Source organism: Klebsiella sp. GW_Kp181, from assembly GCF_040062315.1.
GTDB lineage: Bacteria > Pseudomonadota > Gammaproteobacteria > Enterobacterales > Enterobacteriaceae > Klebsiella > Klebsiella oxytoca.
This window is the reverse complement of the sequence record NZ_JBEAFR010000054.1, coordinates 1-57671: the sequence shown is the minus strand read 5'-3', so window position 1 is coordinate 57671 and position 57671 is coordinate 1. Positions and strand designations below refer to the sequence as shown.

The 57671-nt window shown below is 54.8% G+C and carries 54 protein-coding genes and 1 pseudogene (1 of these 55 running past the window's edge); 39 read left to right on the top strand and 16 right to left on the bottom strand.

The window, feature by feature from the left end:
* Positions 1 to 250: the final stretch of a LysR family transcriptional regulator gene (locus ABLV11_RS12390; RefSeq protein WP_126488917.1), read on the top strand. It extends 686 nt beyond the left edge of the window; 250 of the gene's 936 nt are visible here — the last part of the coding sequence; the start codon falls outside the window, past its left edge; its stop codon occupies positions 248 to 250.
* A gap of 35 nt (positions 251 to 285) precedes the next feature.
* Here ABLV11_RS12390 and rne read toward each other — a convergent pair whose 3' ends face one another.
* Positions 286 to 3522 carry a ribonuclease E gene (gene rne, locus ABLV11_RS12385; RefSeq protein WP_348855322.1) on the bottom strand — a complete coding sequence of 1079 codons (3237 nt, stop codon included), beginning with the start codon at positions 3520 to 3522 and terminating at the stop codon, positions 286 to 288.
* 697 nt (positions 3523 to 4219) lie between these two features.
* On the opposite strand from rne, the gene rluC reads away from it, so the two are divergent.
* Complete coding sequence (gene rluC, locus ABLV11_RS12380; protein WP_115240149.1) at positions 4220 to 5173, top strand: 23S rRNA pseudouridine(955/2504/2580) synthase RluC; 954 nt, start codon at positions 4220 to 4222, stop codon at positions 5171 to 5173.
* An 11-nt stretch (positions 5174 to 5184) separates the two neighbouring features.
* On the opposite strand, the gene ABLV11_RS12375 is transcribed toward rluC, so the two are convergent.
* Together ABLV11_RS12375 and ABLV11_RS12370 are read right to left on the bottom strand one after the other, a co-directional pair.
* Positions 5185 to 6330 carry an alpha/beta fold hydrolase gene (locus tag ABLV11_RS12375; protein ID WP_126488919.1) on the bottom strand — a complete coding sequence of 382 codons (1146 nt, stop codon included), beginning with the start codon at positions 6328 to 6330 and terminating at the stop codon, positions 5185 to 5187.
* A 222-nt stretch (positions 6331 to 6552) separates the two neighbouring features.
* Positions 6553 to 7137 (bottom strand): nucleoside triphosphate pyrophosphatase, encoded by a 585-nt coding sequence (locus ABLV11_RS12370; RefSeq protein ID WP_004101073.1) that lies wholly within the window; start codon positions 7135 to 7137, stop codon positions 6553 to 6555.
* A 141-nt stretch (positions 7138 to 7278) separates the two neighbouring features.
* Between ABLV11_RS12370 and yceD the strand changes: the two genes are divergently transcribed.
* The 8 genes from yceD to fabF all read left to right on the top strand — a co-directional run bounded on the left by yceD (position 7279) and on the right by fabF (position 13767).
* Positions 7279 to 7800 (top strand): 23S rRNA accumulation protein YceD, encoded by a 522-nt coding sequence (gene yceD, locus ABLV11_RS12365; protein WP_004101075.1) that lies wholly within the window; start codon positions 7279 to 7281, stop codon positions 7798 to 7800.
* Positions 7801 to 7816: 16 nt separating this feature from the next.
* Positions 7817 to 7990, top strand: coding sequence for a 50S ribosomal protein L32 (gene rpmF / locus ABLV11_RS12360; RefSeq protein ID WP_004101077.1), 174 nt, complete (start codon positions 7817 to 7819; stop codon positions 7988 to 7990).
* A gap of 202 nt (positions 7991 to 8192) precedes the next feature.
* Positions 8193 to 9290 (top strand): phosphate acyltransferase PlsX, encoded by a 1098-nt coding sequence (gene plsX / locus ABLV11_RS12355; RefSeq protein ID WP_105890067.1) that lies wholly within the window; start codon positions 8193 to 8195, stop codon positions 9288 to 9290.
* A gap of 53 nt (positions 9291 to 9343) precedes the next feature.
* Entirely contained in the window at positions 9344 to 10297 is a 954-nt protein-coding gene (locus ABLV11_RS12350; protein WP_126488921.1) for a beta-ketoacyl-ACP synthase III, read from the top strand.
* A 15-nt stretch (positions 10298 to 10312) separates the two neighbouring features.
* Entirely contained in the window at positions 10313 to 11242 is a 930-nt protein-coding gene (gene fabD, locus ABLV11_RS12345; protein WP_126488922.1) for an ACP S-malonyltransferase, read from the top strand.
* Positions 11243 to 11254: 12 nt separating this feature from the next.
* A complete protein-coding gene (gene fabG / locus ABLV11_RS12340) occupies positions 11255 to 11989 on the top strand; it encodes a 3-oxoacyl-ACP reductase FabG (RefSeq protein ID WP_004101082.1) in 735 nt (244 codons plus the stop codon).
* Between the two features lie 210 nt (positions 11990 to 12199).
* Positions 12200 to 12436: an acyl carrier protein gene (acpP, locus tag ABLV11_RS12335; protein WP_000103754.1), complete on the top strand. Its 237-nt coding sequence runs from the start codon at positions 12200 to 12202 to the stop codon at positions 12434 to 12436.
* Positions 12437 to 12525: 89 nt separating this feature from the next.
* Positions 12526 to 13767, top strand: a complete 1242-nt coding sequence (fabF, locus tag ABLV11_RS12330) for a beta-ketoacyl-ACP synthase II (RefSeq protein ID WP_004101085.1) — start codon at positions 12526 to 12528, stop codon at positions 13765 to 13767.
* Positions 13768 to 13869: 102 nt separating this feature from the next.
* On the opposite strand, the gene ABLV11_RS12325 is transcribed toward fabF, so the two are convergent.
* The 6 genes from ABLV11_RS12325 to ABLV11_RS12300 all read right to left on the bottom strand — a co-directional run bounded on the left by ABLV11_RS12325 (position 13870) and on the right by ABLV11_RS12300 (position 19822).
* Positions 13870 to 14340 (bottom strand): fimbrial protein, encoded by a 471-nt coding sequence (locus ABLV11_RS12325; protein ID WP_224250560.1) that lies wholly within the window; start codon positions 14338 to 14340, stop codon positions 13870 to 13872.
* A gap of 81 nt (positions 14341 to 14421) precedes the next feature.
* Entirely contained in the window at positions 14422 to 14931 is a 510-nt protein-coding gene (locus ABLV11_RS12320) for a fimbrial protein (RefSeq protein WP_126488923.1), read from the bottom strand.
* 13 nt (positions 14932 to 14944) lie between these two features.
* On the bottom strand, positions 14945 to 15922 hold the full coding sequence (locus ABLV11_RS12315; protein ID WP_126488924.1) for a fimbrial protein: 978 nt from the start codon (positions 15920 to 15922) through the stop codon (positions 14945 to 14947).
* A gap of 20 nt (positions 15923 to 15942) precedes the next feature.
* Positions 15943 to 18495, bottom strand: coding sequence for a fimbria/pilus outer membrane usher protein (locus tag ABLV11_RS12310; RefSeq protein WP_126488925.1), 2553 nt, complete (start codon positions 18493 to 18495; stop codon positions 15943 to 15945).
* Between the two features lie 34 nt (positions 18496 to 18529).
* Positions 18530 to 19204 (bottom strand): molecular chaperone, encoded by a 675-nt coding sequence (locus tag ABLV11_RS12305; RefSeq protein ID WP_126488926.1) that lies wholly within the window; start codon positions 19202 to 19204, stop codon positions 18530 to 18532.
* A 75-nt stretch (positions 19205 to 19279) separates the two neighbouring features.
* On the bottom strand, positions 19280 to 19822 hold the full coding sequence (locus ABLV11_RS12300; protein ID WP_070557371.1) for a fimbrial protein: 543 nt from the start codon (positions 19820 to 19822) through the stop codon (positions 19280 to 19282).
* Positions 19823 to 20216: 394 nt separating this feature from the next.
* Here ABLV11_RS12300 and pabC point away from each other — a divergent pair, with 394 nt between their 5' ends.
* The 6 genes from pabC (at position 20217) to ptsG (ending at position 26219) form a co-directional block, all read left to right on the top strand.
* Positions 20217 to 21026, top strand: coding sequence for an aminodeoxychorismate lyase (gene pabC, locus ABLV11_RS12295; protein WP_105890073.1), 810 nt, complete (start codon positions 20217 to 20219; stop codon positions 21024 to 21026).
* 2 nt (positions 21027 to 21028) lie between these two features.
* Positions 21029 to 22051 carry a cell division protein YceG gene (gene yceG, locus ABLV11_RS12290; protein ID WP_105890074.1) on the top strand — a complete coding sequence of 341 codons (1023 nt, stop codon included), beginning with the start codon at positions 21029 to 21031 and terminating at the stop codon, positions 22049 to 22051.
* Positions 22041 to 22682, top strand: coding sequence for a dTMP kinase (gene tmk / locus ABLV11_RS12285; protein ID WP_004101099.1), 642 nt, complete (start codon positions 22041 to 22043; stop codon positions 22680 to 22682). Before yceG ends, tmk begins: the two co-directional genes overlap by 11 nt.
* A complete protein-coding gene (gene holB / locus ABLV11_RS12280) occupies positions 22679 to 23683 on the top strand; it encodes a DNA polymerase III subunit delta' (protein ID WP_017146123.1) in 1005 nt (334 codons plus the stop codon). Before tmk ends, holB begins: the two co-directional genes overlap by 4 nt.
* 10 nt (positions 23684 to 23693) lie before the next feature.
* A complete protein-coding gene (locus ABLV11_RS12275) occupies positions 23694 to 24488 on the top strand; it encodes a metal-dependent hydrolase (protein ID WP_004112178.1) in 795 nt (264 codons plus the stop codon).
* A 297-nt stretch (positions 24489 to 24785) separates the two neighbouring features.
* On the top strand, positions 24786 to 26219 hold the full coding sequence (gene ptsG, locus ABLV11_RS12270) for a PTS glucose transporter subunit IIBC (protein ID WP_004101102.1): 1434 nt from the start codon (positions 24786 to 24788) through the stop codon (positions 26217 to 26219).
* A gap of 99 nt (positions 26220 to 26318) precedes the next feature.
* Here ptsG and fhuE read toward each other — a convergent pair whose 3' ends face one another.
* Complete coding sequence (gene fhuE / locus ABLV11_RS12265; RefSeq protein WP_348855333.1) at positions 26319 to 28502, bottom strand: ferric-rhodotorulic acid/ferric-coprogen receptor FhuE; 2184 nt, start codon at positions 28500 to 28502, stop codon at positions 26319 to 26321.
* 353 nt (positions 28503 to 28855) lie between these two features.
* On the opposite strand from fhuE, the gene hinT reads away from it, so the two are divergent.
* The 8 genes from hinT (at position 28856) to ABLV11_RS12225 (ending at position 34967) form a co-directional block, all read left to right on the top strand.
* Positions 28856 to 29212 (top strand): purine nucleoside phosphoramidase, encoded by a 357-nt coding sequence (hinT, locus tag ABLV11_RS12260; RefSeq protein WP_004112181.1) that lies wholly within the window; start codon positions 28856 to 28858, stop codon positions 29210 to 29212.
* A 5-nt stretch (positions 29213 to 29217) separates the two neighbouring features.
* A complete protein-coding gene (locus ABLV11_RS12255) occupies positions 29218 to 29592 on the top strand; it encodes a YcfL family protein (protein ID WP_014228846.1) in 375 nt (124 codons plus the stop codon).
* Positions 29593 to 29604: 12 nt separating this feature from the next.
* Positions 29605 to 30240, top strand: coding sequence for a penicillin-binding protein activator LpoB (gene lpoB, locus ABLV11_RS12250; protein ID WP_004101106.1), 636 nt, complete (start codon positions 29605 to 29607; stop codon positions 30238 to 30240).
* A complete protein-coding gene (gene thiK / locus ABLV11_RS12245) occupies positions 30221 to 31039 on the top strand; it encodes a thiamine kinase (RefSeq protein ID WP_023329505.1) in 819 nt (272 codons plus the stop codon). Before lpoB ends, thiK begins: the two co-directional genes overlap by 20 nt.
* 31 nt (positions 31040 to 31070) lie before the next feature.
* Complete coding sequence (gene nagZ / locus ABLV11_RS12240) at positions 31071 to 32081, top strand: beta-N-acetylhexosaminidase (RefSeq protein ID WP_160887529.1); 1011 nt, start codon at positions 31071 to 31073, stop codon at positions 32079 to 32081.
* A 36-nt stretch (positions 32082 to 32117) separates the two neighbouring features.
* Positions 32118 to 32660 (top strand): alpha/beta hydrolase YcfP, encoded by a 543-nt coding sequence (ycfP, locus tag ABLV11_RS12235; RefSeq protein ID WP_004101110.1) that lies wholly within the window; start codon positions 32118 to 32120, stop codon positions 32658 to 32660.
* A 233-nt stretch (positions 32661 to 32893) separates the two neighbouring features.
* Positions 32894 to 34198, top strand: coding sequence for an NAD(P)/FAD-dependent oxidoreductase (locus ABLV11_RS12230; protein ID WP_004101125.1), 1305 nt, complete (start codon positions 32894 to 32896; stop codon positions 34196 to 34198).
* A 229-nt stretch (positions 34199 to 34427) separates the two neighbouring features.
* Complete coding sequence (locus tag ABLV11_RS12225; RefSeq protein WP_004101127.1) at positions 34428 to 34967, top strand: glycine zipper 2TM domain-containing protein; 540 nt, start codon at positions 34428 to 34430, stop codon at positions 34965 to 34967.
* A 56-nt stretch (positions 34968 to 35023) separates the two neighbouring features.
* On the opposite strand, the gene ABLV11_RS12220 is transcribed toward ABLV11_RS12225, so the two are convergent.
* Both ABLV11_RS12220 and ABLV11_RS12215 read right to left on the bottom strand, forming a co-directional pair.
* Positions 35024 to 37201, bottom strand: coding sequence for a TonB-dependent siderophore receptor (locus ABLV11_RS12220; RefSeq protein ID WP_126488928.1), 2178 nt, complete (start codon positions 37199 to 37201; stop codon positions 35024 to 35026).
* Between the two features lie 367 nt (positions 37202 to 37568).
* Positions 37569 to 38204, bottom strand: a complete 636-nt coding sequence (locus tag ABLV11_RS12215; protein WP_049592091.1) for a TetR/AcrR family transcriptional regulator — start codon at positions 38202 to 38204, stop codon at positions 37569 to 37571.
* Positions 38205 to 38453: 249 nt separating this feature from the next.
* Between ABLV11_RS12215 and bhsA the strand changes: the two genes are divergently transcribed.
* Positions 38454 to 38711 (top strand): multiple stress resistance protein BhsA, encoded by a 258-nt coding sequence (gene bhsA, locus ABLV11_RS12210; protein ID WP_126488929.1) that lies wholly within the window; start codon positions 38454 to 38456, stop codon positions 38709 to 38711.
* Positions 38712 to 38931: 220 nt separating this feature from the next.
* Here the strand turns inward: bhsA and ABLV11_RS12205 are convergent, their stop codons facing one another.
* On the bottom strand, positions 38932 to 39891 hold the full coding sequence (locus ABLV11_RS12205) for a L,D-transpeptidase family protein (RefSeq protein WP_064373092.1): 960 nt from the start codon (positions 39889 to 39891) through the stop codon (positions 38932 to 38934).
* 163 nt (positions 39892 to 40054) lie between these two features.
* Positions 40055 to 43501, bottom strand: coding sequence for a transcription-repair coupling factor (gene mfd / locus ABLV11_RS12200; protein WP_126488930.1), 3447 nt, complete (start codon positions 43499 to 43501; stop codon positions 40055 to 40057).
* Between the two features lie 39 nt (positions 43502 to 43540).
* Here mfd and ABLV11_RS12195 point away from each other — a divergent pair.
* From ABLV11_RS12195 to ABLV11_RS12165, 7 genes and pseudogenes are all read left to right on the top strand, one after another.
* Positions 43541 to 43606 (top strand): annotated as a pseudogene (locus ABLV11_RS12195) (hypothetical protein); the annotation flags it as partial.
* Positions 43607 to 43806: 200 nt separating this feature from the next.
* Positions 43807 to 45006 carry a lipoprotein-releasing ABC transporter permease subunit LolC gene (gene lolC / locus ABLV11_RS12190; protein WP_023329509.1) on the top strand — a complete coding sequence of 400 codons (1200 nt, stop codon included), beginning with the start codon at positions 43807 to 43809 and terminating at the stop codon, positions 45004 to 45006.
* Complete coding sequence (gene lolD / locus ABLV11_RS12185; RefSeq protein ID WP_004101134.1) at positions 44999 to 45700, top strand: lipoprotein-releasing ABC transporter ATP-binding protein LolD; 702 nt, start codon at positions 44999 to 45001, stop codon at positions 45698 to 45700. The genes lolC and lolD overlap by 8 nt, the downstream gene beginning before the upstream one ends.
* Positions 45700 to 46944, top strand: a complete 1245-nt coding sequence (gene lolE / locus ABLV11_RS12180) for a lipoprotein-releasing ABC transporter permease subunit LolE (RefSeq protein WP_004112196.1) — start codon at positions 45700 to 45702, stop codon at positions 46942 to 46944. Before lolD ends, lolE begins: the two co-directional genes overlap by 1 nt.
* A gap of 48 nt (positions 46945 to 46992) precedes the next feature.
* Positions 46993 to 47904: an N-acetylglucosamine kinase gene (gene nagK / locus ABLV11_RS12175; protein WP_004101137.1), complete on the top strand. Its 912-nt coding sequence runs from the start codon at positions 46993 to 46995 to the stop codon at positions 47902 to 47904.
* Between the two features lie 14 nt (positions 47905 to 47918).
* A complete protein-coding gene (gene cobB, locus ABLV11_RS12170; RefSeq protein WP_004101139.1) occupies positions 47919 to 48749 on the top strand; it encodes a Sir2 family NAD+-dependent deacetylase in 831 nt (276 codons plus the stop codon).
* A 43-nt stretch (positions 48750 to 48792) separates the two neighbouring features.
* Positions 48793 to 49104, top strand: coding sequence for a hypothetical protein (locus ABLV11_RS12165; RefSeq protein WP_004101141.1), 312 nt, complete (start codon positions 48793 to 48795; stop codon positions 49102 to 49104).
* Positions 49105 to 49194: 90 nt separating this feature from the next.
* Here the strand turns inward: ABLV11_RS12165 and ABLV11_RS12160 are convergent, their stop codons facing one another.
* On the bottom strand, positions 49195 to 50157 hold the full coding sequence (locus ABLV11_RS12160; protein WP_004101147.1) for a sugar-binding transcriptional regulator: 963 nt from the start codon (positions 50155 to 50157) through the stop codon (positions 49195 to 49197).
* A gap of 41 nt (positions 50158 to 50198) precedes the next feature.
* A complete protein-coding gene (locus ABLV11_RS12155; protein ID WP_004112199.1) occupies positions 50199 to 50993 on the bottom strand; it encodes a triose-phosphate isomerase in 795 nt (264 codons plus the stop codon).
* 242 nt (positions 50994 to 51235) lie between these two features.
* Between ABLV11_RS12155 and pdxA the strand changes: the two genes are divergently transcribed.
* From pdxA to ABLV11_RS12120, 7 genes are all read left to right on the top strand, one after another.
* Positions 51236 to 52243: a 4-hydroxythreonine-4-phosphate dehydrogenase PdxA gene (gene pdxA, locus ABLV11_RS12150; protein WP_126488931.1), complete on the top strand. Its 1008-nt coding sequence runs from the start codon at positions 51236 to 51238 to the stop codon at positions 52241 to 52243.
* 35 nt (positions 52244 to 52278) lie between these two features.
* Complete coding sequence (locus tag ABLV11_RS12145; RefSeq protein ID WP_004101151.1) at positions 52279 to 53997, top strand: four-carbon acid sugar kinase family protein; 1719 nt, start codon at positions 52279 to 52281, stop codon at positions 53995 to 53997.
* A gap of 92 nt (positions 53998 to 54089) precedes the next feature.
* The gene (locus ABLV11_RS12140; protein ID WP_070557363.1) at positions 54090 to 55109 is read left to right on the top strand and encodes a 2-keto-3-deoxygluconate permease; all 1020 of its coding nucleotides are present in this window, start codon (positions 54090 to 54092) and stop codon (positions 55107 to 55109) included.
* 1 nt (position 55110) lies between these two features.
* Entirely contained in the window at positions 55111 to 55485 is a 375-nt protein-coding gene (locus ABLV11_RS12135; RefSeq protein ID WP_126488932.1) for a PTS glucitol/sorbitol transporter subunit IIA, read from the top strand.
* A 28-nt stretch (positions 55486 to 55513) separates the two neighbouring features.
* Positions 55514 to 55972 carry a ribose 5-phosphate isomerase B gene (rpiB, locus tag ABLV11_RS12130; protein ID WP_004101165.1) on the top strand — a complete coding sequence of 153 codons (459 nt, stop codon included), beginning with the start codon at positions 55514 to 55516 and terminating at the stop codon, positions 55970 to 55972.
* Positions 55973 to 56002: 30 nt separating this feature from the next.
* Positions 56003 to 56953, top strand: a complete 951-nt coding sequence (gene tal, locus ABLV11_RS12125; protein WP_126488933.1) for a transaldolase — start codon at positions 56003 to 56005, stop codon at positions 56951 to 56953.
* Positions 56954 to 56971: 18 nt separating this feature from the next.
* Positions 56972 to 57671, top strand: a 700-nt coding sequence (locus tag ABLV11_RS12120; protein ID WP_348855321.1) for a transketolase family protein, incomplete at its 3' end; no start/stop codon positions are given.

Here is a 57671-nt window from a genome sequence, read left to right as displayed (position 1 = left end):
CGTACATGTCGCCCGCAATACCGCGCTGGCGGGGCTGGGCGCGGCGATTGTTTCGAGCTGGGCGGTAGCGGAGGATATTGCCGCCGGGCGGCTGGTGGAGCTATTCCCACAGTGGCGTGCCTCACCGCTGCCGGTACATCTTGTCTATCCCTGGGCACGCTATTATCCGACGCGGTTGCGTAAGTTTCTCGATTTGATGCGCGAGGTTATGCCGCAGATTGCGGGGATGCAGCGACCGGAAGGGGAATAAAAAAAGACCGGCCGCTGGGGCCGGTCTGGTAGGCGTTACTCTACGGGCTGCGGACGGGTAGGCCCGGCAGCGGCTTTATGGGTCGCGCTATGGCCACCAGCAGCGCCCTTACCGTCAAAATCAAAGCTCGGGCGAACCCAGTCGCTTTGACGAGGCGCTTCAGGGACGTAGTCTGGCGCAGGCGCGCGGGTCATCGGCGCGGTGGCGTGACGATTGGCGACCTTAACGACCGGCACAGTCGTGACAACAGGTTGAGTCTTCACTACCGGCTCTGCCGCCGGTGCCGGTTCAACCACCGGTTCGCAAACGACAGGCGCTTCTTCAACAGCGGCCACGGCTTCTTCAACCGCAGCAGGTTCAGCGACCGCTGCTTCCGGCTCGACAGCTTCATTTGCCACGACGTCGACGGCTTCTGCGACAACCTCTTCGGCGACGGTTTCATCAGCCTCGGCAATCAGCTGCGGCTGTTCATCAACCGGTGCGGCGATAGCTTCCGGGTGCGTGGTTTCTACAACCGGAGCTTCAGGTTCGTTCATCACCGCCACAGGCTCAGAGATGACGACCGGCTCAACAACGCGCTCTTCAACTACCTCCGGGGCAACCACTTCAGAGACAGCCGGTTCAACGGCGGCCGCAGGGGTGATAACGGGGTCAACCGCGGTGGTAGCGAACTCCTGTACCTGCGCTTCTTCTTGCTGCTGGTCCTGCGGGCGAACGACAGGGTAACGGATCCACACTTTACCAGATGCCATTTCCGGCGATGCGCAGGCTACGGTCAGCGGCATCGGGGATTGCGTCGGGTAACGCTCATCACGGTAGCGACGACGGCGCTGGCCGCTTACGCGCAGGTGACGAGGGGAACGGCGCGAACGACGCGGCATACCGTTAGCTTCGCGTGCTTCGCCGGTATCGTCATGTTCCGCAGCGGTTTCAACAACCGCCGGCAGGTCGACTTTCGCCAGTTCCGTGCGCGGAGCTGCGGCTTCGGGTTGGACGGCTGGCGCTTCGATGACCTGAGGCGCGGCTACCGGTTCGACAACCTGCTCAGCGGCAGCAGATTCAATACGTACCTTCTGCGACAGCTGGCGCGGCTTGCGGCGCGGCATGGTCTGCACGCGTTCTTCCTGCTCGCTATCCTGTACGACCGGTTCTTCACGAGTTTGCGCTTTAGCTTCCTGCTGAACCTGACGCTTATCGTCGTTACGACGGCGATTGCGTTCACGGCGCGGCGGTTGATCGTCGCGAGCTTTGCCCTTGTCGCTATCTTCTGCCGTTGTCTGGCGGATTTCGCGAGGTTCGACGTTCTGCTGCTTCTCGCGGCGGTTACGGCGGTTTTCTTCGCGAGATTCACGAACTTCGCTATTCTCGGCACGATTGTCGCGGTTGTCACGATTATCGCGGCGGTCGTTGCGATCGCGGCGGTTGTTGGCGCGCGGTTTGCGACGTTCCTGCTGGCGCTCGGATTTCTCCTCCGCTTTTTTCTCAACCTGGACTTCTGTCGGCTTAGTTTCTTCTGCGCCGGAGAAGATATTTTTCAGGGCGCTGAAGAAGCGTGCAACCAGACCCGGCTGCGCTGGCACTGCCGACTCAGGTGCGGAAGCGGCTGGCGTTCCAACGGCAACCGTAGCTTTAGCAGGCTCTTGCTGAGCCGGCGCTGGTGGGGCATCAGGCATGACAAAAGCGGCCAGCGCCGGTTGCTCCGGAAGTTTACGCTCGGCCGGCTCTTCATCAGAAGGCATAGCCATCTCTTCTTCGTGCAGTTTCGGCAGCAGATAGCTCAGCGTGGAGGTCTCTTCACCCTTACGCACGCGCAGAACGGAGTAGTGCGGCGTTTCCATCTGATCGTTTGGCACGATGATGACGCGTACATCGGCCTGGCGGGTTTCAATGGCGCTTACCGCAGCACGTTTTTCGTTCAGGAGGTACGAAGCAATCGGCACCGGAACGATAGCGTGAACTTCTTTAGTGTTCTCTTTCAGCGCTTCTTCTTCGATCAAGCGCAGAATGGAAAGCGACAGCGATTCGTTATCGCGTACGGTACCCGTTCCGCTACAGCGCGGGCAGACGTGATGGCTGGACTCGCCAAGCGACGGGCTCAGACGCTGACGCGACATCTCCAGCAGGCCAAAGCGTGAAATGTGGCTGATCTGGATGCGCGCTCTGTCCTGGCGTACGGCTTCGCGCAGGCGGTTTTCTACCGCACGCTGGTGACGTACCGGGGTCATATCGATGAAGTCGATAACGATCAGACCGCCGAGGTCGCGCAGGCGCAGCTGGCGAGCAATTTCATCGGCCGCTTCGAGGTTGGTGTTAAACGCCGTCTCTTCGATGTCGCCGCCGCGGGTAGCACGGGCGGAGTTGATATCGATAGCGGTGAGCGCTTCGGTGCTGTCGATTACGATAGAACCGCCGGAAGGCAGGCGCACTTCACGCTGGAAAGCGGATTCAATCTGCGACTCGATTTGGTAGTGGCTGAACAGCGGAATTTCACCAGTGTACAGCTTGATTTTGCTGCTGAAATCCGGACGCCCCAGCGCCGCGATATGCTGGCGCGCCAGCTCAAGCACTTTCGGGTTGTCGATAAGAATTTCGCCGATATCCTGACGCAGATAGTCGCGAAAAGCGCGCACAATCACGTTACTTTCCTGATGGATCAGGAACGGAGCAGGGCGGCTTTCTGCGGCTTTCTGGATGGCTTCCCAGTGCTTCAGGCGGAAGCTTAAGTCCCACTGCAGCGCTTCGGCGGATTTGCCGACGCCAGCGGTGCGAACGATAAGTCCCATGCCATCCGGCAGCTCAAGGCTGGCCAGCGCTTCTTTCAGCTCGGTACGATCGTCACCCTCGATACGGCGTGAAATACCGCCAGCGCGTGGGTTATTCGGCATCAGTACCAGGTAGCTGCCCGCCAGGCTGATAAAGGTGGTCAGCGCGGCGCCTTTATTGCCGCGCTCTTCTTTATCAATCTGCACAATCACTTCCTGACCTTCACGCAGCACGTCCTTGATGTTAGGGCGGCCGTGGGAACTGTAGTTGGCAGGGAAGTATTCGCGGGCAATTTCTTTAAGAGGGAGGAAACCATGACGCTCGGCGCCATAATCAACAAACGCGGCTTCGAGGCTAGGTTCAATACGAGTGATTTTGCCTTTGTAGATGTTCGCTTTTTTCTGTTCGTGCCCGGGGCTTTCGATATCCAGGTCGTACAGGCGCTGCCCATCAACAAGGGCGACGCGCAACTCTTCCTGCTGAGTTGCGTTGATTAACATTCTTTTCATCGTAACTTACTCATTATTCTTACATTGACGACTAAGCTACGGGCAGAGTAACGCCTTACCGGGGGAAACCGATGGCCTCGTGTCTGTTTCACGTCGCCAACCTCACGGTTGTCGCGCGCTTAAGAGGCGCAGAGTGTCGGTCGCCTGTATTTCAAACGGAAACACAGCGCAATTATCAGGGGAACTGCCTGGGATGTATCACCAGAGAAGATTCCATTTATACCCATCGTTTTTCAAGCAGCAGGCGTGGCGGCTTAACCTGCTCATTCTAATCATTTGATCGAAATGAGCGCCGGGATATCCCAGTGTGAACGCCTTCCTGCGACGTGAAATCCATAGAGCCTGTACCGGTAAGGACTGCAACCCGCAGCCCGCTAACTGTCTGAAAGATCAATACGTCTTACGCCATTGCTGCGTTGATGATCGGTCAGACAAAATTGGTCATTCCGCTAATTTCTTGTTCTAACAAGTTTCAGCACGGAAAACGGCATCATTATTCCATTGCTAAGCTCGTTATAGCAAGTTGACTTTCACCTTTTATCACCCGGTTACCCACAGTTTTTTCACCCGCGTATACGGATTGTTCTAATAACAAACAAAACGATGATGAAGCATGCGGCGAAAACCGGATGATAATAAATATAAGCATATAAAAATGAGTGGCGCTAATGCGTCGGGCTATTTAGAATCGCGCACCATGAAAACTGAGATCCCAAGCGTAAAAATGGTTGCCATTGCTGATGATGAAGCAGGGCAACGTATCGACAACTTTTTGCGTACGCAGCTGAAGGGCGTACCAAAGAGCATGATTTATCGCATCTTGCGAAAAGGCGAGGTGCGGGTCAATAAAAAGCGCGTCAAGCCTGAGTATAAGCTGGAAGCCGGCGACGAAGTGCGCATTCCGCCGGTCCGCGTCGCGGAGAAAGAAGAAGAGGCGGTCTCTCCCCACCTGCAGAAAGTTGCTGCGCTGGCCGATGTGATTTTATATGAAGACGATCATATTCTGGTGCTTAATAAACCTTCCGGGACAGCGGTACACGGCGGCAGCGGGTTGAGCTTCGGCGTGATTGAAGGTCTGCGCGCGCTGCGCCCGGAAGCGCGCTTCCTTGAGCTGGTGCATCGCCTCGATCGCGATACCTCTGGCGTTCTGTTGGTCGCCAAAAAGCGTTCCGCGCTGCGTTCCCTGCACGAGCAGCTGCGCGACAAAGGAATGCAAAAAGACTACCTGGCGCTGGTGCGCGGGCAGTGGCAGTCCCACACTAAAGTGGTGCAGGCTCCGCTGCTGAAGAATATTCTGCAGAGCGGTGAACGCATCGTGCGGGTTAACCAGGAGGGGAAACCGTCGGAAACGCGTTTTAAAGTCGAAGAGCGTTATCCCCATGCGACCCTGGTGCGCTGCAGCCCGGTAACCGGCCGTACCCATCAAATCCGCGTGCATACCCAATATGCCGGTCACCCTATCGCTTTTGACGATCGCTACGGCGACCGGGAATTCGATAAGCAGCTGTCAGGCACCGGCCTTAACCGGCTGTTTCTGCACGCGGCGGCGCTGAAGTTTACGCATCCGGGTACAGGGGAAGTGATGCGTGTTGAAGCGCCTTTAGATAACCAGCTTAAGCGTTGCCTGCAGGTTTTACGTAACGCGAAGTGATACGGACTTGCTCAGGGCTTGAGCCACTTATCAAGCCAGGGGAACACTTCATCCTGCTGTTCTTGATAAAAGACGTGGCCCAGTTCCGGCCACGTTCTGGTCTCCAGCTTATCCTGCGCGTTCTGTGACGCCCATACGTTATGCACCTTAGCGAAGGCGTCATTAACGGCTGCAGCGGGAAACAGCTTATCCTGCGCTCCGCTATAAATCAGCATCGGCCTGGGCGCTGCAATGCTGGCGATGTCGGGAATATCAAGATGTCCGGCCAGGCCCGGATGAAGCATATAAAACGCCGATTGACCGCGCAGAACGTTGTTGCCTGGCTGCATCAGGCCGTTCCAGGTACCAAACCAGGAGATCGCGGCAGTGGCGGCGACTTTGTCAGACAGGGCGGCCAGTTGCCAGGCGCGAAAACCGCCCATTGAAAAACCCAGTACCCCGATGCGTTTATTATCAACCTCTTTTAACGTACTGACGAAATTCACGGTTCGCAGATCTTCATAGGCGACTTCCCCTGCCAGCGAGCGCCCAAGGTTAAAATAGTTACTGGCCAGCGCCTGCTGCTGCTCGTAGGTCATGGGGCCGCGATCCCCCCAGCCCGGGCTATCAATAGCGATGACAACATAACCGCGCTGCGCCAGCTCATCGCCGATGAACCGACCGCTGAAAAATTTATCTGCCCATGCCTCGGCGCTGGCCAGGCGTGCGGCATCCCGCAAAGGACGAATCAGTTTCTCCTTGCCTATGTCAAATTTTGAGCCATGGTCGTGCAGCAGGACAATGGCCGGGTGAGGGCCTGCTGATTTGGGCGTTAACATCAGAGCGGCAATCCGGTTTTCATCTGTGACGTTAAATGCCAGTTTCTCGGCGCGATAGGTGCCCCGATCTTCGCTCATCAGCGTTTGTGGGGTGAACGGGCTTGCTGATGTCGGCGTTAGCAGGGATTGCCGAAGCAGCGTGCGGGCGTGCTCTCGCCATTGATCGAAATGACGATACTTTCCAGAGAGCCACGAGTCCGGATACGTCATCTGCGCTTTCAACTGCTGCCAGGAGGCGGGTAAATTGCCTTCTACGACGCCCTGGCGCTGCCAGTCGTTCGCGTTGACGCTGGCGGCGGCCAGCAGGGTGAGGGTCAAAAGCGTAGCGCGAAAAGGCATAGTGGCTCCATTTTTAAAATAAAACGTTGTTTTATTATTTTAATGGTGCGGCAAAAATAAACTGTGACAGGTAAGGCATTACTGTTGTGGGGGAGGACGCGTTGAACTGCTGCGTGGCGTTAAACAAACCCGACGCGGATGGAGCAGTGACTTAAGTTCTTGATAAACGGCATTATGGCATCGGGAAAAACACACTCTCTCCGATGCCATGCGTCATTATGTTCAGGTGAGCAGGGGATTGAATCCTTCCCGGCGCAGCATTTGACATAACGCGATGAGCGGTAAACCGACCAGCGCGTTAGGATCGCGGCCCTCCAGTCTCTCGAACAGCGTGATGCCTAATCCTTCGCTTTTGAAACTGCCGGCGCACTGCAGCGGATTTTCTTTGCGGATATAGCTTTCAATTTCCCGATCGCTTAAATGGCGGAAGTGGACGTCAAAGGGTTCACATTCAGTTTGTAGATGACCCCTGGCAGAGTTATATAGCGCGAGGCCGGTGTAGAACGTGACGATGGTGCCGCTGGCCTTTCTCAACTGGCGATGGGCGTTCTCTTCGGTATGCGGTTTGCCGGTAATTTCACCGTCCAGGACACAAACCTGATCGGAGCCTATAATGAGGTGCTGCGGATAGCGTGCGGCGAGGGCCTGCGCTTTTGCCTGCGCCAGACGCATCACCAGCTGGCGGGCGGGCTCGCCGGGCAGCGGGGTTTCATCTACGTCCGGCGCCGCGCATTCAAAAGGCACCGACAGCTTTTCCAGCAGCATTCGCCGCCAGGGCGAGGTTGACGCGAGGATCAGTTCAGACATATTTTTTCATCCACATATAGCGCTTCGCAGAGCATCATTTTAAACTATGCGCCGCAATGTGTGCGAATAAATGGCAAAAGGCAACCTGAGGCTGCCTTTTTCTTTGACTCTATGACGTTACAAAGTTAATATGCGCGCCCTATGCAAAAGGTAAAATTACCCCTGACTCTCGATCCGGTTCGCACGGCTCAAAAGCGCTTAGATTACCAAGGTATCTATACCCGTGATCAGGCTGTGCGCGTCGCTGATTCTGTTGTCAGCGTGGACAGCGATGTGGAATGCAGCATGTCGTTCGCTATTGATAACCAGCGTCTTGCCGTTTTAAGCGGCGATGCGACGGTGTCGGTAACCCTCGAATGTCAGCGTTGCGGGAAACCGTTCCCCCATCATGTTCACACAACGTATTGTTTCAGCCCCGTCAGAAATGACGAACAGGCCGAGGCACTGCCGGAAGCGTATGAGCCGATTGAGGTTAACGAATTCGGTGAAATCGATCTGCTGGCGCTGGTTGAAGATGAAATTATCCTCTCCTTGCCTGTAGTTCCGGTGCATGATTCTGAACACTGTGAAGTGTCCGACGCGGACATGGTCTTTGGTGAACTGCCTGAAGAGGCACAAAAACCAAATCCATTTGCCGTATTAGCCAGCTTAAAGCATAAGTAATTGAGGAGTAAGGTCCATGGCCGTACAACAGAATAAACCAACCCGTTCCAAACGTGGCATGCGTCGTTCCCATGACGCTCTGACCGCAGTCACCAGCCTGTCTGTAGACAAAGCTTCTGGTGAAAAACACCTGCGTCACCACATCACTGCCGACGGTTTCTACCGCGGTCGCAAGGTCATCGCTAAGTAATCACGCATTACTCCATGGATTTCGCGTTGCAAGAAGACGCAAGCGAGAGAAGCGCCGGGAGCATAGCTCACTATGTGACTGGTGTGAACGAGCGCAGTCAACGCACTTGCAGCGCGAAAGACGAAGAGTAAAAGCGTGATGAAGCTTAGTGAGGATCTCCCCGGGTAACTGGGGAATAACCGAACCGAGCAGCGACGATACCTTGACACGTCTAACCCTGGCGTTAGATGTCATGGGCGGGGATTTTGGCCCTTCCGTGACAGTGCCTGCAGCATTGCAGGCACTGAACTCTAATTCACAACTCACACTTCTTTTAGTCGGCGATCCCGACACTATCGCGCCATTACTTGCCAAAGCTGATTTTGAACAACGTTCACGTCTGCAGGTTATCCCTGCGCAGTCAGTTATTGCCAGTGATGCCCGGCCCGCGCAAGCGATTCGCGCCAGCCGCGGTAGCTCAATGCGCATTGCGCTGGAGTTAGTAAAAGAAGGGCGGGCGCAGGCCTGCGTCAGCGCGGGTAATACCGGAGCGCTAATGGGGCTGGCGAAGCTGTTGCTCAAACCCATTGAGGGGATTGAGCGCCCTGCGCTGGTTACCATGCTGCCGCACCAGCTGAAGGGCAAAACGGTGGTGCTGGATTTAGGCGCCAACGTGGATTGCGATAGCACTATGCTGGTGCAGTTTGCCGTCATGGGGGCGGTCCTTGCGGAAGAAGTTATTGGTATTAAGGATCCCCGCGTTGCGCTTCTGAATATCGGCGAAGAAGAGATGAAAGGTCTCAGCAGCATTCGCGACGCGGCGGCCGTTTTGAAAACTTTGCCAACCCTCAACTATATTGGGTATCTGGAAGCCAACGAGTTGTTGACGGGTAAAACGGATGTGTTGGTTTGTGATGGATTCACGGGCAACGTCACATTAAAAACGATGGAAGGTGTTGTCAGAATGTTCCTTTCACTGTTGAAATCACAGGGAGAGGGGAAAAAAAGGTCGTGGTGGCTGCTTTTATTAAAGCGTTGGTTACAAAAAAGCCTGTCGAGGCGATTCAGTCACCTCAACCCCGACCAGTATAATGGTGCCTGTCTGTTAGGATTACGCGGTTCCGTGATCAAAAGTCATGGGGCTGCCAATCAGCGCGCTTTTTGCGTGGCGATAGAGCAGGCAGTGCAGGCTGTGCAGCGGCAGATTCCTCAGCGAATTGCCGCTCGCCTGGAATCTTTATACCCTGCAGGTTTCGAATTGCCTGAGGACGGCAGAAGCGGGGACGCCAGGCCTCAAAGCCCGGTGACCGGAAACGACTGACGCCTCGCAGTTTGAGTTAACCAGGTATATTACCCAAGAGTGACTGAGCGTACATGTATACGAAGATTATTGGTACCGGCAGCTATCTGCCTGAGCACGTGCGTACGAACGCTGAACTGGAAAATATGGTCGATACGTCAGACGAGTGGATTGTCACTCGTACCGGTATCCGTGAGCGTCGTATTGCCGCGCCGAACGAAACAGTTGCTACCATGGGCCTTGAAGCCGCTAAGCATGCACTGGATATGGCGGGCGTAAAGCCGGAGCAAATTGGTCTGATTATTGTTGCGACCACCTCCGGTACCCATGCGTTTCCCAGTTCGGCTTGCCAGATTCAATCAATGCTGGGTATTAAAGGTTGCCCGGCTTTCGACGTCGCTGCGGCCTGCGCGGGTTTCACCTACGCGCTCAGCGTTGCCGATCAATACGTGAAAAACGGCGCGGTCGATTACGCGCTGGTGATCGGCGCTGATGTCCTGGCGCGTACCTGCGATCCTGCCGATCGCGGAACCATTATCATTTTCGGCGACGGCGCAGGTGCCGTGGTGCTGGGGGCTTCCGAAGAGCCGGGTATTATCTCTACGCATCTGCATGCGGACGGGAGCTACGGCGAACTGCTGACGCTGCCGAACGCCGATCGCATCGATCCGGAAAACCCGATCTTCCTGACCATGGCGGGCAACGAAGTCTTTAAAGTGGCCGTGACCGAACTGGCTCATATCGTCGATGAAACTTTAGCTGCGAATAATCTCGAGCGTTCGTCGCTGGACTGGCTGGTGCCACATCAGGCTAACCTGCGTATTATCAGCGCCACGGCGAAGAAGCTGGGCATGTCGATGGACAACGTCGTCGTCACGCTCGACAGGCACGGTAATACTTCAGCCGCTTCTGTGCCTTGTGCGCTGGATGAAGCCGTGCGCGATGGCCGCATTCAACGTGGTCAGCTTATTCTGCTGGAAGCCTTTGGTGGCGGTTTCACCTGGGGTTCCGCGCTGGTTCGTTTTTAGGATAAGGATTTAAACATGACGCAATTTGCTTTTGTTTTCCCGGGACAGGGCTCTCAGAGTGTCGGGATGCTGTCAGATATGGCGGCCGCTTACCCGGTAATCGAAGAGACGTTCCGTGAAGCCTCTGCGGCGTTGGGTTACGATCTGTGGGCGCTTGCACAGCAGGGCCCGGCGGAAGAACTAAATAAAACCTGGCAGACCCAACCGGCGCTGCTGACCGCTTCCGTTGCGCTCTATCGCGTCTGGCAGCAGCAGGGCGGAAAAGAGCCGATGATGCTGGCTGGCCATAGCCTTGGCGAATATTCAGCGCTGGTATGCGCGGGCGTTATCAATTTTACCGACGCCGTTCGCCTTGTTGAACTGCGCGGTAAGTTCATGCAGGAAGCGGTTCCGGAAGGTACCGGGGCGATGTCTGCGATCATCGGTCTTGACGATGCTGCGATTGCGAAAGCCTGCGAAGAGTCTGCCGAAGGGCAGGTGGTTTCTCCAGTGAACTTTAACTCGCCGGGTCAGGTCGTTATTGCCGGTAATAAAGAGGCCGTAGAACGCGCAGGGGCGGCCTGTAAGGCTGCAGGCGCTAAACGTGCTCTACCGCTGCCGGTCAGCGTCCCATCCCACTGCGCGCTGATGAAGCCCGCAGCGGAGAAACTGGCCGTTGAGCTGCAAAAAATAACCTTCAACGCGCCAGCTATTCCGGTCGTGAATAACGTTGACGTGAAAAGTGAAACGGCGCCTGAAGCTATTCGCGATGCCCTTGTCCGTCAGCTGTATAGCCCGGTTCAGTGGACCAAAACCGTTGAATTTATGGCATCACAGGGCGTAGAGCATCTGTATGAAGTTGGCCCGGGTAAAGTCCTCACCGGTCTGACTAAACGTATTGTTGACACCCTGACCGCTTCCGCGCTTAACGAGCCGGCAGCTATGTCTGCGGCGCTTGAGCAATAAAAGAGGAAAACCATGAGTTTTGAAGGAAAAATCGCGCTGGTTACCGGTGCAAGTCGCGGGATTGGCCGCGCAATCGCTGAGACGCTCGTCGCCCGTGGGGCAAAAGTTATCGGTACTGCGACCAGCGAAAGCGGCGCGCAGGCGATTAGCGATTATTTAGGTGCTAACGGGAAAGGCATGCTGCTGAATGTGACCGATCCTGCATCTATCGAATCTGTTCTGGGAAATATTCGCGCAGAATTTGGTGAAGTTGATATCCTGGTGAACAATGCCGGGATTACTCGTGATAACCTGTTAATGCGCATGAAAGATGACGAGTGGAACGATATTATCGAAACCAACCTGTCATCTGTTTTCCGTCTGTCAAAAGCGGTAATGCGCGCTATGATGAAAAAGCGTCATGGACGTATTATCACTATCGGTTCTGTGGTTGGTACCATGGGAAATGCGGGTCAGGCCAACTACGCTGCGGCGAAAGCGGGTCTGATTGGCTTCAGTAAATCACTGGCTCGCGAAGTTGCGTCCCGCGGTATTACTGTAAACGTTGTTGCTCCGGGCTTTATTGAAACGGACATGACGCGTGCGCTGACCGATGAGCAGCGTGCGGGTACGCTGGCGGCAGTTCCTGCGGGGCGCCTTGGCTCTCCAAATGAAATCGCCAGCGCGGTGGCATTTTTAGCCTCTGACGAAGCGAGTTACATCACTGGTGAAACTCTGCACGTCAACGGCGGAATGTACATGGTCTGACCGAGATTTGCGCAAAACGTTCAGGAACCGCGCAGTCCGTGCGGTTCTCTGTAATGTTTTGTACAAAATCATTTGCGTTATGAGGGCAAACAGCCGCAAAATAGCGTAAAATCGTGGTAAGACCTGCCGGGATTTAGTTGCAAATTTTTCAACATTTTATACACTACGAAAACCATCGCGAAAGCGAGTTTTGATAGGAAATTTAAGAGTATGAGCACTATCGAAGAACGCGTTAAGAAAATTATCGGCGAACAGCTGGGCGTTAAGCAGGAAGAAGTTACCAACAATGCTTCCTTCGTTGAAGACCTGGGCGCTGATTCTCTTGACACCGTTGAGCTGGTAATGGCTCTGGAAGAAGAGTTTGATACTGAGATTCCGGACGAAGAAGCTGAGAAAATCACTACTGTTCAGGCTGCCATTGATTACATCAACGGCCACCAGGCGTAAGTGAACATCTCCAGGCGGTCACTCGACCGCCTGAGTTTTATCCATATTTTGTCCCACAAGAATCTATTTTCCCTCCCTGGAGGACAACCGTGTCTAAGCGTCGTGTAGTTGTGACCGGACTGGGCATGTTGTCTCCTGTCGGCAATACCGTAGAGTCTACCTGGAAAGCTCTCCTTGCCGGTCAGAGTGGCATCAGCCTGATCGACCATTTCGATACTAGCGCCTATGCAACGAAATTTGCTGGCTTAGTAAAGGATTTTAACTGTGATGACTTCATCTCGCGTAAAGAACAGCGCAAGATGGACGCCTTCATTCAATATGGAATTGTCGCTGGCATTCAGGCCATGCAGGATTCTGGCCTTGAAGTGACGGAAGAGAATGCTACCCGCATCGGTGCCGCTATTGGTTCCGGTATTGGCGGACTTGGCCTGATCGAAGAAAACCACAGTTCGCTGGTAAAAGGCGGACCGCGTAAGATCAGCCCGTTCTTTGTTCCTTCCACAATCGTTAACATGGTGGCCGGGCATCTGACCATCATGTTTGGTCTGCGTGGACCAAGCATTTCCATCGCGACCGCCTGCACCTCTGGCGTCCACAATATTGGTCACGCAGCGCGCGTTATCGCTTATGGTGATGCTGACGCAATGGTTGCCGGTGGCGCAGAAAAAGCCAGTACCCCTCTGGGCGTAGGCGGCTTCGGTGCAGCGCGCGCTCTCTCCACGCGCAATGACAACCCGCAGGCGGCAAGCCGTCCATGGGATAAAGAGCGTGATGGTTTCGTACTGGGCGACGGCGCAGGCATGGTCGTGCTGGAAGAGTACGAACACGCGAAAAAACGCGGTGCGAAAATCTATGCGGAAATCGTCGGTTTTGGTATGAGCAGCGATGCCTACCATATGACTTCACCGCCGGAAGATGGCGCTGGCGCAGCGCTGGCGATGGTTAACGCTATTCGCGACGCGGGCATTGAAGCAAGCCAGATTGGCTACGTCAACGCTCACGGGACTTCTACGCCGGCAGGCGATAAAGCAGAAGCGCAGGCGGTGAAATCCGTCTTCGGCGACGCAGCCAGCCGCGTAATGGTCAGCTCGACTAAATCTATGACCGGCCACCTGCTGGGCGCGGCGGGCGCAGTAGAGTCTATCTACTCCATCCTTGCGCTGCGCGATCAGGCCGTTCCGCCAACCATTAACCTGGATAACCCGGATGAAGGTTGCGACCTGGACTTCGTTCCGCACGAAGCGCGCCAGGTTAGCGGAATGGAGTATACCCTGTGTAACTCCTTTGGCTTCGGTGGTACCAACGGCTCGCTGATTTTCAAGCGCGTCTAGCGGTCGATGCAGTCAATAAAAAACGGCACGTTTATACGTGCCGTTTTTTTATGCCTGCCGTTCGATGGCACAGGCTTTCGCTATCAAGGCGTCAGCGTAATGTTATTTGTAGGTCACAGTAAGTAACAGGGTTGAATGAAAACTCCCTCCGGTGACGCGATCGGAGGTGGCATACATTCGAGAGGATAACTCGATGGTTCTTCCTGTTTCATAAGCAGTTCCAGTCATTCCGCCAAAGCAATTTTGCAAATAACCACCATCTTTGCCAAAGGCCGATTGTAGTGCAATACCTGTGGCACTCCCGTCATTTTTTGCCAGACATTTATTGGATGGATCTGGCGTACCGGAGAAGTCAACAATTATGTCCGTTGTTGACGGTGGGCAAGAGGTGAATACGATGGCGTAATTCTGCCATTCGCTGGCATCACCTGCCCTGGTAAAATCAGATGTCTTTGAATCCGGGAATGTAATTGTCTGATTGAGCGAATGTGCAGTATCTACCGTGCAGGCAGAGGCGACCACCGTACCCGTTAGATTGATGTCTGTCGCAAATGCCGGAACGGCGGTCATCATTATCCCGAGCGCGGGCGTAAGCCATGAGATAACCTCTATTATTCGCAGTCTCATTCTTTATATCCGGTCTCTTACGTTATTCTACGGATAGGTAATGGTAGCCTGTACCTGCGCTGAAATGGTGCCTGGCATAGGATTCCCTTTAGATACCGCACGGGCGCGCATGACGATAATGTAGGCGCCTCCTACTTCCAGATTTTCCAGAGTTGTCCCATTTTTGAAGGCCGTTTCTGACACCGTATCGGTTAATTCAACCATGACGCGTTGGGCGGTACCGGTATTCTTATAATAAGCCGGCTCGTCATCATCGCTAATGCCCGTAAATGTCACATTAAAAAGTCTGGCCGAAGGCGGGCAAATCAGCACAAGTTCAGCCTGTTTCCATTCACTGCCACTGCCAGGCTCAAAGATATCGCCGGCCCGAATAGAATCACCCAGATCAATAGAAAGGGAGTCATTACCGTCATTGACCTGGCAAGGAGAGGCGATAACTTTTCCCGTGATATCGATATTGACCGCGTGACTTAAAGGCGTGAATAATCCGCAGCTGGCGGTAACTAAGGTTGCCAGAAGTCCTTGTTTAATTTTCATTTTCTTTCCTTGTTTAGTTATAGGTTAATTTGAGTTCGATAGCTGACTTCACTTCGCCAGCCGTCACGCTTGCAGTATTCTCAATATAATAAGCAACTTTAAATTCAGGGATTTCATATTCACCTGATCCCGTGTAATCACTGAGTGCTATTGAGCTATTAACCGTATGGGGCGTTCCGTCGGCATTCTGGACCTGAATGTAAACGTTTTGCGCGTAGCCATCGCCATTAACGGCGTTGAGTATTCCATTTGAGGCATCGCGCGCGCCGTAAACTGCACTAAAGTTATAAGAAATACCGTCAATAGCGCCGGGACAGTTGATTAATTTGATGGTCGGAGCTTCAGTAATAGTTTGCGCACCATTTTTCAGCTTATTACCGTAAAGCGCCGGAAGCTTTATCTCCGTCGGCGCGTCTACCGTGCAGGAAGTTGTTTTAGGTTGCGAGGCAATCGTTGAGCTATAAATACCGTGAGTGAATACAGCGGTACCCCTTCCATCTGGGTTGTAAAAAGTGGCAGTTACCTGCGGTGCGCTGGTAATTTTGCCGGCAGGGATCTTATTTGCCAGCCTGACAAGTCGGTATTTTACGTGGACGTAAGTGCTTATATCTGCAGCGACCTGCTGTCCTAAATTGAAGCGACTATTCAGAGTCGATTCTGTGCCTCCACCCGCGTCAGTCAGTGTATCAACGCTCGTTTTATATTGAATGCCAATACCCGGATTGCTGGTTGCGTAGATATTGTCACCAACCAGGGTTCCGTTAATTGAAAGGGCAATATAAGAGCCAGTTGTATCACTCCTGGATATCGTTGTCGGTAGCGATCCCGCTTCTTCCCAGTGGGTCGTTTCTCCAGGGTTAGCTGGCAGCGTGAAATCATCAAATTTATAGTTCATTACGCTTCCCCTGACGGCATCAAAATAGTCTGCATGCGCGGGAAAGAGGGCAAAAAAATTGATTGCCGCGATGGGTAAATAGAGTTTTGCTTTCATCTCGTGGCGCCTTTTCCTTTCTATTGGCAGGAGGATGTTAGTTCAGCGACCCCGCTTGCGGGGACGACGTCAGGTAGCTGCCAGAGAAACTCGCACTGTTCTGAAGCTGTTTGCCCCCATTTTGCCGTGGCGGTACCTTTTGTCGGCATGCCGGTAAGATAAACTTGCCCGCCGTCGCCGACGATAGAACCGGACGGCTTGTCGACGCCGTTGATTGAGACCATAGCGCCAAAGGGGACGATGCCACCGCTGCGGCGAATAAGCGTCATTAATACTCGTTTGCCGACGTGAGTCGCAAAGTGGGTGCGGACGATGGCTCCACGAGTAGGTGTAACGGTTTGTGAGGTCAGCTCAACGTCGGCGTTACCCGGGAGCGTCGCCGTATCCAGGGAAATTACGCTTTCACGATAGGGGGATATATACGGAACTATGGTATAGCCACGAAAATCCGTTTTTACACCCGTTTGATTCATTACCGTTACGCCGTCAGCGCCGGGCGCTTCGACCAGGGCAGCGGTTTCGCCCAACTCCTGACTGAACGTCAGGCCGTTAGCATGGGCGACAAGTCCGCCATCAATGCCATAGTTGACTCGGCGCTGATCGCGGTCATAGCTGTACGCCGAATTGACCCGTGCATAGGTGCCCTGATAGTCAAGACTGGCATAACCACCATTGCCTTCACCGTGATTTGTCTGGCTTTGCTGGATATTCCAGTTCAGATTGTTGTCTGCCAGCGTAGAGCCATTCATCCCCAGATTATGGCTGGTGCTGCCGTGCTTACTGGTGTTCAGACTGTAGGTAGCGTAGTTATTACCTGACCAGAGATCGAAAGGAACATTGATGTTAAATGAGAAGATCTGATCTTTGTCATAAACTTTTTTATTGTCGGTATCGGTGGTGTTTTCGTTATAGCTATAGTTGAGGTTGTAAGTTACTCCTGCCCAGTTGTTACTATATCCCACGCTGATAGAGCGCATTTTACGCTCGCTATTCCAGTAATCCTCACTCATCATGTTGAGGGTGAGCGAACCCAGGTTTTGGCTGATATTCTGGTTAAGCTGAAGTTCGGCGCGATTGCGACGGCGATCGTTTTGACTTTTCCAGTCGTTATCGCGCCACGTATCCAGCACCTCTGCCAGGCTATAGTAGCCCGAGGTTGAGTACCGATAGCCAGCAATTGAGAAATTGGTTCCCGTTTCAATAATGTTTTTACTGTAGCGTACGCGCCATGATTGACCGCTTTCTTTGCTTTCGTCCTGTTTTCTCGACCATGCCTGCGCGCTGTCTATCGATAGCGCTCCCAGCATTCCAAAATTCTTACCTGCCCCCAGAAGAACGGACTGGTAATGTTGAGAGAACTGACCGCCGCTATAAACGGTAAAGCCTGCCGGTAGACCGTAAATGACTGTCCCTTGCGTAAACGTTTCTTTATTAATATCGCTGTCATAAGGGCGGTACTGGCCGCTGGTCAGACTATATTTCAACCGGCCTTCACGCTGCAGTACGGGAAGGGAGGCAAACGCGATTTTCTGATGTTGTTCGCTGCCGTCAGCTTCTTTAATGGTGACGTCAAAGTCGCCGCTGCTGCCTGTGGGGTACATGTCGGTAATCTCAAACGCTCCCGGAGATACGTAGCTCTGATAGATGGTATAGCCGTTCTGTTTAACGATTACCTGAGCGTTAGTACGGGCAATACCGCGAACAACAGGCGCATAGCCGCGGAGGCTATCGGGAAGCATATCGTCATCTGAAGCGAGCTGCGCACCGCGGAAGGGGACGCTATCGAAGATGTCTGACGGCGCGGTGCTGTCGCCAATTGTGAGCTGGCTTTTCAGGGCGATGATATTGCGCTGTGCATAGGTATAGAGTGAATCCCAGCTCTCCTGTGCTTGCCCACCGCTGCTGTTACGGTTCCAGGTCGTATAGTTGCGGATTCGCCAGGGGCCGATATTAAAACCGGGTCTTAAGTTCAGATAATAGCTGTTCGAGTCCTCAGCGCCGCGTTGACGAGCTTCGGTATTGGCACCGCTAAAGTCATAGTTCAGTAGTAGCGCATTAATTCCTTCATCAAGCCGCTCCGGAGCCACATAGCCGCGGGCATGGTTGTTTAATGCAGCTTGTGGAATAGAGAGACGTAGCTGCTGTCGATCGAAGACAAATTCCGCGCTGGCCAGGGGAATAACCTGGATATTGGCACAATCTTTATCGTCAGCAAGCTGAGGAAATGACTGTGTACGGATACCAAATTTTTGTAATGCCTCAAGGCTAAGACAGGGCTGGAGCGTAGAGTTACCCTGGCTATCTTTTTGCATTACAAAGTCAATATCATATAGACCGACTGATGTTTTATTGACGATAACGTCAACATGATAGTTTCCCGGCATCTGGCCGACGCCTTCTTCAAAAGCAGAGAGGTCGGTTAAATCCTTTCCCGGCCCATCGATCCCGAGAAAGGCCGGATTAAAATACTCGCGAGCAAGCGCGGTATTATGAACAGTTAAGGCACTCTGCAGGGCAATAAAGCAGGCGATACGACTGAGCGTTATTTTCTTTTTGTAGGCGTCTACATTCATCCCGATATCCTTTCGGTGCTAACACAGGTTAGCGTTATAAACGTGCTCGATGCTCTTTCCCGACGGAGCCATAATCAGTAATCAGCGTCCATACCACGTCGCCGCTCGCGCCGGCAGGAATGGTAAAGCTAGCCGAGCTCTTCGGCGAAACCCAGGCGGCATTTTTCACCGAAGTATTACCCATTTTGATGGTACTGAAATTCATGTAATACGCCGTTGGGTTGCTAACAATCAGTGTATTACCGTTACGCTGCCAGGTTAATTTTTCGGCAATATCTTTCGGCATTTTGATAAGCGCCTGGGGGCGATATATCAACTTGATGCGCGTTTTTATGGCTATTTGCAGGCTATTTACATTATCCTGCTTCTCGGTTGAAGGAATAGATTTAATATTCATCCAGTATAGAGACTCCCGGTCCTCAGGTAAGTTACCGCCGGTTCGAATTATTCTTAGCGTGTTCTCTTGTCCAGGCCCGAGACGAAAGAGCGGTGGAGTAACCATAAAGGGGGATTTATCGTTGTTTTTTTCTCCGCTATCGCTCCAGGATTGTATCAGGTATGATGATTTGTCAGGATTTTTTACGCTAATTGAAGTCTCTTTTTTATCGCCGTTATAAATAACGCGCGTTCCACCGATAATAACGCCGGCTTGAGCTGATACTGTCATCATTAATAGCGTTGTGGCAATTAATACTAAGCTTTTTTTCATTGGCAATATCCCGAAAAATAAAGCCGGATTTCCGGCCTTATTTTTTGTGGTCGTGATAACTGAAGAAAGAGGCGATTAGTTGTAGGTCAGCGTGAAGTTTACGGTGCCATTAGCATCACCGGCTTTCACTGTATCTGTGGTTGCGATATAGCGAGCGAAGAAGTTAAGAGTGGTTTCTTCAGCTGCATTGTTGCTAATAGTTACCGGCCTGGAAGACGTGCCCAGCGGCAGCGCCGAGGTGTCGTCATTGAGTAACTGAATCGCCACGCCTTCAGCAACATTTTCACTACCCGCACCGGTCAGCTGTAAATAATCGGTATTGATGCTATCCGGAGTACCATCATATTTAACGCTAATCGGCTTACCTAACAGGTCTTCCGGACATTCGGTTAATACCAGCGAAAAACGGGTGGTCGCAGCGGTGTCGCCAGCAGCCGGCAGTGCAGTTTTAGAGACCTCACCGAGTTTCACATCCTGCGCGCTGGTGACTCCGCCGTTAATTTTACAACCGGTTTCTGTTATTTTACCGGTAAAATTAATCTGGCCATCCTGTGCGGTTGCAGAAGAGGCAATCCCCATGGCGGCAAAAAAAGCGATAGTAGCTAATTTTAATTTCATTGATGAGTCCTTGATAAAGATAAGTGACGATGATTTTTCCATTTCATCGATAGGGAAATAATAATCGTACAGAATTTAATATTAATTTCGGGCAATTTGATTATAGGTATTCTTAGTGATGTGGGTAGCTATGTTTTCTAAAACTGGATTGTAGATTTTTTTAAAAATCAATATTTATTATGTGATTTTTCATGTGAATAGTATTACTTGATGTGTATCCTTATTATTTCTCTGAATACTTTGATGGAAGGTAAAATCAGTTTTTGTGGATTATGAATTCACTAATTATGGCAACTAAACAAGTAGGCACAGAAGGGTTTATTGATTTGTACAGATGGTTGCATAATGCGTCCTCTGAAGGCACTCTTATCGTTATTAATAATGAGGGGGGTGAATGTATCTACTGAATGGCGCATGGGCGAATGTGTTACCGGTGAACGATCGCGGCGTGCAGTTTGGCGATGGCTGTTTTACCACCGCGCGAATTGTGGCGGGACAGGTTCAGTTCCTCAACGCACACCTGACTCGGTTACAAACGACCTGCAAAAAGCTCTTTATCCCCTTTAACGACTGGGAATTGTTGGCCGGGGAGATGGCACGCCTTGCGCAGCCCCATTCTGATGGCGTGCTGAAAGCGATCATCACGCGCGGAGTGGGCGGTCGAGGCTATAGCGCCGCAGGCTGCGTAAATCCCAGCCGCATCCTCAGCGTATCGCCTTACCCGGCTCACTACCACCGCTGGCGTAAAGAAGGGATCTCCGTCTCGCTGAGCCCGGTTCAGCTGGGATGTAACCCTTTACTTGCCGGACTCAAACACCTTAATCGCCTTGAGCAGGTGCTGATTCGTTCTCATCTTGAGCAGACGGACGCCGATGAGGCGCTGGTCCTTGACAGCGAAGGGTGGCTTACGGAATGCTGTGCCGCGAACATATTCTGGCGTACAGGCTTTGACGTCTTTACCCCGCGCCTCGATCGGGCGGGAGTCAACGGCATTATGCGTCAGCACATTCTCGCTAAGCTGGCACCATCGCCGTTTCGCGTTGTTGAAGTCACCATGCGCCCCGATGCGTTGAGCGAAGCCGACGAGGTCATTGTCTGTAACGCATTGATGCCGCTGGTGCCGGTTCGCCGCTGGGACGATAAATGCTGGTCCGCGCGCGAGCTTTACCATTTTTTAGCCCCCTTGTGTGAGCTGTCTGATTAGTCATGAAGAAAATGTTACGTTTCATCCTGCTATTGGTGGTGGTGCTGGGCATCGCTGCCGGCGTCGGTATGTGGAAAGTTCGCCAGCTGGCGGACAGCAAATTACTGATTAAAGAGGAGACCATCTTTACGCTCGAGACCGGCACAGGTCGCCAGGCGCTTGGGCAGCAGCTCTATAGCGATAAAGTGATCAACCGACCTCGGGTGTTTCAGTGGCTGCTGCGCATTGAGCCCGAGCTATCCCACTTTAAAGCCGGAACCTATCGCTTCACGCCTGAAATGACGGTACGTCAAATGCTGCAGCTGTTAGCCAGCGGCAAAGAGGCCCAGTTTCCGCTACGTTTCGTGGAAGGGATGCGGGTGAGCGACTACCTGCGCCAGCTGCGCGATGCGCCCTACGTAAAGCATACGCTGGCGGACGATCGCTATGAAACCGTCGCAAAGGCTCTCGATCTGGAGCATCCCGATTGGGTCGAAGGATGGTTCTGGCCGGATACCTGGATGTATACCGCCAACACCAGCGATGTGGCGATCCTTAAGCGCGCGCATCAGAAGATGGTTGCCGCGGTCGATAAAGCCTGGGAAGGGCGGATGGATAATCTGCCGTACAAAGATAAAAATCAGCTGCTGACCATGGCCTCGATCATTGAGAAAGAGACCGCAGTGGCCGAAGAGCGCGACCGCGTAGCCTCGGTGTTTATCAACCGCTTACGTATCGGCATGCGTCTGCAAACCGATCCGACCGTGATTTACGGCATGGGTGAGGGTTATAATGGTAAGTTGACGCGTAAAGACCTGGAAACCCCAACCGCTTACAACACCTATGTCATTAACGGCATGCCGCCCGGCCCGATAGCCGCGCCGGGAGAAGCCTCGCTGAACGCCGCCGCGCATCCGGCAAAAACGCCGTACCTCTATTTTGTCGCGGACGGGAAGGGCGGACATACGTTTAATACCAACCTGATCGGCCATAACCGCTCGGTCCAGGATTATCTGAAAGTACTTAAGGAAAAAAATGCGCAGTAACTATATCGTCATCGAGGGCCTGGAGGGCGCAGGGAAAACCACCGCACGTAATCTTGTGGTAGAGACGCTAAAACAGCTGGGCATTAGCGACATGGTGTTTACCCGCGAGCCGGGTGGCACTATCCTGGCCGAGAAGCTGCGCAGCCTGGTGCTGGATATACAGTCCACCGGCGATGAAGTTATCAATGATAAAGCCGAAGTACTGATGTTTTACGCGGCGCGCGTGCAGCTGGTTGAGACGGTGATTAAACCCGCGCTGGCCCGCGGCCAGTGGGTCATTGGCGATCGTCACGATCTCTCGACCCAGGCCTATCAGGGCGGCGGCCGCGGTATCGACCAAACGATGCTGGCAACCCTGCGCGATGCGGTACTGGGCGATTTTCGTCCCAATCTGACGCTCTACCTGGATGTGACTCCCGAAGTAGGGCTGAAGCGCGCCCGCGCTCGCGGCGAACTCGACCGTATCGAACAGGAGTCGCTCGATTTCTTTAACCGCACGCGCGCGCGCTACCTTGAGCTGGCGGCGCAGGACGACACCATTCGCACCGTTGACGCCACCCAGCCGCTTGAGGCCGTTGAGCGCGATATCCGCGCGGTGGTGAATCAGTGGGTCGCGGAGCAGCGCGCATGAAATGGTATCCGTGGTTACGTCCGTCTTTTGAACAGCTCGTTTCCGGCTATCAGGCGGGACGGGGTCACCATGCGCTACTGGTTCAGGCGCTGCCGGGTATGGGAAGCGATGCGTTAATTTACGCGCTGTGTCGTTTTCTGATGTGCCGGCAGCCGGAGGGGCATAAAAGCTGCGGTCGATGCCATAGCTGTCAGCTGATGCAAGCCGGGACGCATCCGGATTATTATGCGTTGATCCCGGAAAAGGGGAAGAGCTCGCTCGGGATTGACGCCGTGCGTGAAGTGAGCGAAAAACTCTATGAACGAGCCCGTCTGGGCGGCGCAAAGGTCGTCTGGATAGACGATGCCGCTCTGCTGACCGACGCGGCGGCCAACGCCCTGCTGAAAACGCTGGAGGAGCCGCCGGAAAATACATGGTTCTTCCTTGCCTGTCAGGAGCCTGCACGACTGCTGGCCACGTTGCGCAGCCGCTGCCGGTTACATCATCTTGCTCCGCCTTCTGAACAGTATGCGCTGGCGTGGTTAGAGCGAGAAGTGACAATGTCACAAGATGCATTGCTCGCGGCGCTGCGGCTTAGCGCCAATGCCCCGGCGGCGGCGCTGGATCTGCTGCAGGACGCTCACTGGAGCGTGCGGCTGCAGCTTTGCCAGACCCTGGGTGCTGTTTTAACCCACGGCGACTGGCTGTCTCTGCTGCCGGTATTGAATCATGAGCAGGCCGCGATTCGTCTGCATTGGCTGGCATCACTGCTGGTCGATGCACAAAAAAGGCAGCAGGGAATTACGCTTATCAGCAATCCCGATGCCTGGCCTCTGGTGAATCAACTGGCCGCTGCGCTGCCGGCCGCGCGTTTACAGGCGATCGCGTGCGACGTTAACGCCTGCCGCGAGCAGTTGCTGAGCGTTGTCGGTATCAATCGCGAACTGCTGCTTACCGAGCGCCTTCTGCGCTGGGAACATTACCTGCAACCTGGGGCGGTCCTTCCCGTATCCCACCTCTGAGAGAGACATTATGTTTTTAGTCGACTCCCATTGCCATCTCGATGGCCTGGATTATCAAACGCTGCATAAAAACGTGGACGATGTGCTGGCTAAAGCCGCCGCCCGCGATGTGAAATTTTGCCTGGCGGTGGCCACAACCCTGCCGGGATATCGCGGTATGCGCGAGCTGGTGGGCCAGCGTAACGACGTCGTTTTCTCCTGCGGCGTGCATCCGTTGAACCAGGATGAAGAGTACGACGTTGAGGCGCTGCGCCAGCTCGCCGCAGAGGATGGCGTGGTGGCGATGGGTGAAACCGGACTGGATTATTTCTACACGCCGGAAACCAAAGCGCGCCAGCAGACGTCGTTTCGCGACCATATCCGGATAGGCCGGGAGCTGAATAAGCCGGTTATCGTGCATACCCGAGATGCGCGCGCCGATACGCTGGAAATTTTACGCGAAGAAAAAGTGACGGATTGCGGTGGCGTACTACACTGTTTCACTGAGGATAGAGAGACAGCGGGTAAGCTGCTGGATATGGGGTTCTACATCTCGTTTTCCGGCATTGTGACGTTCCGTAATGCGGAGCAGCTTCGCGATGCAGCGCGCTATGTACCTCTCGATCGCCTGTTGGTAGAGACCGATTCGCCGTATCTGGCTCCGGTACCGCATCGTGGTAAAGAGAACCAACCGGCATTGGTCAGGGATGTCGCCGAGTATATGGCGGTTCTTAAAGGCGTATCGCTGGAGCAACTGGCACAACAGACCACGGAAAATTTCGCGACGCTTTTTCATATCGACCCCTCCCGGCTGCAACCTCTCTGATATTCCTTATTATTTTAAGGCTCGTAATTAATAGCTAAAGCGAGTAAAGTTCACCGCCACAAATGGGGCGGTGAAGGTTTTTTGGCAACATTCAGACACGACTTATGTAAACCAGTGTAAGTTTTTGGCTCGTGTCTGATTGAAACGTGATAGCCGTCAAACAATCATCCCGGTAATTATTTTACTCTGTGTAATAAATAAAGGGCGCTTAGATGTCCTGTCCACGGCGCGGTTCTCCCCCCGGGCCAATGCGTGAAAGCGTAAAAAAGCACCAAATACTCAGGAGCACTCTCAATTATGTTTAAGAATGCATTTGCTAACCTGCAGAAGGTCGGTAAATCGCTGATGCTGCCGGTATCCGTACTGCCTATCGCAGGTATCCTGCTGGGCGTCGGTTCCGCAAACTTCAGCTGGCTGCCAGCCGTAGTTTCCCACGTCATGGCAGAAGCGGGCGGTTCAGTCTTCGCTAACATGCCGCTGATTTTTGCTATCGGTGTCGCACTTGGCTTCACCAATAACGACGGCGTATCCGCTCTGGCATCGGTCGTCGCTTACGGCATCATGGTGAAAACCATGTCCGTGGTTGCGCCTCTGGTTCTGCATTTACCTGCTGAAGAGATTGCGGCTAAACACCTTGCAGATACCGGCGTACTCGGGGGTATCATCTCGGGTGCCATCGCAGCGTACATGTTCAACCGCTTCTATCGCATCAAGCTGCCTGAGTATCTGGGCTTCTTTGCGGGCAAGCGTTTTGTGCCAATTATCTCCGGTCTGGCAGCGATTTTCACGGGCGTGATCCTGTCCTTTATCTGGCCGCCGATCGGTACTGCCATCCAGACGTTCTCCCAGTGGGCTGCTTACCAGAACCCGGTTGTCGCGTTCGGTATCTACGGCTTCATTGAACGTTGCCTGGTGCCGTTTGGTCTGCACCATATCTGGAACGTACCTTTCCAGATGCAGATTGGCGAATACACCAACGCAGCAGGTCAGGTCTTCCACGGCGATATTCCGCGCTACATGGCAGGCGACCCAACGGCGGGCAAACTGTCCGGCGGCTTCCTGTTCAAAATGTACGGTCTGCCGGCTGCCGCTATCGCTATCTGGCACTCTGCTAAGCCAGAAAACCGCGCGAAAGTGGGCGGTATCATGATCTCCGCAGCGCTGACCTCGTTCCTGACCGGTATCACCGAGCCGATCGAGTTCTCCTTCATGTTCGTTGCGCCGATCCTGTACATTATCCACGCGATTCTGGCGGGCCTGGCCTTCCCGATCTGTATCCTGCTGGGTATGCGTGACGGGACGTCGTTCTCTCACGGCCTGATCGACTTTATCGTTCTCTCCGGCAACAGCAGCAAGCTGTGGCTGTTCCCGATCGTCGGTATCTGCTACGCGATCGTGTACTACGTGGTCTTCCGCGTGCTGATTAAAGCGCTGGATCTGAAAACCCCGGGTCGCGAAGATGCAACCGAAGACAGCAAAGCTGGCGCGACCAGCGAAATGGCTCCGGCACTGATCGCTGCTTTCGGCGGTAAAGAGAACATTACTAACCTTGACGCATGTATCACTCGTCTACGCGTGAGCGTGGCGGATGTGGCGAAAGTTGATCAGGCTGGCCTGAAAAAACTGGGCGCCGCAGGCGTGGTTGTTGCAGGTTCAGGCGTTCAGGCTATTTTCGGTACTAAATCCGATAACCTGAAAACTGAAATGGATGAATACATCCGCAACAGCTAAGTTGTGATATGGGGAGACTAAGGCAGCCAACTGGCTGCCTTTTTTAATGGCCGCAGGCGTTAAAAGCGCGCCCGCGGATTTTGTCACGTTAACCAGAGATCAGAACTGATAGCTGGCGGTAATGCTGAAGTTGCGCGGTTCGCCGTAGACAATTGAGCCATCGATGTTGGTGTCGTAGGTTTTATCGAACAGGTTATTGACGTTACCCTGCAAAGCAAAATTTTTAGTGACCTGGTAGCGAGTGAACAAATCAACCAGCGCGTAGCTGCCCTGTTCCGCACGGAAGGTGCCGTATGGCGTCGCGGTATCTTTATATACCCGGTTCTGCCAGTTAACGCCGCCGCCAACGGTCAGTTCAGGCATTACCGGCAGACGGTAGCTGGTAAACAGTTTGACGCTGGTTCGCGGCAGGTTGGGATTCACCGCATTGCCTTCATTATCTTCAGCGACAAAACGCGTCGCCCCAAAGGTCATCTGCCAGTTATCGGTAATCGCACCGTTGATTTCGAAATCCACCCCTTTGCTCACGGTTCCATCGACGGTTTTATAGGCTGCTTCGCCGTTGCTACCGGGGATTTGCCCGCCGGTCGCCTGGCCGAGATTATCCTGCTCGATGCGGAATATCGCGAGAGTCGTGGTTAATCGGCTGTCCATCCAGTCCGACTTCAGGCCCACTTCATAGTTATTCCCGGTAATCGGCGTCAGATACTTACCCGAGCTATCGCGCTTGTTCTGCGGCTGGAAGACCGAGGTATAGCTGGTGTAGGCCGACCAATTGTCGTTTATGTCGTAAACCAGCCCGGCGTATGGGGTGGTATGATTTTTCTCCATGTTGTAGGTCAGCGTCTCAATGCTCCAGTTGTTATAGCGGACGCCAAGGATCAGATGCAGCGGATCAAGCAGGGAAATACGCGTCGCGGCATACAGCGATTTCATGCGCGTGGTATCGTCCTGCGCCAGACTCTGCGGGCCCCAGCTGGTTTCCGGGAACCCAGCGCTATTGAAGCTGTAGAAGCTGCCAATCTCATTGGGGAAGACGTTTGCCCACGAGCTGAAATAGCGGTTATTTTGCTTGCTGTAGCTGCCGCCTATCATCAGATTATGCTGGCGGCCGAACAGGTCATAGCCGCCGTCGGTGAACAGATCCACGGCGTCGACTTTACGCTTTCCGCTATTCCAGCCGGTACCGCCTATGTAGTCATAGCCCGGACCGTAGCTGCTATAAGGCCCCTCCAGCATCCCGGTCGCTTTATTGACGTAAGCATCCACGTACATCATTTTGCTGTCGAACTTGACCTCGGAGTGAGTGGCGTTCAGCGTTGCCTGCCAGGTATCGGCAAAGCGTTGTTTCAGCGTAACGAAGACTTTATTGATCTCTTTGTCGTTATAGGCCCAGTCTGGAGCGGTGCTGTGGGCGCGATCGTAACGGTTTGTGCTGCCATCGGTATTCCAGCGCGGCAGACCGCCCCATGTCGGGCTATTGACGTTGATACGCTGATACTCGTAGCCGGCGGATAAACTGGTCGACGTCGCGAGATCCGCATCCACAATCCCCGAGAAGAACGTTTTTTCGCTGTTGTAACGATCGAGCCATGAGTCATTATTTTGATAACCAGCGATAATGCGCGCCCGCACGTTGCCATCTTCGGTTAGCGGACTTTGCATATCGGCAACGTAGCGCTGCTTGTTCCAGCTGCCGTACTCCGCAGAGACATTTCCCTTGAACTCGCGGCTGGTCGCATGCTTACGGATCATATTGATCGACGCGGCAGGATTACCGGTGCCGGTCAGTAGACCATTCGCGCCGCGGACGACCTCCACCCGTTCGAAAAGGGCCATATCGGAAAGCGCGTCGCCCAGATTCCAGCGGGATTCAAACCAGGTCGGAATGCCATCGACCATATAGTTATCGATCTCAAAACCACGAGAGTAGTAGCTGGTGCGGTCAGAATCTGCCTGGCTGCTGCTGATCCCCATGGTGTGCTCCATCACATCACCCAGCGTTTGCAACTGCTGATCGCGCATCCGTTGTTCGGTGATGATACTGACCGATTGCGGGATATCGCGCTGGGCCATCTCCATTTTTGTCCCTGCGGAGGTGGTTTTGACGCTGTAATCCTGTTCTTGCGTATCCGAAGCGCTATCTGCGGAACCTTCTACAATAATAGTGTCTTCGGAGTGACCGGCAGCCTGGCTAAGGTTTGGGGAGAGCGCCAGCGCTATGCCCATCGCAAGCAGGGATGGAGCGTTACGCCCATCCCGGGAATGAGTGGAGAGAGACATCATAAGCCCTTGATCATGAGATAATTGTTATTCGCTACGGCTCTCTGGCCGCGGTCGATCGTAAGCGCACTGCATTCATTTTGAATACAAATGAGAAATATACGCATTAATATTTAAACTGTAAATAAGGGTAAGGATGAAGGTCATAAAGGCGTTATTTATGACGTTGCATCGTTTTCAGGTAATAAACGATTAATCCGTCGGCAGCCAGGCGCTTTGTGGCGTAAGAAAAAACGCATTCAGGTTGAAAGAGGGGGAGTAACTCGCTCATACTCTTAGAGGAATTCCGTGCGTCCGCGTTTACCTGCAGGGGCAGGCCAGTGCACGGTATAAAAATGATTAAGGAATCAGTCATGGCAGAAGAAACGATTTTCAGCAAAATCATTCGCCGGGAGATCCCGTCGGATGTGGTTTATCAGGATGAGCTCGTTACCGCTTTTCGCGATATCTCTCCGCAGGCGCCGACCCATATTCTGATCGTTCCCAATATCCTGATTCCCACCGTCAATGATGTGACCGCAGAGCATGAGCTGGCTCTGGGGCGCATGATGACCGTAGCGGCGAAAATCGCCCGCGATGAGGGGCTCGCCGACGATGGCTATCGCCTGATCGTTAACTGCAATCGCCACGGCGGCCAGGAGGTCTATCATATCCATATGCACCTGCTGGGCGGCCGTCCGTTAGGCCCGATGCTGGCTCATAAAGGTTAAACTCCATGCGTGCAGCCCATTTCGGCGCATTACTGGCCGTGACATTACTGGCCGGGTGCAGTTCGCATCCGGAAATACCGGTCAGCGATCAGCAAAGTCTGGTGATGGAATCAAACGTACTGGCAGCAGGAATTAGCGCTGAAGTACCAACGGTAACCGCATCCGAGATTCAGGCGACGGCAACCACCAGATTGTTCAATGAACGCCAGGTTCCGGTAACCGTGCATTATCGCTTTTTCTGGTATGACGCCAGGGGACTGGAAATGCATCCGCTGGAGTCTGCACGCAGCATAACGGTTCCTGCGCACTCTTCCGTTACGCTTTATGGCAGCGCCAATATTCTGGGGGCGCACAAGGCCCGACTTTATCTTTATCTGTAAGAGGTAATCGTAATGATTAAACTATGTCGCTATGCATTAGTTACCGCACTGGCGATATTCCTTGCCGGATGCGTGGGTCAACGTCAGGAACCCGCTCCCGTTGAGGAAGCGCAGCCGAAGCCGCAGCAGCCTGTTCAGCCGCAGCCGACTGTGCCGACTATTCCCGTGATACCGACCCAGCCGGGTCCGATTGAACACGGCGAGCAGCCTGCGCAGCCGGCGCCGCGCGTGCGTCATTTTGACTGGCACTCCGCGGTGCAGCCGATGATTGGTCAGATGCTGCAGGCCAGCGGCGTAAATGCGGGCAGCATTTTGCTGGTCGACAGCGTCAACAACCGCACTAACGGCACGTTGAATGCGGGTGAGGCCACCACGGCGCTGCGTAATGCGCTTGAGGGTAACGGAAAATTCACCCTGGTTTCCCAGCAGCAGCTGGGCGTGGCCAAACAGCAGCTTGGCCTGTCGCCACAGGATAGCCTTGGTAGTCGCAGCAAAGCGATGGGCATTGCGCGCACCGTTGGCGCACAGTATGTGCTCTATTCCAACGCAACCGGCAACGTCAATTCACCTGAGCTGAAAATGCAGCTGATGCTGGTACAAACCGGCGAAATTATCTGGTCAGGTAAAGGTGCTGTTCAGCAACAATAAGCTCACGCGCGACGAAGTGCTGTCGCGCTTTTTCCCCCGCTATACGCCTGTCGCCGCGCTGTCCGAAACCGGGCTGAGCGGCGGCAGCTGTATTCTCAGCGATGGCCGGCGAAAGCGGGTGCTGCGCCAGCCGCACGACCCGCATGCGCCGTCCTGCGACTTCCGCCGCCAGTACCGTGTGCTGTCCCGCCTTCCCAATACCTTAGCGCCTGCGCCGGTTTTTTATTCTCCCGCATGGATGGTGGTGGAATATTGCTCTGGCGACGTGGTCAACGCATTACCGGAGTGTCCGGCGCTCGCAGGGTTGCTGTATCATCTGCACCGGCAGCCACGCTTTGGCTGGCGTATCGCGCTGCGGCCGCTGCTTGAGCGTTACTGGCAGCAGTGCAGTCCTGCGCGCCGTACACCGCTGTGGCTACGGTGGCATAAGCGGCTGCTTCGCCGGGGCGAACCGCAGCCGTTACGTCTGGCGCCCTTACATATGGATGTCCATGCGGGCAACATTGTTCGCGGCGAGGCGGGACTGCGGCTGATTGACTGGGAATATGCGGGCGATGGCGATATCGCGCTGGAACTGGCGGCGGTGTGGATCGACCCCGTTGCGCATCGCCAGCTTACCGCAGAGTATGCGCGACAGGCGCACATTGATGAGCTTCAGCTCTGGCGGCAAATTCAGCGCTGGCGCCCTTGGGTGCGGCTGCTGATGGCGGGCTGGTATGAACGACGCTGGCAGCAAACCGGCGACCGGCAGTTTATCACGCTGGCCGATGAGATATGGCGTCAGTTAGACAAAAAATAAAAGGATAAGAGAGGTGGCTGTGGGCCCGGTAATGTTGGATGTCGAAGGTTTTGAACTGGATGCGGAAGAGCGTGAGATTCTGGCGCATCCTTTGGTTGGCGGGCTGATCCTGTTTACCCGCAACTATCACGATCCGGCGCAGCTGCGTGAGCTGGTTCGCCAGATCCGCGAGGCTTCGCGCAACCATCTGGTGGTGGCGGTCGATCAAGAAGGCGGTCGCGTGCAGCGTTTCCGCGAGGGCTTTACCCGTCTTCCTGCAGCGCAATCTTTCGCCGCCCTGCTAGGCATGGAAGAGGGCGGCCGGCTGGCCGCAGAAGCCGGTTGGCTGATGGCCAGCGAAATGATCGCTATGGATATTGATATCAGCTTTGCGCCGGTGCTGGATGTCGGACATATCAGCGCCGCTATTGGCGAGCGTTCTTATCATCAGGACCCCAACAAGGCGCTGGCGATAGCTCGCCATTTCATCGACGGCATGCACGGCGCGGGTATGAAAACCACCGGCAAGCACTTCCCGGGGCATGGGGCGGTGACGGCAGACTCTCACAAAGAGACGCCGCGCGATCCGCGTGCGGAAGCGGAAATTCGCGCGAAAGATATGGCCGTGTTCCGCACGCTGATCGGCGAGCAGCGTCTGGATGCCATTATGCCCGCCCACGTTATTTACAGCGACGTTGACCCCCGTCCCGCCAGCGGCTCCGCGCACTGGCTGAAAACGGTCCTGCGCGGCGAGCTGGGATTTGACGGCGTAATATTCTCTGACGATCTGTCAATGGAAGGCGCGGCGATTATGGGCAGCTATGCCGAACGCGGCCAGGCGTCCCTGGATGCGGGTTGCGATATGATCCTTGTCTGCAATAATCGTAAGGGTGCGGTCAGCGTGCTGGATAACCTGTCGCCGATCAAAGCAGAGCGTGTTACGAAATTGTATCATAAAGGTTCCATTAGCCGTCAGGCGTTAAGGGATTCCGCCCGCTGGAAGACAATAAGCGCGCAGCTGGAGCAGCTTCACGCGCGCTGGCAAGAGGCGAAGTCCGCGTAATATACCTGAAAGGCGTTGTTGTCTGGTGAGGATGCGATGATTATCTATTTACATGGTTTTGACTCAAACAGCCCCGGTAACCATGAGAAGGTGCTACAGCTTCAGTTTATTGACCCCGATGTCCGGTTGATTAGCTACAGCACGCGGCATCCTAAACATGATATGCAGCATTTGTTAAAAGAAGTCGATAAAATGCTGCAGCTAAGCGCCGACGATCGACCCCTCATTTGCGGCGTGGGTCTCGGTGGTTTCTGGGCGGAGAGAATTGGCTTTCTTTGCGATATTCGCCAGGCCGTTTTCAACCCCAACCTGTTTCCTGATGAAAACATGGAAGGCAAGATTGACCGGCCGGAAGAGTATGCGGATATCGCCACCAAGTGCGTGAATAATTTCCGTGAAAAAAACCGCGACCGCTGCCTGGTGGTGCTGTCACGACAGGATGAAGCGCTGGATAGCCAGCGTTCTGCGGACCTGCTGCACCACTACTATGAGATCATCTGGGATGAAGAACAGACCCACAAGTTTAAAAATATCTCCCCGCATCTCCAGCGAATAAAAGCCTTCAAAACCCTCGGCTGATCGCTCCCGGCCCGCAATGTGAAAACAATGCGGGCTTTTTTTATCCATATCTGCGATTGCGCGCTCAAAAAATATGCAGTAAAACTTGATGCATATCAATTTTGGTATGACCAATGCACCGTTCATGTTATTCTCGATCTCGCTGAATGGTTTCAATGCCGTAACCTTTTGTTAATTAAAGGCTATATCAATAACTTTTAATTAACAATTGGTTAATAATTTTAGGGGGTCGCGTGACTACACCATTGAAAAAAATAGTGATTGTGGGTGGTGGTGCCGGTGGGCTGGAACTGGCTACCCAGCTGGGTAAAAAGCTGGGCCGCAATAAGAAAGCCAAAATTACGCTGGTCGATCGTAACCACAGCCACCTGTGGAAACCGCTGCTACATGAAGTAGCGACTGGTTCACTTGATGAAGGTGTAGACGCGCTGAGCTACCTGGCCCACGCCCGTAACCACGGCTTCCAGTTCCAGCTGGGGTCAGTGGTAGATATTAACCGCGAGACCAAAACGATCGCCCTTGCTGAACTGCGTAACGAAAAGGGTGAGCTGCTGGTACCTGAGCGTAAGCTGCCTTACGACACGCTGGTGATGGCGCTGGGAAGTACCTCTAACGACTTCAATACGCCAGGGGTTAAAGAAAACTGCATTTTCCTCGACAACCCGCATCAGGCGCGTCGTTTCCATCAGGAAATGCTGGATCTGTTCCTCAAGTACTCGGCGAATCTTGGGGCGGACGGTAAGGTGAATATCGCCATCGTAGGCGGCGGCGCAACCGGCGTTGAGCTGTCGGCCGAGCTGCATAACGCGGTGAAGCAGCTGCACAGCTACGGCTATAAAGGTCTGACTAACGAAGCTCTGAACGTGACGCTGGTTGAAGCCGGCGAGCGTATTCTGCCGGCACTGCCGCCACGTATCTCCGGCGCGGCGCACAACGAGCTGACCAAGCTGGGCGTTCGCGTTTTGACCAAAACCATGGTCACCAGCGCCGATGCTAACGGTCTGCACACGAAAGAAGGCGAATTTATTAACGCGGATCTGATGGTCTGGGCGGCCGGCATTAAAGCGCCTGACTTCATGAAAGAGATTGGCGGCCTGGAAACCAACCGCATTAACCAGCTGGTGGTTGAGCCGACGCTGCAAACCACTCGCGACGAGGATATCTACGCCATTGGCGACTGTGCCTCCTGCGCCCGTCCTGAAGGCGGTTTTGTCCCACCGCGCGCTCAGGCTGCGCACCAGATGGCGACCTGCGCTCTGCACAACATTCTGGCGCAGATGAAAGGTAAACCCCTTAAAGCCTACACCTATAAGGATCACGGTTCGCTGGTGTCGCTCTCCAACTATTCCACCGTGGGCAGCCTGATGGGCAACCTGATGCGCGGCTCAATGATGATCGAAGGGCGCATTGCGCGTTTCGTCTATATCTCTCTGTATCGTATGCACCAGATTGCGCTGCACGGTTACTTCAAAACCGGCCTGATGATGCTGGTAGGGCGTATCAACCGTATTATTCGCCCGCGTCTGAAGCTGCATTAATGTTGTTCGGGCGGCAGAGCTAAAAGGTGCTGTCGCCCGGATCCCTCCGCTAAGCTTTCCCCCGGAAATATCCAGAATATCCTCCTGTCTTTTCCGTAAAACCCCCTCAGATTTCTCCGAATCACCTTGATTTGCCGTACGTTCACGCACTTTTCATCCGCTTTCTTATTTGCAAGGCTTATGGCTGAGCGGCAAACTTAGCGGTAATAGCAACAAAGGAGGATGTCCCGTGAATAAATCTATGTTGGCGGGTATAGGGATTGGCGTGGCTGCCGCGCTGGGCGTTGCAGCCGTTGCCGGTCTTAACGTGTTAGATCGCGGACCGCAGTATGCGCAGGTGGTGTCCAGTACGCCGATAAAAGAGAGCATTAAAACCCCGCGTAAAGAGTGCCGAAACGTCACCGTTACTCATCGTCGCCCGGTGCAGGATGAAAACCGTATTGCCGGTTCAGTCTTAGGCGCAGTGGCTGGCGGGGTGATTGGTCATCAGTTCGGCGGCGGCCGCGGCCGCGACGTTGCCACCGTCGTGGGCGCGCTGGGCGGCGGCTATGCTGGTAACCAGATTCAGGGCTCAATGCAGGAAGGGGACACCTACACAACCACGCAGCAGCGCTGTAAAACGGTGTATGACAAATCGGAAAAAATGCTCGGCTATGACGTCACTTACAAAATCGGCGACCAGCAGGGCAAAATCCGTATGGATCGCGACCCCGGCGCGCAAATCCCGCTGGACAGCAATGGTCAACTGATTCTGACTAACAAAGCGTAAAAAAGATGTTTATCTCTATTAGCCCCTCAGTCGCTCAGGCCGAGGGGCTTTTTTTATCAGAAGCTCAGTGCATAGTTCAGGCCAAAGGTACGGCCGCGACCTTTATATTCGTACAGAGAGCTGCTGCCGTAGGTTGGGCTGTAGAGCAGCGGCGCGCGCTGGCCCCAGACGGTGACATAATCTTCATTAAGCAGGTTCTCGATACTGAAGGTCAGTTTGCCAAGAGGTAGCGCGTAGCTGCCGATAAAGTCCACGGTATTATAACCATCAAGCTTATTGCCGCTGGCATCGCTGAGATCGAATACCTGTTGGCTCTGTACCCGCAGCGACCACGGTTCGGGCGCCCAGCCAACCCAGGCGGTGGCTTTTGACGGCGAGGCGAGCGTCACGTCCCACTTCTGCCAGCTACCGTCACTCTTCACCTGAGATTTCAGCACGTTAAAGTTAGCTCCGGCGCTCCAGTCGCTATTCGGGAAGAAGTAATCTACGGCCCCTTCAAGGCCGTAAATACGGCGTTTATCGGACTGCACGTCGATGGTCATGTCGGTACGGTTAACGACAATCGTCTTATCGGAGGTCGAATAGTATGCCGCCAGCTGGGTGCGCAGGTTATCACCGGTATAGCGCCAGCCCAGTTCGTAAGAGTTGACTTTGATCCCCTGCAGCGGCGAGTCGCCGACGTTAACGCTGGAGAGAAGCGGGAGATGGCCGTTGACCGCCGCGCCGTACTTGCCGATGCCGTAGTATTTCCCCGGGTCCGGTAGCTCAACGCCCTGAGAGAAGTTAAACCAGGTTTGCTGGCGGTCGGTGAGATGAGCAACGATCCCGGCGTTAAACAGGAAGTTATCGTAATCGGTTTTTCCGCCCGGAATGGCATCCGCCGAGCTGACCTTACCGCCGGCGACATCCTGCTGCTGGGCATAGCCAACAAAGTCATCGACCCGGTTTTCCGTCCACTGGTAACGTACGCCGCTGCTGAGGGTGAAAATATCGTTCAGATCGTAGCTGGACTGCAGGAACGGCGCCAGGTTGGTAATGCTGTAGCCGGGATAACGGCCAGTGGTATAGATTGCCTGGTTATTCAGGCCCCCGGAAGACATTGATCGATTCAGATCGAAGAACATCTGATTGGCGTTGAACGTTTCGTGGTCCGCATCCAGCCCCCAGGTCAGGTCCCATCCGTCCAGCGGCTGGCTGTTAAGGGTGACTTTCGCCCCGTATTGATCGGTATCCTGTTTTGAGGATGAGAAGCTGCTAACCTGGCCTTTGCTCAGCGTAGGGAAGGGATAAAAGGTCAGGGACTCATCGCGATAATAAACCTGACTGACGAGGTTCTGGCCAAGGAAATCGGCATCGGAATATTGCAGGCTAATGAGGTGACGCTCGGTGCCGGGTACGCGGTCCGAGTTCAGACCATCGGTGGTAAAGGCCTTGCCGTCGCCGGTCACCGCCGACATGTTTTTCCCCAGGTACAGGCCATAATCGTCGCCCTGGCTTTTATAATACTGCGTAACCAGCTGCAGCTGACGGTTATCGTCAATTTCAATGGTTCCCGTCCCCATGACGTCGAGGCGATCGGAATGCTGCAGGCCGGTCTGGGTATTATCCAGGATTAGCGCATCGTGGTTACCGTCATACCAGCCGCCGAAGCGCTGATAAGCGACCGACAAACGACCGGAAGCGTGGTCGGTACCGCCGCTGACCGCTGCCGCCACGCGTTCATCGCGATCGTTGCTATTAGCAAAGCCGGATTTGCCTCCCAGTTCCAGATCGACCTGACGCTCTTGTTGTCCCTTTTTGGTGACGATATTGATAAGACCACCGGTACTGCCGCCGCCGTAGAGCGAGGTGGCGCCGGAGATCACCTCGATATGTTCAATGTTAAATGGATCGATTGAATCCAGCTGGCGACTGTCGGTACGGGAGGAGTTAAGGCGAACGCCATCGATCAGGACGACGATCGCGCGGCCGCGCATGTTCATACCGTAGTTGGTGCGTCCCTGGCTGCTGACGTCGATGCCAGGGATCAGCTGCGCAAGCACGTCTTTAAATTCTTTACCGCCCTGTACCTGCTGTTCAATCTCCTGGCCTTCAATGACCCAGGTGGTCTGCGCCATTTCAGCGACGGTGCGATGCGTTCGGTTAGCGCTGACGATCATATTGTCATCAGCGGCCCAGGCGGGCAGGGCGGTTGCCAGCAGCAGTGGGTTGAGTACCCAGAGACGCTTGTTCATGCTCATTCCTTTTATGAGTTTATGCCCGTCATTCTTCAAGTCGCAGGTGTTGGCTTTGGATTACTCGGCCCATCCATGGCGCTGGCCCCTACGGGGCCAGCACTAGCGCAGTTCAAGGCACGAGTACCTTGTCCTGCAACTCGAATTAGTTAGGGCTAACGATATCGTTGTTTTAATTTTCCGGTACGGGTGCACCGGTTGTTACAGGGTGAAATAAACAGAAATGTTTAAGGCTGAATTCTGCCCGTATTGATTATTGTTATCAATATCATTCTCGAGAAAAAAAGAAATAAACGACTGAAAACATGACGTAATGTGTGGGTAAGGCGGGGTGAAACCGGTGGTGCGCCCACCGGTAAAGGAGAAATTAGCGCTGAAGAACCTGGGGCCACAACCGCAGCGTGGTTTCGGCAATTTGCATGATTTTAGTGAAATCGGCGCCTTCGCGGGCGCTGATGGACATCCCCTGCAGTATACAGTTCAGGAACTGCGCCAGCTGATGAACATCGCCGTCTGGCGGCAGTTCGCCGCGCAACTGCCGCTGCTGGAGAAAATGAGTGAGCGTCTGTTCCTGCATCGCGTGCCGTGACTTCACGGTAGTGGCGATATCGGTTGAGGAGGCCGCCAGCGCTGCAGAGGTATTGATCATAAAACAGCCTGCCGGCGTCTCTTTGCTGGTGAAGCAGGTCGCGACGGCGGTGAAATAATCGCGCAAGGCCCGATCGACGGTTTTCTCGTCGTCAAACAAAAGCGCCTCATGCCTGGCGGCAAAACGCGAGATGTAGCGATCCAGCACCGCCCGAAACAACCCCTCTTTATTCACGAATTCGGCGTAAAGCGTTGGCGCTTTTGCGCCCGTCGCCTCGACCAGATCGGCGAGAGAGGTGGCTTCATAGCCGTGCTGCCAGAAGAGTGTCATGGCCTTATCCAGCGCCGCTTCCCTGTCGAACACTTTAGGTCGGCCACGGCTTTTTTTCGTGCAACTTTGAACGTCAGTTGTCATGGTGCCGCTGTACCTGTGTTGGTGTGTTGAAGAAGCATTATAAAAATAAAGCTGACGGGCTGCCAGCGATGCAGGCCTAAAAATAAATAATTCATATATGTATGAATTTTAAGCTGTTTGTAAATAGTTAAACGAACGTTATAAAAATAGTTTGACGTGTGATGTGGATCACATTATTATTTACCTATCGATCGTTAAGTAAATGCGTTCGTCCCTACAAAAATATTCATCTGCACAGGTTTAATAATCATGAAAAATGTTAAAACATTAGCCATCGCCACTGTTCTCAGCTCGCTCTCTTTCGCCAGCTTTGCCGCTGTTGAAGTTCAATCCACTCCGGCAGGCCAGCATAAAATCGGTACCGTTTCCGCCTCTGCTGGTACCAACCTGGGTTCTCTGGAAGATCAGCTGGCGCAAAAAGCGGAAGAGATGGGTGCAACCTCTTACCGTATCACTTCAGTAACCGGTCCAAATACCCTTCACGGAACCGCGGTTATCTATAAATAATTTAGCACCACCCCTGTTTTGCCACTGACCACGCGCGGTTCTGACCCCCTTCAGTTGACCGCGCGAAGTAAGAAGTAAGTTATTCCCTGCTGAGACGCGGCGCCCACCCCTTTATGGCGCCGCGAAACGCAGTAAAGCTGTACTCTGTTTGATTATTGCCATAAAAAAACCGCCTTAGTGTGAACTGAAGGCGGTTTTTTTACGTCCGTTAGCGGATGAACTATAGCGACTGTTCGCTGGCCCGAGGGTGACGGGTCACATCAACCGGCATACCGGAGCGCAGCATCATTGCACGTTCCATCACTTCGGTATCGGTCAACTGCGCCTGTTTGAAAGCCTGCATGCTGTCAGTGAGCGTAATCGGCAGGGTCTGCGGATCGTCGTCAATATGCTTTGACAGCGGCTGGTGCACTTCTACCAGACGGGTACCGTTCGGCTCAACGGATACCTTAATAGGCGTATTGATTATCGTCACTCGGGTGCCCGGGCTAATTTCATTGTACAACGCTTTGATATCATCATCGCGCAGACGAATACAGCCGGAGCTTACGCGCATGCCGATACCGAAATCGGCGTTGGTGCCGTGTAGCAGGTAGACGCCGCCGTACGCTGCCAGACGAATGGCGTGGTGGCCCATCGGATTATCCGGCCCGGCGGGCATAACGGCAGGCAAGTCAATGCCCATCGCCTTATAGCGGGCGCGAATATTGGCCGTAGGCGTCCAGGTTGGGTTGGCGCGTTTGTCGGATACGGTGGTGACCATCGTTGGGGTGATGGTATCACCGCCGAGCTGGCCGATGCCGATAGGGTACACGGTCACTTCATTTTTGCCCGGCGGATAGTAATAGAGACGAAGTTCGGCCAGGTTAAGGACTAACCCTTCCCGCGTCGCGTCGGGCAGCAGAGTTTGCAGCGGGATGGTCAGTACGCTACCGGCTCGCGGAACGTAAGGATCCACGCCGGGGTTCGCCTGAAGCAGGGCCAGAAAACCGACGTTGTACTTCTTAGCGATCGCTTCCAGCGAGCCGCCATTATTCTCGACCACGTGGAACTGGTTCTGCCCGACCAGACGGCTGCCCGGAGGCGGCAGGGGCCAGGTATTGGCGCGAGCGGGCAGCGCCAGCGCGGTGGCGATAGCCATCATCCCCAGCCAGAAAGAAAGTCGCGAAAAGCTCTTCATCACCTTAATTCCATATTAAGTAAGTGGTTATTTTTATACGAAAAGTCCCTGAGATTATGGTCGAACGAGTGTGTGGAAGTGCAGAGGGATTGCAAAATGTTTGTAAATTTTGCCGAATATGAGGGGGCCGGGATACGACGCGCGGATCGTATCCCGGGCACCGTTAAGCGGTGGCGTTCTCTTCCAGCTGAAGCATAAACTGGCGCACCCAGTCCATCCGCGTTTTACGCTCGGCGAGGTCCTGCGTAAATTTGAGGCGCGTCGGGCCATCCAGTCGATAGTGCTGCGGCTGCTTCTGCAGCAGGCCAATCAGCCACATCGGATTAACGTTATTCTTCTCGTTAAACTCAATGGTGCCGCCTTTTTCGTTGCTCTCAAGCTTGCGGATCCCCAGCTTCTGCGCCTGCTGGCGCAGCCGGGCGATATCGAGCAGATTGCGGGCCGGATCCGGCAGCAGGCCAAAACGATCGATAAGTTCGACTTTGATCTCCTCCAGCTCATTCTCACTCTTCGCGCTGGCAATGCGTTTGTAGAACGACAGGCGAGTATTCACATCCGGGATAAAGTCGTCCGGCAGCAGCGACGGCATCCGTAGCTCAACTTCGGTTTGCTGGCTGGTGAGATCTTCCAGCGAGGGCTCGCGCCCGGCCTTCAGCGCGTCAACGGCGTTTTCCAGTAGCTCCATATAGAGGGAGAAGCCGATGGTTTCCATAGAACCGCTCTGATCTTCGCCCAGCAGCTCGCCCGCGCCGCGAATTTCGAGGTCATGGGTCGCCAGCGCAAAGCCAGCGCCGAGATCTTCCAGCGATGCAATAGCCTCAAGGCGTTTTTGCGCATCGGGAGTCATCGCTTTCGGATGCGGCGTCAGCAGCCAGGCATAGGCCTGATGGTGCGACCGGCCAACGCGTCCGCGTAGCTGATGCAACTGGGCCAGGCCGAAGTGATCGGCACGCTCGATAATAATGGTGTTCGCCGTGGGTATGTCGATCCCGGTTTCGATAATGGTGGTACAGACCAGCACGTTAAAACGCTGGTGATGGAAATCGTTCATCACCCGCTCGAGCTCGCGCTCGCGCATCTGTCCATGACCGATGGTAATGCGCGCTTCCGGCACCAGCTCCGCCAGCCTCTCGGCGGCTTTCTGGATGTTTTCCACGTCATTATAGAGGTAGTAAACCTGGCCGCCGCGCAGCACCTCACGCAGGATCGCCTCGCGTACCACCAGCGCGTCATATTCGCGAACGAAGGTTTTGACCGCCAGACGGCGGGCGGGCGGCGTGGCGATGATCGAAAGATCGCGCATACCGCTCATCGCCATATTCAGCGTGCGCGGAATAGGCGTCGCGGTCAGGGTCAGGATATCGACGTCGGCGCGCATTGCCTTGATGCGCTCTTTGTGACGCACGCCAAAGCGGTGCTCTTCATCAACAATCAGGAGACCGAGATCGCGCAGCTTAACATCCGGCTGCAGCAGTTTATGGGTGCCGATAAGAATATCGATTTTTCCTTCCGCGACTTGCTCAAGGATCTGCGCCTGCTCTTTGGCGCTGCGAAAGCGCGAAAGCATCTCAATACGCACCGGCCAGTTAGCAAAGCGATCGCGGAAGTTATCGAAGTGCTGCTGGGCGAGCAGGGTGGTTGGCACCAGCACCGCCACCTGCTTATGGTTTTCGACCGCCAGGAAAGCGGCGCGCATCGCCACTTCCGTTTTGCCGAAGCCAACATCGCCGCACACCAGACGGTCCATCGCCAGAGGCTGGCACATATCGCTCAGGACGGCGTTAATAGCCTGCGCCTGGTCGGGCGTGGTCTCGAACGGGAAGCTGTCGCAAAACAGCTGATACTGCTGTTTATCATGTTTAAACGCATAGCCGGCTTTCGCCGCGCGCTGGGCATAGATATCCAGCAGCTCGGCGGCCACGTCGCGCACTTTCTCGGCCGCTTTCTGCCGCGCTCGCGCCCAGACGTCGCCGCCCAGTTTATGCAGCGGCGCATTCTCTTCCGCCCCGCCCGCATAGCGGCTAATCAGATGCAGTGAGGACACCGGGACGTACAGTTTGGCGTCGTTGGCGTAGGTCAGCATCAGGTATTCGCCATTAATGCCGCCCGCTTCAAGGGTCGTCATTCCGGCATAGCGTCCAACTCCATGCTCCAGATGCACCACCGGCTGACCGATATGCAGCTCCGCCAGGTTACGAATCAACGTATCCGGATTGATGGTGCGGCGTGAATCCTGACGACGGCGGGCAACGCGCTCGCCCAGCAGGTCGCTTTCGCAAATTAGCGCCAGGTTGCGCTGGCTATCAATAAAGCCATGCTCGGCGGCGCCGATCATCAGATAGCGGCCGTTAGCCGTAGCCTCTTCAAGACGCAAAATATGCTTTGGCGCGATCTTGATGCGGGCCAGCATTTCACCGAGTGCTTCGCGGCGTCCCTCGCTCTCAACCGAGAAAATCACCGGCCCGCTAAAGGATTCGAGGAATCGGCGCAGGTTATCCAGCGGCGCTTTGTTCTGCGCCTGAATCGCCAGCTCGGGTAATTTTTGATAGCCGAGATTGGTATTAGCGGCCTTCTCCGCCAGGCGTTCGGTTTTGAGCTGCACGCGCGGCCATTTTTTCAGCTCGCTGAACAGTTCATCGCTGCGCAACCACAGCTGCTCCGGCGGCAAAAGCGGACGCATCGGATCAACGCCGCGATTTTCAAAGCGAGCGCGGGTTTCATTCTGGAAGCGTTCGGCGCTGGCTTCGAGATCGCCGGTGTTGACGATCAGCGTTTTCGCCGGGAAATAGCTGAACAGCGGCGGCAGCGGTTCGTTAAAGAACAGCGGCTGCCAGTATTCGATCCCCGCAGGCAGCGTGCCTTTACTGACCTGCTGATAAACATGCTCGGCGTCGCGCTTAACCTCGAAGCGGTCGCGCCACTGGCTGCGAAACAGCTCGATAGCGGCCTGGTCGGTCGGAAATTCGTGCGCCGGAAGCAGGTTGATACTGGCGACTTCCTCCAGCGTTCGCTGGCTGTCGACGTCGAACAGACGCAGGCTATCGATCTCATCATCAAAAAAATCGAGACGGTAGGGCTGCTCGCTGCCCATCGGGAACAGATCAAGCAATGCGCCGCGCGTGGCGTACTCGCCGTGCTCCATGACCTGATCGACGTGACGATAGCCGGCGCTATCCAGCTGCGAGCGCAGCGCATCCCGCGACAGCCGCTGGCCTTTTTTCATCACCAGCGCGTGGCCGTGGAGGAAATTATGCGGACAGACGCGCTGCATGAGAGTGCTGACCGGGACGATCAGCACGCCGCGTTCCATGGTCGGGAGCTGGTACAGGGTGGCGAGACGTGAAGAGATAATATCCTGGTGCGGAGAGAAGCTATCGTAGGGGAGCGTTTCCCAGTCCGCCAGGCCTGCTACCATGCTGTCGGTAAACTGCCTGATTTCATCATTCAGACGCAGGGCGTTCTGCATATCGGGGGCTATCAGTACCACCGGGCCGCTGTGGCGCTCGGCCATTTCAGCCACCAGAGTGGCGCAGGCCGCGCCGGTCAGTTCGCCAAGCTGGCGCTGATCGCCGGCTTTAACCGGCAGAGAGTATCGGTATTGTTCAGGCATAGACGGTATCATGATCTCTTGAGGATTCGCTCTGCCGATATGGAGGGCAACTCGCTGATATTCAATAGTCTGATTATCAGCGATCGACCAGGATTCGCCAACCCGTATCGCAAAGGTCATGTTACGGACGAAAATGTAACGAACTCCGATAAGCGTAAAGTTAAATAACGACTTATGTTTCTATGTTGTTGTTTATATTGATTTTTTACTGATTTTGCCAATAAAATCTACAGGTTTCAGTCATTTACGCTGCTCATAATCGCTTATATACTCGGACATCGGCTATCAGCAATCAGATGGATTACATGTATCAACCTGCCGCACTTTTTATCGGCCTTCGCTATATGCGCGGGCGCGCAGCCGACCGCTTCGGTCGTTTCGTCTCCTGGCTTTCCACTATTGGCATTACGCTTGGCGTGATGGCGCTGGTGACCGTTCTTTCGGTGATGAACGGCTTTGAGCGCGAGCTGCAAAACAACATCCTGGGGCTGATGCCGCAGGCCATTCTCAGCGCACAGCAGGGGTCTATAAACCCGCAAAAACTGCCGGAAAGCGCAGCCAGACTACAGGGCGTCACCCGCGTGGCGCCGCTGACCACCGGCGATGTGGTGCTGCAAAGCGCCCGCAGCGTAGCGGTTGGCGTGATGCTCGGCATCGACCCGGCGCAAAAAGATCCATTGACCCCTTATCTGGTTAACGTGAAGCAGAGCGATCTGCAGGCCGGAAAATATAACATCATCCTGGGTGAGCAACTGGCAGGGCAGTTGGGGGTCAACCGCGGCGATCGGATCCGCGTGATGGTGCCTTCCGCCAGCCAGTTTACCCCGATGGGGCGGCTTCCCAGCCAGCGCCTGTTCAACGTGATCGGTACCTTTGCCGCCAGCAGCGAAGTCGATGGCTATCAGATGTTGACCAATATCGACGATGCTTCTCGCCTGATGCGTTACCCCCAGGGGAACATTACCGGCTGGCGTCTGTGGCTGAGTCAGCCTCTGCAGGTCGACACGCTCAGCCAGCAGAAACTGCCGGAAGGCACCAAATGGCAGGACTGGCGAGAGCGAAAAGGCGAACTGTTTCAGGCCGTGCGGATGGAAAAAAATATGATGGGCCTGCTGCTGAGCCTGATTATCGCCGTGGCCGCCTTTAACATCATTACTTCTCTGGGCATGATGGTTATGGAAAAACAGGGTGAAGTGGCGATCCTGCAGACCCTCGGCCTGACACCGCGGCAGATCATGCTGGTATTTATGGTCCAGGGGGCCAGCGCCGGGATCGTCGGTGCGCTGCTCGGCGCCGGGCTGGGCGCGCTGCTTGCCAGCCAGCTCAATAATTTGATGCCGATTATCGGCGCGTTCCTCGACGGCGCCGCGCTGCCGGTGGCTATTGAGCCACTGCAGGTCATCGTCATTGCCCTCGTGGCCATGGCGCTGGCATTACTCTCTACGTTGTATCCTTCATGGCGCGCTGCCGCCACTCAACCCGCTGAGGCTTTACGTTATGAATAAGATCCTGCTGCAATGCGACAACCTGTGCAAACGCTATCAGGAAGGCACCGTGCAGACCGACGTGTTGCACGATGTCAGCTTCAGCATTGAAGAGGGCGAGATGATGGCGATTGTCGGTACCTCCGGTTCCGGCAAAAGTACGCTGCTGCATCTGCTGGGCGGGCTGGACACGCCAACCTCCGGTGACGTTATCTTTTCCGGCCAGCCAATGAGCCGGCTCTCCGCCGCCGCCCGCGCCGATCTGCGCAATCGCGAACTGGGCTTTATCTATCAGTTTCACCATCTGCTGCCGGATTTCACCGCCCTGGAAAACGTAGCGATGCCGCTGCTGATTGGTAAACAGAAGGCGGCGGATATCGAGCGTCAGGCGAAAGCGATGCTGCGCTCCGTCGGGCTTGAGCACCGTAGCGATCACCGTCCGTCGGAGCTCTCCGGCGGCGAGCGTCAGCGCGTCGCGATTGCTCGTGCGCTGGTTAATAAACCGCGTCTGGTGCTGGCGGACGAACCCACCGGTAACCTTGACGCCCGCAACGCCGACAGCATTTTTCAGCTACTTGGCGAGCTGAACGTCGCCCAGCGTACCGCCTTCCTGGTGGTGACCCACGACCTGCAGCTGGCAAAACGTATGAGCCGCCAGCTGGAGATGCGCGACGGGCGCCTGACAGCCGAACTCTCCCTGATGGGGGCTGAGTAATGGCTTCTCCGTTATCGTTATTGATTGCCCTGCGCTTCAGCCGTGGACGGCGGCGCGGTGGGATGGTGTCGCTGATTTCGGTTATTTCGACCATCGGTATCGCGCTGGGCGTGGCGGTGTTGATCGTTGGCCTGAGCGCGATGAACGGCTTCGAACGCGAGCTCAATAACCGCATTCTGGCGGTGGTACCGCACGGTGAAATTGAGCCGGTAAACCAGCCGTGGAACAACTGGAACGAGGCGCTGGCGAAGGTTGAAAAGGTCAAAGGTATCGTTGCCGCGGCGCCTTATATTAACTTCACCGGGTTGGTGGAGAGCGGCAGCAACATGCGCGCAATTCAGGTGAAAGGCGTCGACCCGCAGCAGGAAAGCCGTCTCAGTTCGTTACCCAACTTTGTGCAGAACAATGCGTGGGCCAGCTTTAAAGCCGGCGAGCAGCAGGTGATCCTCGGTAAAGGCGTTGCCGATGCGCTGCACGTCAAGCAGGGCGACTGGGTGTCGATCATGATCCCTAACTCCGATGCCGAGCACCAGCTGCTGCAGCCAAAGCGCGTCAGGCTTCATGTTACCGGCATTTTGCAGCTCAGCGGCCAGCTCGATCATAGTTTTGCCATGATTCCCATGCAGGATGCGCAGCAGTACCTGGATATGGGCAGCAGCGTGACGGGGATCGCTATCAAAGTGACCGACGTGTTTCATGCCAATACGCTGGTACGCGATGCGGGCGAAGTGACCAACAGCTACGTTTACATCAAAAGCTGGATCGGTACCTACGGCTATATGTACCGGGATATTCAGATGATTCGCGCCATTATGTATCTGGCGATGGTGCTGGTGATTGGCGTGGCCTGCTTTAACATCGTCTCGACCCTGGTGATGGCGGTGAAAGATAAAAGCGGCGATATTGCGGTGCTGCGCACGCTTGGCGCAAAAGACGGGCTGATCCGCGCGATTTTCGTATGGTATGGTTTACTTGCCGGTTCGGTAGGTAGCCTGATTGGCGTGGCTATTGGCGTTATCTGCGCATTTAAGCTGACCGCAATCATTAACGGTATTGAGGATCTGATCGGGCATAAATTCCTCTCCGGCGACATCTATTTTATTGACTTCCTGCCGTCTGAACTGCACTGGCTGGACGTCGTTTACGTGCTGGTGACGGCACTGTTGCTGAGTTTGCTGGCCAGCTGGTATCCCGCCCGCCGCGCCAGCCGCATTGACCCGGCGAGGGTGCTGAGTGGCCAGTAATTTATCGTCATGGTCGGCGTTGCCGATCGGTAAAGAGGAATGGCTGAAATGTACTATGGATTTGACATTGGCGGCAGCAAAATAGCGCTGGGCGTATTTGATAACGCGCGGCGGCTGCAGTGGGAAAAACGCGTCGCCACGCCAAAAGAGAGCTATGAAGATTTTTTGCAAGCGGTAGAAGCGCTGGTGGCGGAGGCCGACCAGCGCTTCGGCTGTCAGGGTTCGGTGGGCATCGGTATTCCCGGCATGCCGGAGACGGAAGACGGTACGCTCTATGCCGCCAACGTCCCTGCCGCCAGCGGCAGACGGCTGCGGGCCGATCTGAGCGAGCGGCTGGGGCGCGATGTGCGGCTTGATAACGATGCCAACTGTTTTGCCCTCTCCGAAGCGTGGGACGACGAATTTACCCAATACCCGCTGGTGATGGGGATGATCCTCGGCACCGGCGTTGGCGGCGGGCTGGTGCTCAACGGTAAATCGATTACCGGGCATCGCTATATAACCGGCGAATTCGGCCATATCCGCCTGCCGGTGGATGCGCTGGAAGTCGTAGGGCGCGATTTCCCGCTTACGCGCTGCGGCTGCGGCCAACTGGGCTGCATTGAAAACTACCTTTCCGGACGCGGCTTTGCCTGGCTGTACCACCATTTTTACCAACAATCCTTAACCTCACCCGAGATCGTCGCGCTCTGGCAGCAGGGCGACGCGAAGGCGCGCGAGCACGTTGAGCGCTACCTCGATCTGCTGGCGGTGTGCCTGGGCAATATTTTAACGATTGTCGACCCGGATCTGCTGGTGTTGGGCGGGGGATTGTCTAACTTTACAGCAATAACCGAAGGGCTGGCGCAGCGCCTGCCGCGACATCTGCTCCCCGTTGCCAGCGTGCCGCGCATCGAACGCGCGCGTCATGGCGATGCGGGAGGTATGCGCGGTGCGGCCTTCCTTCATCTGACTCATTAACGACAGAGGTAGCTATGCAGTCGCGCCGCTTACATCGATTAAGCCGATTTCGCCGCAATAAGCGTCGGTTACGAGACCGTCTGCGTCAGCGGATTTTCTTCGGCGAAGATAAGGAGACACCTGAAACGATGGAAAAACCAAGAGTCGTGGTGCTAACCGGCGCGGGTATTTCGGCGGAGTCGGGAATTAAAACCTTCCGCGCCGCCGACGGCCTGTGGGAGGAGCATCGGGTAGAAGACGTCGCCACGCCGGAAGGGTTCGCCCGCGACCCGGCGCTGGTGCAGGCGTTTTACAACGATCGCCGTCGTCAGCTGCAAAGCCCGGACATTGCGCCCAATGCAGCGCATCAGGCGCTGGCGCGGCTGGAAGAGAGACTGGGTGACCATTTTCTACTGGTGACCCAGAATATCGATAATCTGCACGAGCGCGCGGGCAACCGTCGGGTGATCCATATGCACGGCGAGCTGCTGAAGGTGCGCTGTTCGTGGAGCGGCCAGGTGGTGGCGTGGACCGGTGATGTGACGACGGAAGATAAGTGTCACTGCTGCCAGTTTCCCGCGCCGCTGCGCCCGCACGTGGTGTGGTTCGGCGAGATGCCGCTGGATATGGATGAAATCTACCTGGCGCTGGCGGAGGCGGATATCTTTATCGCCATCGGTACTTCCGGGCACGTTTATCCGGCGGCAGGGTTTGTCCATGAAGCGCGGCTGCAGGGCGCCCACACGGTTGAGCTAAATCTCGAACCAAGCCAGGTAGGCAGCGAATTTGCCGAGAAACACTATGGCCCGGCAAGCGAAGAAGTGCCGCGCTTTGTGGAAAAGCTGCTGAAACAGCTGGCCGGGTAGACGCAACCTCACCAATACCGCGTTACGGAAAACAGGAGTGGCTATGGATAGCCCATTAGCACTATCTGCTGCGATATTTTTGGCCGCAGTGGGGGTTGGCTTGTGGAGTCAGTATGGCCTGCCTCGTCTTTCTGATAGCAGAAATATTCTGTTCATCCTCTCACTTATTCTCGGCGTCGTATCCGCGGCTTCCTGCCTGTTTCATCTGCTGTATCTGCTGATTGAGGGCCAGAGCGCGCAGGGCGGTTCGGCGTGGTTCGGGCCGCTTATCGTGCTGGGCGCGTTGTGGAAGCCGCTGAATGATATTGCGGGCAAGCTTGATGCTGTCTTAACGAAAAATCAGGGCAAGAAATAATCCCGGCTTTTGCCTCCGCCCGGGAAAAAGCGTACGGCAATCGCCTGGGCAGGCCGCTAATGAAATTCAGGACGCCTCGGCGCCCTTTATTCATAGCGCCTTTTGCATATTAATCACCGCCCGGGCATTAGATGCGCTGGTGGCCAACACATCAATTACGCCGGTGCGCAGCGCGCCGAGGATCGCCGTTGCCTTGGTGCTTTCCGAAGCAATGGCGATCACGCACGGGATGGCGCGAAGCTGCTCAAGGCTCAGGCCGATAACCCGATCGTTCATCACCGTATCAACCGGTTTACCCTGAATATTGAAAAAACTATAGCCAGCGAGATCGCCCACTACGCCCTGTTCCTGGCGCGCGGTCGCAATTTCCTGTGGGGAGAACCAGCCGAGCTGCACCATAAAGCTATTTTCGTTCATATCGCCAAGGCCAATGATGGCTACATCCGCCTTGCTTGCCTGTTCGAGCGTGGCTTTAATCAGCCGGTTTTGCATAAACGCTGAGCGCAGTTCCGGCGTTTCGACATAGGCCGGGGCGTACAGCGTTTCGCTAAAACCGTTGAATTTACGCGCCAGGTTTCGACTGATGTGATCGGCATCGATCAGCTGGTTGTCGCGCTTGGTGCCGCCGATACCGCAAATAAAGCGACAGTTGCGTTCTGGAAAGATCCCCACGTGGTTGGCCACGGCGGCGACGTTGCGACCCTGCCCGACGGTCACGGTCATATCGCTTTTGAGGATCCCGGCGAGATAGTTGCTGACCAGCGCCGCGACCTGCTGGCGCTGTTCATCCTCGTCGTGATGGTCCAGGGCGATAAGCGCGCGCTTGATGCCGAAATGGGAGATAAACTGCTGCTCAATCTGGGAGCTGAAGACCGGGTGGTATTTCACGCTGATCTCGACAATCCCTTCGTGGCGAGCTTTTTTCAGCAACCGACCGACCTTAATGCGTGAGATCCCAAAGCGTTTTGCAATCTCTTCCTGGGTTTGCTCCTGATCGTAATAGGCCACGGCAATTTCTGTCAGCAGCGCATAATCTGAGTCTTGTTCAGTCATAGTTATCGCCTGGTGTTTCCATCTTTGATGTCTCCCTAATACTACTGCGCCTGAAGAATAAATTCCTCTGTAACGCGTTGAACAATGTCGCAATAGCCGTTGGCATCCCATGCTGCGCGGCCAATAAACAGTCCGTTAATGTCATCCTGCTGAAGCAGTTCTACGGCATTTTGCCGATTGACGCTACCGCCGTACAGCAGGGGAATGCGCCGTCCGATTTCTTCGCCGAAGGTCTCGCATAACGCCTGACGCAGCGCCCGGTGGATCTCTGCGGCCTGCTCCGGCGTCGCCGGCGTGCCGTGTTCGCCGATAGCCCATATGGGCTCATAGGCAACCAGAGTGTGTAAAACCTGCTGTTCATTCAGGCCATAAAGCGCGATTTTCATCTGCCGCACTACCGTTTCCCGTGAGACCTGCCAGCGTTTTTCATCGGCGCTGTCGCCGATACAGATCAGAGGTCGAAGGCCGTGACGCAGGGCGCGATGCACTTTTTGGTTAATGGCGGCGTCGGATTCATTGAACGCGCCGCGACGCTCCGAGTGACCAAGCTCGACCAGGGAGGCGCCGGTTTCAGCCAACATGGCGGCGGATATTTCACCGGTCCAGGCGCCGTTTTCCGCTTCATGCATATTCTGCGCGCCGGTCAGGCAGGGGATCTGATGCTGCTGTAGATACTGGCTGACGGGATAAATGGCGGTGAAAGGGGGAATAATAAACGGCTGGATTTTCGGATGCCTCACCTGCGGTAACCGCTGCGCCAGCGTTTCACAAAAGGCCATGGCTTGCGATAACGGTTTATTCATTTTCCAGCTGGTTCCTAACCAGATTTGTTCCATCTTGTTCTCCATAATAGGTAAATCAATAGCTTGTCGTGAAATGGCTTTCGCTTATGAGAGAGATTGAACTTTTTATCACCCAATGAACATATGTTAGATCACATTTTTTTATAAAATAAATCTATGGATTTTTTTATGTGATCTAAATCACCAATAACCTCTCAATCATCAGGTAATGTTTTGAGCATATGATTCACCATTGAACATATGAACAAGCCGAACTTCACTACGAGAGGTCCACGATGTCACAAGAGAAAAAGCCAGTTGTCGCACTTACTATTGGCGATCCTGCCGGGATTGGTCCGGAGATTTCAGTCGCGACGATGATGGAGAAAAGCGTCTACGACGAGTGCAAACCTTTTTTGATTGGCTCAGCGCCGATTATCGCCAGAGCAATGAAAATCATGGGCTGTGATTTTCCGATTAACAAAATTAGCCGTCCGCAGGAAGCTCGCTTCAGCTGGGGTACGCTGGACGTGCTGGAAACCGGTGAGTATGACTGCGAGAGCATTGAATGGGGCAAAGTGCAGAAGCTGGCGGGGCAGATGTCGCTGGACTATGTGCTGAAATCTATCGAACTGGGGAAAGCCGGCCTGATCGATGTGGTCTCTACCGCGCCGATTCATAAAGAAGCAATCAAGCTGGCGGGGTGTAAACTGCCGGGTCATACCGAGATCTATCAGGTTGAAACGCAATCCGATTATGGCCTGACCATGTTCCACGTTCATAACCTGCGGGTCTTCTTCGTGAGTCGTCATATGGCGCTTAAAGACGCCTGCGATTACGCCAATAAAGAGCGCGTTCTGGCCTGCGTGCAGCAGATCCACCATGAGTTTACCGCGCTGAATATCAAAAATCCGCGCATTGCGGTAGCCGCGCTGAATCCGCATGGTTCAGACAACGGCCTGTTTGGCCACGAAGAAGCCGATAATCTCATCCCGGCAGTCAAAGCGGCGCAGGAAATGGGTATTAACGCCATCGGCCCGGTGCCGGCAGATTCCGTCTTCCATCTGGGTAAACAGGGGCGCTATGACGCCATCCTCTCGCTTTACCACGATCAGGGGCATATCGCCTGTAAAACCCTCGATTTTGAGCGTTCCGTGACCATTACCTTTGGCCTGCCGTTTATGCGTAGCTCGGTAGACCACGGCACGGCGTTTGATATTGCCGGCACCGGTAAAGCGGGCACCGTCAGTATGCTGGAGTCCACGATGGCCGCGGTGAGCTACTGGAAAATGAAAAACCACTAATCGCTGAGGTTAATGCGAAGCAAAAGGGCAGAGAAATGGAAAAACATCTGTTAATTAGCAAAGGCTGTAAGGGCTGGGGCGGGCCGCTGACCATTAATATTAGCCAGGCGAAAAAGATTGCTTATATCACCGGGGGGATTTGTCCCCCGGTCGTTGAGCGCCTGAGCGAACTGACTGGCTGGCCTTCCGTCGACGTATTTAAAAACGGCGAGCCGCCGGAAGAGGAGATCGGCCTGATGGTTATCGACTGCGGCGGCACGCTACGCTGCGGTCTCTATCCCAAACGCGGTATTCCGACGATTAACCTCCATCCCACCGGTAAAAGTGGTCCGCTGGCGGAGTTTATTCATGAAGGGATCTACGTCTCCGGCGTGACGCCCGCCTGTATTGAAATGATCTGGCCGCAGGGGGAAGGCGGTAAGCTGGGGATCGTGGCCGACGATCTGACCGGTGCGACCACCGTCGGGGTGCTGCTGGCGCGTAGCGGGTTAAAAACCGCCGCGTTCTTCGATACTGAATCCTTCGCCCGCAATGAGGTGGAGTATCCGGCGATGGTCGTCAGCAGCGACAGCCGTCCTTTGCCGAAAGCGGAAGCCCAGCAGCAGGTCAGCGCCGCGGTGAAGCAGCTGCAGGCGCGCGGCGCGCACTACTTTACCAAGCGTATTGATACCACGCTGCGCGGCGGCATCGGCTTTGAAATTGATGCCATGCTGGAACAATTGCCGCTGGAAACGGTTGCCGTCGTCGTGCCGGCGATGCCGCAGTCGCGGCGTATTCTGGTTGGCGGCTATTCGGTAATTGACTCCGTCGCGCTTTCGCGAACCGATGTCGCACGCGATGTGCGTACTCCGGTTACCGAATCCTGGGTGCCGGGATTGCTGGCGGCGCAGACCCATCATCAGGTCGGACATATCGCGCTGGCCTCGGTGATGAAAGGCGAGGAGCAACTGCAGCGGGATCTCCAGGAACAGCAGCAGCGCGGCGTGCGGGTGATCGTCGTCGATGCGATTACCGTTGACGATGTCGATGCGATTGCCGGGGCGGTGGTGGCGCTGAACTGGAACGTGCTGGCAGTCGACCCGGGGCCTTTTACCGAGCGGCTTGCGGTCCGTCGTGGCCTGATGCGGGAAGCGCGCAGCAGCGCGACAGCGTCGTCAGGGGCGGAAAACCCGCGCGGTTCGATTCTGGTGGTTGCCGGTAGCGCCACGCCGGTGACCAAAAAGCAGCTTCAGCATCTGATCGCTAATGATGAAAGAGTGTGTCACATCCCTGTTGATGCCGAACTGCTGGTTGACAGGAAAAACGCCGCTGAAATCGAAGTGAATCGCGTGGTGCAGCATGCCCGGCAGTGCGTGCCGGCGCAGCAGAACGCTATCTTCGTTTTTGAATCCGCGTTAACCGGGCGGCTGCTGAATCTTCAGGAAGAAGAGCAGCGCTTTGGGCTGGCCCACGGACAGGCTGCGGAAAATATTAACCAGGGACTGGGGAATATTGTTCGTGAAGTGCTTAACTGCGCAGCCGGAGAAATTAAAGGCCTGTATATGACCGGCGGCGATACGATGGTAAATGTTCTTAAAGAGCTTGGCGCGACCGGCATTGAAATGATCGACTACGTGATACCGCAAACCGATATGGTGCGTATTATCGGCGGCGATTATGCGGGATTGATTTGCGTCGGCAAAGGCGGTTTAACCGGACCAGAAGATATTATTAGCACGATTGTTGAAAGAATTTATAAAGAAGCGCAGCTATAACCCACAGGTCATATAAATAAAAAGCGACGTAATGGTCGTCCGGGTAGTATTGCGTCGTTATCTCTGTTAAATCATAATTTATGAGTTACCCTATGAACATAAATATATTAGAGAAGATGAATAAGGTGCCAGGCGGTTTAATTATTATTCCGTTGCTCGCGGCGATTCTTATTAATACCTTTGCTCCAGAAGTCCTGGGCATCGGCGGCCCGACGACCGCATTATTCAAAGTCGGTTCCAGCGCAATGATGGGGATTTTTCTGCTGATTTGTGGTACCTCGATCAATATCCGCCAGGCCGGCCTGCCGCTCTATAAAGGCGCGGTGCTGTTGTTGCTGAAATGTCTCGCCGGCGCGCTGGCCGTATGGGTCGCCGGGGCGATGTTTGGCCCCAACGGTTTCCTCGGTATTTCGACCCTGGCGCTGATTGCCTGTTTAACCAGCTCCAACAGCTCGCTATATATCGCGCTGTGCAGCAACTACGGCGATGCCAGCGATGCCGGGGCGATCTCCGTCTTCTGCGTCAAGGATGGGCCCTTTGTTACCATGATGGTGCTGGGGGTCAGCGGCCTGGCCAATATTCCTTTCGCCGCGCTGCTATCGATGCTTATCCCGCTGCTGATTGGTATGCTGTGGGGCAACCTTGATGAGCGTTTCAAACAGCTGTGCGCCGCCGCTCAGCCGCTGATTATCATTATTATGTCGTTTGCCATCGGCGCCAATTCCAGCATTAACACGGTCTTTACCGCCGGACTGTCCGGGATCCTGCTTGGCATTATCTCTGCGCTAACCGGCATTGTGTTCTATTTTATCTACAACCTGTTCCTGAAGAAGAAAACCGCGCTGGGCGCCGCGCTGGGGACAACCGCCGCCAGCTCTGCGCTGACGCCGGCAATGGTGGCTCAGGCCGATCCCTCGCTGGCGATGTACGTGGATGCCGCGACCGCGCAGCTGGCGACGGCGAGCATCATCACCATGATTACCGCGCCGATACTGGTGGCCTGGTTTGATAAGCGTCTGAAAAAGCGCGCGCCGAGGGTTGAACCGGTAAAAGAAGAAACCAGTGAAGAGAAAGTGACGTTATCTTCGCCTGCCACCAAAGGGAACAAATAATATGACTGCGCCGTTGTATTCATTACTTATCACGGCTGTCGGGAAATATGTCAAAGACTATCTACAGGAGCATCAGCTGATTTTATTTTCTGAATCCGTTCCTGACGATATTGCGATGTATTGCGCCGTACATCAGAGCAGTGAGCTGACAGCTGAATTGGTACCCGGGCAGATAATGAAAATAAATGAGACTATTTATCGAGTCACGGCGGTAGGTGGTGTTGCAACGGCAAATTTAAAACGGCTTGGCCATATCACTTTAAAATTTGATGGCGCTGCCACCGCTGAATTACCGGGGATGGTGCATCTCAATGGTGACGTCCCCCAGAATATTCAGCGTGGCGACCAAATCTTTTTCTATCCGGAACTAAATTAAGACGTACAGCTAAATTAAGGAAATTATCATGAAAACAATCGCTATTGGTGCGGATGATGCCGCCTATGCTTTTCGCGACGCTATCGTCGCTTATCTGAATGGGCAGGGAATTAAGGTCGCGGATTACAGCAGCGATAAACGCCAGGGCAGCATGGTCTACCCGGATGTTGCCCACGCGGTGGCAATGTCAATAAAGCAGGGCGAGCACGATCGCGGCATCCTGATTTGCGGCACCGGTATTGGAATGAGCATTGTGGCGAATAAAGTGCCGGGGATACGAGCCGCCCAATGCCACGATACTTTCTCCGCCGAGCGGGCGCGCAAAAGTAATAACGCGCAGATTATCACTCTTGGCGCGCGCGTGATTGGCCCGGAGCTGGGCAAAAAAATTATTCAGGCCTGGCTTGAATCCGAATATGAAGGCGGCGGCTCCGCGTCGAAAGTGGAGCGTATCGACTATTACGAACACCAGCATGCCAGAGATTAATATCCGCAGTCGTAATATAAGGAACAGACTATGAGCCAGTTAGACGAACTGAAAAAATACACCACGGTGGTTGCCGACACCGGCGATATCGAATCGATTAAAAAATTTGCCCCGCAGGATGCGACTACCAACCCTTCACTGTTGCTGAAGGCCGCGCAGCTCCCGCAGTATCAGGCGCTCATTGCCGACGCCATCGGCAAGGCGCGTCGGCAGGGCGGCAGCCCGGAAACGCAGCTGATAAACGCCTGCGATCAGGTGGCGGTGGATATCGGTACCGAGGTGCTGCGTCATGTGCCCGGGCGTATTTCTACCGAAGTCGATGCCCGTTTTGCCTGGGATCGCGGGATGTGCGTGTCGAAGGCGCGCAAGCTTATTCAGATGTATGAAAAGAACGGCGTCGGGCCGGAACGCATCCTCATCAAACTTGCCGCCACCTGGGAGGGGATTCGCGCCGCAGAGGAGCTGGAACAAAGCGGTATCAACTGTAACCTGACCCTGCTGTTCTCCTTTGCCCAGGCGCGGGCCTGCGCCGAAGCCGGCGTCTTTTTAATCTCGCCGTTCGTAGGGCGTATTTACGACTGGTATCAGAAAAACCAACCGCAGTCGGAGTATCAGGTCGACAGCGATCCGGGCGTGGTTTCCGTGCGCCAGATTTATCAGTACTACAAATCGCACGGCTACGACACCGTGGTGATGGGGGCCAGCTTCCGCCGTATCGAGCAGATCCAGGCGCTGGCAGGTTGCGATCGCCTGACTATCTCCCCGGCGCTGCTTGATGAACTGGCCGCCAGTGAAGGGACGCTGAGTCGCCAGCTGGCGCCCGGCTGCGTGACGGAAACCCGCCCCAGCCCGATGACTCAGGCGGAGTTCCTCTGGCAACATCATCAGGATCCGATGGCGGTGGAAAAACTGGCGGAAGGTATCCGCCTGTTCGCGGTCGATCAGGTCAAACTGGAAAATCAGATTCAGCAGATGCTGTAAGGGCAGGAAAAGAGACTTATGAATACCACAAAAACCACCCGCAGCCTGTGCGCCAACGCGCTGCGAGCCCTGAGCATGGACGCAGTACAGAAAGCCAAATCCGGCCACCCGGGTGCCCCGATGGGTATGGCTGACATTGCCGAAGTCCTGTGGCGTGATTTCCTGAACCATAATCCGCAGAACCCGTCCTGGGCCGATCGCGACCGCTTCGTGCTGTCCAACGGTCACGGCTCGATGCTGATTTACAGCCTGCTGCATCTGACGGGCTACGATGTTTCGCTGAACGATTTGCAGAGTTTCCGCCAGCTGCACTCCAGAACCCCGGGCCACCCGGAAGTGGGCTACACCGCGGGCGTGGAAACCACTACCGGACCGCTGGGGCAGGGCATTGCGAATGCGGTGGGGATGGCGATTGCGGAGAAAACCCTGGCGGCGCAGTTCAACCGCCCGGGCCACGACATTGTTGACCACTTCACTTATGCGTTCATGGGCGACGGCTGCATGATGGAAGGTATCTCTCACGAGGTATGCTCCCTGGCCGGTACCCTGAAACTGGGCAAGCTGGTGGCGTTCTATGACGACAACGGCATCTCCATCGACGGTCACGTCGAAGGCTGGTTCACCGATGACACCGCGAAGCGTTTTGAAGCCTACGGCTGGCACGTGGTGCGCGGCGTTGACGGTCACGATGCTGACTCGATTAAACGCGCGGTGGAAG

Coding starts and splice junctions, on each gene's coding strand:
- rne (WP_348855322.1), bottom strand. CDS start 3,522: ATGAAAAGAATGTTAATCAACGCAACTCAGCAGGAAGAGTTGCGCGTC.
- rluC (WP_115240149.1), top strand. CDS start 4,220: ATGAAAACTGAGATCCCAAGCGTAAAAATGGTTGCCATTGCTGATGAT.
- ABLV11_RS12375 (WP_126488919.1), bottom strand. CDS start 6,330: ATGCCTTTTCGCGCTACGCTTTTGACCCTCACCCTGCTGGCCGCCGCC.
- ABLV11_RS12370 (WP_004101073.1), bottom strand. CDS start 7,137: ATGTCTGAACTGATCCTCGCGTCAACCTCGCCCTGGCGGCGAATGCTG.
- yceD (WP_004101075.1), top strand. CDS start 7,279: ATGCAAAAGGTAAAATTACCCCTGACTCTCGATCCGGTTCGCACGGCT.
- rpmF (WP_004101077.1), top strand. CDS start 7,817: ATGGCCGTACAACAGAATAAACCAACCCGTTCCAAACGTGGCATGCGT.
- ABLV11_RS12350 (WP_126488921.1), top strand. CDS start 9,344: ATGTATACGAAGATTATTGGTACCGGCAGCTATCTGCCTGAGCACGTG.
- fabD (WP_126488922.1), top strand. CDS start 10,313: ATGACGCAATTTGCTTTTGTTTTCCCGGGACAGGGCTCTCAGAGTGTC.
- fabG (WP_004101082.1), top strand. CDS start 11,255: ATGAGTTTTGAAGGAAAAATCGCGCTGGTTACCGGTGCAAGTCGCGGG.
- acpP (WP_000103754.1), top strand. CDS start 12,200: ATGAGCACTATCGAAGAACGCGTTAAGAAAATTATCGGCGAACAGCTG.
- ABLV11_RS12325 (WP_224250560.1), bottom strand. CDS start 14,340: ATGATGACCGCCGTTCCGGCATTTGCGACAGACATCAATCTAACGGGT.
- ABLV11_RS12320 (WP_126488923.1), bottom strand. CDS start 14,931: ATGAAAATTAAACAAGGACTTCTGGCAACCTTAGTTACCGCCAGCTGC.
- ABLV11_RS12315 (WP_126488924.1), bottom strand. CDS start 15,922: ATGAAAGCAAAACTCTATTTACCCATCGCGGCAATCAATTTTTTTGCC.
- ABLV11_RS12310 (WP_126488925.1), bottom strand. CDS start 18,495: ATGAATGTAGACGCCTACAAAAAGAAAATAACGCTCAGTCGTATCGCC.
- ABLV11_RS12305 (WP_126488926.1), bottom strand. CDS start 19,204: ATGAAAAAAAGCTTAGTATTAATTGCCACAACGCTATTAATGATGACA.
- ABLV11_RS12300 (WP_070557371.1), bottom strand. CDS start 19,822: ATGAAATTAAAATTAGCTACTATCGCTTTTTTTGCCGCCATGGGGATT.
- pabC (WP_105890073.1), top strand. CDS start 20,217: ATGTATCTACTGAATGGCGCATGGGCGAATGTGTTACCGGTGAACGAT.
- yceG (WP_105890074.1), top strand. CDS start 21,029: ATGAAGAAAATGTTACGTTTCATCCTGCTATTGGTGGTGGTGCTGGGC.
- tmk (WP_004101099.1), top strand. CDS start 22,041: ATGCGCAGTAACTATATCGTCATCGAGGGCCTGGAGGGCGCAGGGAAA.
- holB (WP_017146123.1), top strand. CDS start 22,679: ATGAAATGGTATCCGTGGTTACGTCCGTCTTTTGAACAGCTCGTTTCC.
- ABLV11_RS12275 (WP_004112178.1), top strand. CDS start 23,694: ATGTTTTTAGTCGACTCCCATTGCCATCTCGATGGCCTGGATTATCAA.
- ptsG (WP_004101102.1), top strand. CDS start 24,786: ATGTTTAAGAATGCATTTGCTAACCTGCAGAAGGTCGGTAAATCGCTG.
- fhuE (WP_348855333.1), bottom strand. CDS start 28,502: ATGTCTCTCTCCACTCATTCCCGGGATGGGCGTAACGCTCCATCCCTG.
- hinT (WP_004112181.1), top strand. CDS start 28,856: ATGGCAGAAGAAACGATTTTCAGCAAAATCATTCGCCGGGAGATCCCG.
- ABLV11_RS12255 (WP_014228846.1), top strand. CDS start 29,218: ATGCGTGCAGCCCATTTCGGCGCATTACTGGCCGTGACATTACTGGCC.
- lpoB (WP_004101106.1), top strand. CDS start 29,605: ATGATTAAACTATGTCGCTATGCATTAGTTACCGCACTGGCGATATTC.
- nagZ (WP_160887529.1), top strand. CDS start 31,071: ATGTTGGATGTCGAAGGTTTTGAACTGGATGCGGAAGAGCGTGAGATT.
- ycfP (WP_004101110.1), top strand. CDS start 32,118: ATGATTATCTATTTACATGGTTTTGACTCAAACAGCCCCGGTAACCAT.
- ABLV11_RS12220 (WP_126488928.1), bottom strand. CDS start 37,201: ATGAACAAGCGTCTCTGGGTACTCAACCCACTGCTGCTGGCAACCGCC.
- ABLV11_RS12215 (WP_049592091.1), bottom strand. CDS start 38,204: ATGACAACTGACGTTCAAAGTTGCACGAAAAAAAGCCGTGGCCGACCT.
- bhsA (WP_126488929.1), top strand. CDS start 38,454: ATGAAAAATGTTAAAACATTAGCCATCGCCACTGTTCTCAGCTCGCTC.
- ABLV11_RS12205 (WP_064373092.1), bottom strand. CDS start 39,891: ATGAAGAGCTTTTCGCGACTTTCTTTCTGGCTGGGGATGATGGCTATC.
- mfd (WP_126488930.1), bottom strand. CDS start 43,501: ATGCCTGAACAATACCGATACTCTCTGCCGGTTAAAGCCGGCGATCAG.
- lolC (WP_023329509.1), top strand. CDS start 43,807: ATGTATCAACCTGCCGCACTTTTTATCGGCCTTCGCTATATGCGCGGG.
- lolD (WP_004101134.1), top strand. CDS start 44,999: ATGAATAAGATCCTGCTGCAATGCGACAACCTGTGCAAACGCTATCAG.
- lolE (WP_004112196.1), top strand. CDS start 45,700: ATGGCTTCTCCGTTATCGTTATTGATTGCCCTGCGCTTCAGCCGTGGA.
- nagK (WP_004101137.1), top strand. CDS start 46,993: ATGTACTATGGATTTGACATTGGCGGCAGCAAAATAGCGCTGGGCGTA.
- cobB (WP_004101139.1), top strand. CDS start 47,919: ATGCAGTCGCGCCGCTTACATCGATTAAGCCGATTTCGCCGCAATAAG.
- ABLV11_RS12165 (WP_004101141.1), top strand. CDS start 48,793: ATGGATAGCCCATTAGCACTATCTGCTGCGATATTTTTGGCCGCAGTG.
- ABLV11_RS12160 (WP_004101147.1), bottom strand. CDS start 50,157: ATGACTGAACAAGACTCAGATTATGCGCTGCTGACAGAAATTGCCGTG.
- ABLV11_RS12155 (WP_004112199.1), bottom strand. CDS start 50,993: ATGGAACAAATCTGGTTAGGAACCAGCTGGAAAATGAATAAACCGTTA.
- pdxA (WP_126488931.1), top strand. CDS start 51,236: ATGTCACAAGAGAAAAAGCCAGTTGTCGCACTTACTATTGGCGATCCT.
- ABLV11_RS12145 (WP_004101151.1), top strand. CDS start 52,279: ATGGAAAAACATCTGTTAATTAGCAAAGGCTGTAAGGGCTGGGGCGGG.
- ABLV11_RS12140 (WP_070557363.1), top strand. CDS start 54,090: ATGAACATAAATATATTAGAGAAGATGAATAAGGTGCCAGGCGGTTTA.
- ABLV11_RS12135 (WP_126488932.1), top strand. CDS start 55,111: ATGACTGCGCCGTTGTATTCATTACTTATCACGGCTGTCGGGAAATAT.
- rpiB (WP_004101165.1), top strand. CDS start 55,514: ATGAAAACAATCGCTATTGGTGCGGATGATGCCGCCTATGCTTTTCGC.
- tal (WP_126488933.1), top strand. CDS start 56,003: ATGAGCCAGTTAGACGAACTGAAAAAATACACCACGGTGGTTGCCGAC.